Here is a 57,671-nt window from a genome sequence, read left to right on the forward strand (position 1 = left end):
GCCCGCGATGGGGGCGGTGCTGCACGCGCTCAACATCCGGCTGTTCCCGGACCAGCTGGTGTTCGTGGCCGACCACGCCGAGGACCAGGTCGTCATCGTGGACGGGACGCTGGTGCCGATGTTCGCCCAGTACCTGCCCCGATTGAAGACGGTGCGCCACGTCATCGTCGCCAACGGTGACGCCGCCACCCTCACCGCACCCGAGGGCGTACAGGTGCATTCCTACCGGGAACTGCTCGACGCGCAGTCCGACAGCTTCGACTTCCCCGTCATCGAGGAACGCTCGGCCGCCGCGATGTGCTACACCTCCGGCACCACCGGCGACCCCAAGGGCGTCGTCTACTCGCATCGCTCGAACTGGCTGCACGCCATGCAGGTCGCCTCGCCCAACGGCATGGGGCTCTACAACACCGACACCATCCTCGCGATCGTGCCGCTGTTCCACGCCAACGCCTGGGGCCTGCCGTACGCGGCACTGATGGCGGGCGCGAATCTGCTGATGCCGGACCGTTTCTTGCAGCCGGGTCCGCTGCTGGAGATGATGGCCGAGGTCAAGCCGACCTTCGCCGCCGCGGTGCCCACCATCTGGGGTGGCGTGCTGGCCGGGCTGGCCGCCGCGCCGCAGGACATCACGCATCTGCGGTCGGTGGTCGTCGGCGGCTCGGCGGTGCCGCCGTCGATGATGCGCGACTTCCAGGAAAAGCACGGCGTACGAGTGGTGCACGCCTGGGGCATGACCGAGACCTCGCCGCTGGGCAGCGTCGCGCATCCGCCCGCCGGTGTGGAAGGCGAAGAGGAATGGGCCTACCGGGTCACCCAGGGCCGCTTCCCGGCCGGCGTGCAGGCGCGGCTGGTGGCCGACGACGGCAGCGTGGTGCCCAACGACGGTGAATCCCTCGGCGAGCTCGAGGTGCGCGGGCCGTGGATCACCGGCTCCTACTATTCGCCCGACGGATCCCCGGTCGACCCGGACAAGTTCGACGACGGCTGGCTGCGCACCGGCGATGTCGGCAAGATCAGCCCCAACGGCTACCTCACCCTGGTCGACCGCTCCAAGGACGTGATCAAGTCCGGCGGCGAGTGGATCTCCTCGGTCGATCTGGAGAACGCGGTGATGGGTCACCAGTCGGTGGCCGAGGCCGCGGTGATCGGTGTGCCGGATGAGAAGTGGGACGAGCGCCCGCTGGTGGCCATCGTGCTCACCGAGGGCGCCGAGGCCGGTGAGAAGCAGGCCGAGGAGCTGCGTGAGTTCCTGGCGGCCAAGTTCGCGAAATGGCAGCTGCCGGAACGGTGGACGTTCATCGCCGAGGTGCCCAAGACCAGCGTCGGCAAGTTCGACAAGAAGCGCCTGCGCGCCCAGTACGCCGACGGCGACCTCTCGGTGATCACCCTCGGCTGACCCCCGCTACGACGGACGGCCCGCTCGAATCCGAGCGGGCCGTTCGCTGTGTACGGCGCTGGCACACCGTATACACGAGGGCGCCTAGCAGTTACGTAGTTCCGGGCTCTGGTTGAGCAGCTGGGCGCGGGTGCTGATGAACTTGGTGTAGGTCTCGCCGCCGACGGCCGACAGCGGGAACGCCGCCACCCGGTGGCAGTTCTGGAAGGCCAGCTTCACCCCGAAATGCCGTTCCAGGCCACCGCGAATCGCATCGGAGGCCAGGGCGCGCAGCAGTTGACCGCGGGCGACCTCGTCCGGCGGCGGTACCTCGTTGTCGGCGAATTCCGCCGTGCCCTCCTGTAATTCACCGGCCACCCGGCTGACCACTTCCCAGGCGTAGGGCAGGGAGTTCTTGACACATTCGACGAATTCGGCGTCGTCTATTTCGCCGCGTTCGGCGCGTTCGAGCAGTGCGGTGGGGACATCGAGGGACATAGCGCTCTCCTGTCGGTTCGCTGCGATCGGCGACTCGATTCTAAACGAAAGTCGTTGTCAACAAGACTGGATTCGTCGTGAAAGTGCCGACTCCAGCGCGGTTTTCGTCTCGGCAGCCAGCGTGGCGACCAGCTCGGCGGCGGGGAGTTGCCTGGTCAGCGAATGTGCTTGGCCGGCCCAGAGGTTCACCGCGTCGGCGTCACCGGCGGTGCGGGCGGCTGCTCGCAACGGCGCTGTGGCGTAGTGGATCTCCGGGTAGGCGACGGGGGCGCCGGCGGTGTAGTCGGTGAGGAAGCGGTTGCGGACGCCACGGGCGCGTCGTCCGGTGAAGGCGCGGGTCAGCATGGTCGGGGTCGCGGTGCCGACGGCCTCGCGCAGGAGTTGATTGGTGCCGGCCTCGGGGCAGCGCAGGAACGCGGTGCCGACTTGGGCGGCACACGCACCGGCGGCGAGCGCGGCGGCGATGCCCGCGCCGGTGGCCAGGCCGCCCGCCGCGATGACCGGGCGGTCGGTCGCGGCGGTGAGCAGTTGTAGCAGGGTCAGCAGGGCGAGGGGATCGGTGGCGTCGTCGTCGACCCGGTCGACGAAGGTGGCGCGATGGCCGCCCGCCTCGGCGCCCTGGGCGATGAGCACATCGGCGCCCGCCTCGACGGCGATGGCGGCCTCGGCGGGGGCGGTGACCGTCACCCAGACCTCCGAGCCCGCCTTGTGCAGCCTCGCCACCTCGGCCGCGGACGGGCAGCCGAAGGTGAACGTCACGACGGCGACGGGTTCGGCGGTCAGCAGGTCGAGCTTGGCGTCCCAGTCGTCGGTGTCGTGCTTCGGCTCGCCCACCGGGAACCGCGCGCGCAGCCTGTCGAGGTATCCGGCGTACGCGGCGGGCGGGGTCGGCGGGGTGGGGACGAACAGATTCACCCCGAACGGCCGAGTGGTCGCCGCGCGGGTGGCGGCGATGCGTTCGGCGAGGGCGCTCGCGGTGAGGTAGCCGGCGGCCAGTACGCCGAATCCGCCGGCCTCGGCGACCGCAGCGGTGAGTTCGGGAGTGGAGGGTCCGCCCGCCATCGGGGCGAGCACGATCGGTACGTCGATGTCGTCGATGATCACGATCCGAGTCTGCCGCCGTTACCGTTCGCGGGCGCGCCTGACCTGCGATTTTCTGCGCAGACGTGACTGAAACGGCATCGAAGGTTGCGAAATGGTCACGACGGGGTAGAGTTCCCGTCACGACGGATGCCGAAACGTTATTTCGCTCGGTTCCGGCAGATCGTTACTCGAACGGTCGGCACCGGGATCGGCATCCGTGACCATTGTTCATCGGACGCTAGGACGAAGCTTTGCCGCAGCACCGAGTAGGCCCCAGTTCCGTTACCGTCTCCAGCCTCATCGGCGATGGTGCCGCGGGCCGCCCGACGCGGCATCGCGCCGAAGCCGGCCGCGTCGAGCGGGTGAAGGCCGCGGCCACCGCCGCCGTCGCCGCCGGTGCGCTGATCGGCACCGCCTCCCAGATCGCTCCGGCCATCGCCTACGCCTCGCCGCTGCTGCCCGGCTCGCACAACGACAACGACGCCGACCACGACGTCGCGCCCGTCTCCTTCGCCGAGCCCGCCGCCGAAGCGCCCGCCGCCGAGGCCCCCGCCGCGCCCGCGCCGATCGCCGAGGCCGTCACCCCGGTGGCCGCCCCGGTCGCCGCGCCCGCTCCGGTCGCCGCGCCGTTCGGTATCGGCGGTCTGCCGCCGGAGATCGCCGGCCCGCTGGCCCAGGCCGAGCAGGTGCTCAAGGATCTGCAGCAGAAAGTGGCTCCGGCCCCCGCCGTGCGCCCCGTCGCCGGCGCGATCAGCTCCTCGTACGGCAGCCGCTGGGGCGCGATGCACTACGGCATCGACTTCGCCGACGCGCTCGGCGCGCCGATCCACTCGGTCAGCAGCGGCACCGTCGTCGAGGCCGGCCCGGCCTCCGGCTTCGGGCTCTGGGTCCGCATCCTCCAGGACGACGGCACCACCGCCGTCTACGGCCACGTCAACGACATGTTCGTGCAGGCGGGCCAGCGGGTGAACGCCGGTGACGTCATCGCCACCGTCGGCAACCGCGGCCAGTCCACCGGCCCGCACCTGCACCTGGAGATCTGGGATCAGGGCGGCGCCAAGATCGACCCGATTCCGTACCTGGCGTCCAAGGGCGTGCCCATGGAGTGGGGCCCGTCGTCGCACTGATCCGGCCGCGACCCCTTCTCCTGGACAATTGAGACATTGGCGCTTGCCCGGATCTCGGCACCATCGGCCCACCGCGAGGTGCGCCCGATGACCGAATTGGCCGACATATTCGAACCCGGATCGCTGCACGGCCGGCTGTACGCCCTGCTGGTGCACCATCCCCGCTCCCGGCTCGCCGATATCGCCGACCACCTCGACGTCTCCGAGGCGCAGGCGCGTTGCGCGCTGGACCGGCTCTGCGAGGTGCAGGCCGCGGTGCGGCTCACCGACGCCGACGGCACCCCTGTCTGGGACGCGCACGCGCCCGAAGCGCTGTCGGAGGCCGAGGCCCGGCGCCGTCAGCAGGAGATCGCCACCATGCACGCCGCCGCCGCGCGGCTGAGCCAGACCTTCCGCTCCGTGCGCCGCTCACCACGCGGTGCGGGTGCGGTGGTACCGGTGTACGAGCGGCTGGAAATGCTGGCCGATTTCGAAGAACTCCAGGTCAACGCCCGGCGCTCGGTGAAGGTGATCGAACGCGGGCCGTTCCTCAGCGATGTGGAACGCGAGCGCAGGCTGTTCGAACTCAAACAGTCCCGCATCGGTGACGGCATCCGCTACCGCACCCTCTACCAGGACACCATCTATCAAGACGGTGAGCGGCTGCGGCACGCACTGGCCACCAATGCCCGCGGCGCGAGCGCGCGCACGCTGCCCGAGCCGCCGTTCAAACTGATCGTCGCCGACGACGAGCGCGCCAGCCTGGTGCTGCACGCCGACGAACGCCGCTCCGACCCGATGGGCCTGCGCATCACCCGCTCACCCGGGCTGGAACTGCTGGTCAAGACCTTCGACGTGCTGTGGTCGCTGGCCGCGCCGATCTCGGTGCACCCGACCGCCACCGACCTCGACGAGCGCGACCGCGCCATCCTGACGTTGATGGGCCTTGGCGCCACCGACGACACCATCGCCCGCCGGCTCGGCATGTCCCGCCGCACCGTGGTCCGCCGCACCGCCCGGCTGCTTGAGCGCCTCGGCGCCAGCACCCGGTTCCAGGCGGGTGTGCAGGCGATCCGGCGCGGCTGGTTGTGACGAGATTCATCAGAACGGGTACTACTGCAACATCGGATCGGCCGTCCCGATATACCGGGGGCAACCGATGCAGCGGGCGTGGCAATATCGCATGCCCTTATATGATGGCCCGGACCGCGCCGGCCCGGGCTGACGACGCCCTGGATCTGGGGCAGGGCCGGGTTCTGGCTTTACGCGAGAGGTGAATGCACTCGAATGGAAACTGCCCGTCGTTCCGCTCGTGGTAGCCGTCGCCGCCGCTCGGGCAGCCCGCTGTTCGGACAGCTGCTCACCGCGGCGGTCGAATCCTCGGCCACCTCGGTCGCGATCCGGTTCAACCCGACGGGTGAGCCCGCCGACGAGCGCACCCTCACCTATCAGGAACTCGACCAGCAGTCCTCGCAGGTCGCGCGGGAGCTGATCGACCGCGGCGTCGGTCCAGGCGATGTGGTGGCGATCGGGATCGCGCGCAGCCTGGAATCGGTGCTCGCGGTGTGGGCGGTGGCCAAGACCGGCGCCGCCTATGTGCCCGTGGATCCCGGTTATCCGGCCGACCGGATCAATCACATCGTCGCCGATTCCGGCGCCGTCATCGGGCTGACCACCTCGGCGCATCGCCCGGTGCTCGGCACCGGCGTGTACTGGGTGGAACTCGATGATCCGGTGGTGTCCGAGCGCATCGCCAAGCGGCCCAACCATCCGATTTCCTATGCCGACCGGGTGCGTCCGCTCGACGAACGTCATCCGGCCTACGTCATCTACACCTCCGGTTCCACCGGGCGCCCCAAGGGCGTGGTGGTCACCCACTCCGGTCTGGCCGGTCTGGTCGCCGCCGAACGCGAGCACTACGGGGTCACCGAGGATTCGCGGGTGCTGCACGTGTGCTCGCCGAACTTCGACGTCTCGGTGCTGGAGCTGCTGCTCGCCTTCACCTCCGGTGCGACGCTGGTGATCGCGCCGCCGTCGGTGTTCGGCGGGTTCGAGCTGGCCGATCTGCTGCGCCGCGAGCAGGTCACGCACATGCTGATCACCCCGGGCGCGCTGGAATCGGTGGATCCGGCCGGGCTCGATGATCTCGAGGTCGTGGTGGTGGCCGGCGACAAGTTCGGCCCCGAGCTGGTCGGGCGCTGGGCCGGTGAGCACGCCTTCTACAACGGTTACGGCCCCACCGAGGCCACCATCCTCGCCACCAGCACCCCGCAGATGACGCCGGACGGGCCGATCACCATCGGTACCGCCATTCCGGGTGTCGGTGCGTTCGTGCTGGATTCGCGGCTGCGGCCGGTGCCCGCCGGTGTGGTGGGCGAGCTGTACCTGTCGGGTCCGGCGCTGGCCCAGGGCTATCTGGGACGGCCGGGGCTGACCGCCGAGCGCTTCGTGGCCAGCCCCTTCGGGGCCGATACCGGCAACCCGGGCGCCCGGCTGTACCGCACCGGTGACCTGGTGCGTCGCACCGAGACCGGTGGGCCCGACGGGGGCGTCATCGAATATCTGGGCCGCTCGGACTTCCAGGTCAAGATCCGTGGCTTCCGGATCGAACTGGGCGAGATCGACAACGCCCTCACCGCGCATCCGGATATCGACTTCGCCGCGACCCTGGGCAAGACGCTGCCCTCGGGCGCGACGGCGCTGGTGTCGTATGTGCTGCCGCGCGCCGGAACCACCGTCGACACCGGCGAATTGGCCGACTTCATCGGTGAATCGCTGCCCGGCTACATGATTCCGGCGTCGATCATGGTGCTGGACGAGATTCCGCTGACGCCGGTCGGCAAGCTGGACCGGGCCGCGCTGCCCGAACCGGTCTTCGCCGCACGGGCCTTCCGCGCGCCGTCGACGCCGGTGGAGGAGATCGTCGCCGACGTCTTCGCGGCCCTGTTGGTCTCCGGCGACGCCACCCGCGTCGGCGCCGATGACGACTTCTTCGAGCTCGGCGGCAACTCGCTGCTGGCCGCCCAGGCCGCCGCCCGTATCGGTGCGGCGCTCGATGTGCGGGTGCCGGTGCAGTTGCTGTTCGAGGCGACCACCGTCGCCGCGCTGGCCGCGCGGGTGGAACAGCATTCGGGTTCGGCCGCCGGTCGCGCGCTGACCGCCGTCGAGCGCCCGGAACGGATTCCGCTGTCGTACGCCCAGCAGCGGATGTGGTTCCTCAACCGCTTCGATCCCGGCAGCGCGGTCAACAACATCCCGGTGGCCGTGCGGTTGTCGGGCCGGCTGGATGTGGACGCGCTGCGCGCCGCGGTGCGCGATCTGGCCGAACGGCACGAGGTGCTGCGCACGCGCTACCCCGAGGTCGACGGCGAGGGCTACCAGCTGGTGCTCCCGACCGCCGATCCGCGCGCCATCCCGGCCCTGACCGTCGAGCCCGCCACCGAGGCACAGGTGCCCGAACTGGTGGCCGCCGCGGTGACCGCCGGTTTCGACGTCACCGCCGCGCCGCCGGTGCGGTTGCGGCTGCTGGTGCTCAGCGAGACCGAACATGTGCTGATCTGCGTCATCCACCACATCGCCGGTGACGGTTTCTCCATGGGCCCGCTGACCCGCGACCTGATGAGCGCCTATGTGGACCGCACCCGCGGCGGTGCGCCGGAATGGCCGCCGTTGCAGGTGCAGTACGCCGATTTCGCGCTGTGGCAGCGCGAGGTGCTCGGCGCCGAGGACGATCCGGAATCGGTGCTGGCCCAGCAGATCGACTACTGGCGCAAGGAATTGGCCGCGCTGCCCGAGCAGCTGGACTTGCCCGCCGATCGGCCGCGCCCGGCGGTGGCGTCCAACCATGGCGCCACGCTGGCCTTCGAGATCGACGCCGACATCCACGCGGCGCTGACTCGCCTTGCGCACCAGCACAATTCGACGCTGTTCATGGTCGTGCACGCCGCACTCGCCGCGCTGCTGGCCCGTCTGTCGGGTACCAGGGATATCGCCATCGGCACGCCGGTCGCCGGCCGCGGTGAGGCCGCGCTCGACGATCTGATCGGCATGTTCGTCAACACCCTGGTGCTGCGCACCGAGGTGGATCCGGGCGCGAGCTTCGACGAGCTGCTTGCCGCGGTCCGCCACACCGATGTGCGTGCCTTCGGCCACGCCGACGTCCCGTTCGAACGCCTGGTGGAGCTGCTGGACCCGGTGCGCTCGGCCTCCCGGCATCCGCTGTTCCAGGTGATGCTGACCTTCCAGAACCTCGCCCAGACCGAGCTGGAGCTGCCGGGCCTGAAGGTGGCCGGGGTGGATCTGGCGGTGCCGCTGGCGAAGTTCGACCTGCAGTTGGCGCTGGTGGAGAACATCGATCGGCACGGCGCACCGCAGGGCATGTCGGCCGCGTTCACCTATGCCACCGATCTGTTCGACGCCGCCACCGTGCAGGATTTCGCCGACCGGTTCGGCCGCATTCTGGCCGCCGCGGCCGCCGATTCCCGCGCGGTCGTCGGCGACGTGGACGTGCTCGCCCCCGGCGAGCGCGAACTGGTGCTGCACGAATGGAACACCCCGGGTGTCTCGGTTCCCGAGGTGACGCTGGTCGACCTGATCCAGATCCAGGCCCGCAGGCGCCCCGACGCCGACGCCATCCGTTACCAGGACATCACCCTCGGCTTCGGCGAATTGCAGCGCCGCGCCAATCGGGTGGCGCGTGCGCTGATCGCGCAGGGCGCTGGGCCGGAAAACCTGGTGGCCGTGGCCATGCCGCGTACCGAGCAGCTGCCGGTCGCGCTGCTCGGTGTGCTCACCGCGGGCGCGGGCTACCTGCCGATCGACACCACCTACCCGGCCCAGCGGCTCGAGTTCATGCTCGGCGACGCGCGGCCGACCTGCATCCTGACCACCGCCGCCGAGCTGGATTCGGTTCCGGCGGGCGATATTCCGGTGGTGCTGATCGAGGACACCGATCGTTTCGCCGACGCACCGGTCACCGATGCCGACCGGATCGCGCCGCTGCGCCCGGACAACCTCGCTTACGTCATCTACACCTCCGGATCCACCGGCGTGCCCAAGGGTGTCGGCGTCGCGCACCGCAATGTGGTGGAGCTGTTCGCCAACACCCAGCTGATGTTCGAGTTCGACGAATCGGACGTGTGGACGCTGTTCCACTCCTACGCCTTCGACTTCTCGGTGTGGGAGCTGTGGTGCGCGCTGGCCAACGGCGGTGCGGTCGTGGTGGTCGACTATCTCACCTCGCGTTCGCCGGAGCAGTTCCGTGAGTTGCTGATTCGCGAACAGGTGACGGTGCTGAATCAGACGCCGTCGGCGTTCTATCAGCTGGCCGAGGCCGACCGCGCGGTGCATCCCGACGACGAGGGCAAGTTCGCGCTGCGCTACGTGATCTTCGGCGGTGAGGCGCTGGATCTGCGTCAACTGCGCCGCTGGTACGAACGCCACGGCGGCCCGGACTCGGCGGAGAACAGCTCGCCGTGGCTGGTGAACATGTACGGCATCACCGAGACGACGGTGCATGTGTCGTTCCTGTCGGTGGACGAACAGCTGGTGGACAACCCGGCCAGCGTCATCGGGCGGGCGCTGCCCGGCCTGGACGCCTTCGTCCTCGACGACCGTCTGCACCCGGCGCCCGTCGGTGTGGCAGGGGAGATCTATGTGGCCGGCGAACAGCTCTCGCGCGGCTACCTCGGCCGTCCGGGGCTGGCGGCGACCAGGTTCGTGGCCAACCCCTTCGGCGCACCGGGTTCGCGGATGTACCGCACCGGCGATATCGGCCGCTGGGTCGGCTTCGGTGGCCGCGCCAATCTCGAATACGCCGGCCGCAGCGATCAGCAGGTGCAGCTGCGCGGCTTCCGCATCGAACTCGGTGAGATCGAGGCGGCGCTGCAGCGGTGCGCGGGTGTGGGCCAGACCGTGGCGCTGGTGCGTTCCGACGAACACACCGGCGACCGGCTGATCGGCTACGTGGTGCCCGCCGCCGACCGTGCGCCGGGAACCGAACTCGACCCGGTCGCCCTGCGCACCGAGGTCGCCGAATTCCTCACCGGCTACATGGTTCCCGATGCCATCGTGGTGCTCGACGCGCTGCCGCTGACCCCCAACGGCAAGCTCGATCGCCGGGCGCTGCCGGCACCGGAGTTCGTCTCCGGCGCCACCTTCCGCGCCCCGGGCTCGCCGGTCGAGCAGGCCGTGGCCGAGGTGTTCGCCGGTCTGCTCGGCGCCGCCGAAGTCGGCCTCGACGACGATTTCTTCAGTCTCGGCGGCAACTCGCTGCTGGCCACCCGCGCGGTGGCCCGGATCAACGAGGCGCTCGACGCCGGTCTCGCGGTGCGCGAGCTGTTCGAGGCCCCGACGGTCGCCGAACTGGCGGCCCGGATCGAACCGGGCGCCGGTGGCGGTGCCGCGCGGCCGCCGCTCACGCGGGCCGAGCGCATCGACCGGGCGCCGCTGTCGCTGGCCCAGCAGCGGATGTGGGTGCTCAACCAGTTCGATCCGGCCTCACCCGCCTACAACATCCCGCTGGCCATCCGGCTGTCCGGCTCGCTCGATGTGCCCGCGCTGCGGCACGCGGTGGCCGATGTGCTGGAACGGCACGAGACCCTGCGCACCCGCTACCCGGCGGCCGCGGGGGACCAGGTGGCCTATCAGGAGATCCTGCCGGTCAGCGCGGCCATGCCCGGTGGGCTGGAGATGGTGACCACCTCGGATCCGATCAGCCGGATCACCGAGCTGATGTCCACCGGATTCGATGTCACCGAACAGGTTCCGGTGCGCGCGCTGCTGCTCGGCAACGGCGCCGACGAGTACCTGCTCGCGATGGTGGTGCACCACATCGCCGCCGACGGCGCGTCGATGGCGCCGCTGGCCCGTGACCTGATGACCGCCTATCTGGCGCGCCGGGGCGGCAATTCGCCGCGCTGGTCGCCGCTGGAGGTGCAGTACGCCGACTTCGCCATCTGGCAGCGCGCGGTCATCGGCACCGATGACGACGAGAACTCCATCGCCGCCCGGCAGCTGGCGTACTGGCGCGAGCAACTCGCCGGTCTCAGCGGTGAGCTGGAACTGCCGCTGGACCGTCCGCGTCCGGCGATCCCGTCCATGCGCGGCGCCTCGACCGGGTTCGCGCTGTCGGCCGACGTGCACCAGGCGTTGACCCGGATTGCGCGCGAGCACAATTCGACGCTGTTCATGGTCGTGCACGCCGCGTTGGCGGTACTGCTGGCGCGGCTGTCGGGTGATTCGGACGTGGCCGTCGGCACGCCGATCGCCGGACGTGGTGAACGCGCGCTCGACGATCTGGTCGGCATGTTCGTCAACACGCTGGCGCTGCGCACCAAGGTCGAGGCGGGCGGCAGCTTCGCCGCGCTGGTCGACCAGGCCAGGGACACCGATCTGGCGGCGTTCGCGAACTCCGACATCCCGTTCGAACGGGTCGCCGAGGTGGTCGCGCCCGGCCGGGCCACCGCGCACAACCCGCTGTTCGGCACGGTGCTGTCGTTCCAGAACAACGAGCAGCCCAGCCTGGAACTGCCCGGCCTGACGGTAACCGCGCTGGACGCCGGCGCCATCGCCGCGAAGTTCGACCTGCAGGTCAATGTCGATCCGCGCCACGACGCCGACGGCACCACGGGCGAGCTGATCACGGTGCTGACCTACGCCACCGACCTGTTCGACGAATCCACCGCGCAGTCGTTCGGCCGCCGTTTCGAGCGCATCCTGACCGCGGTGGCGGCGGATCCGCAGGTGCGCATCGCCGATATCGACATCCTCGATGCCGCCGAGCGGGAGCGGATGACGGCGCCGCCCGCACCCAAGCCGGTGCAGGCCGAGGTCGCCCCGACCGCCGGTACGGCGCTGAGCCAGACGCTGGCCGCCACCGTCGAGGACGATCCGGACGGCCCGGCGGTCGTCTCCGGTTCCGACGTGTTCACCTACCAGGACCTCGACGCCCAGTCGTCCCGGCTGGCCCGGGTGCTCATCGCCCGCGGCAGCGGCCCGGGCGCGGGTGTCGCGGTGCGGCTGGACCGTGGTGTGGACGCGGCGGTCGCCACCTGGGCGGTGCTCAAGGCCGGTGCCGCGGTGGTGCCGTTCGACGGGATCGGCGCGGCGACAGCGGCGGGCCTGGAGGTCAAGGTCGGTCTCACCGCAGGCGGTGCGCAGGCGGTGGCCGGGATCGACTGGCTGGTGCTCGACGAGACCTCGGTGCGCGCGGAGATCGCCGCGGAATCGCCGCGTCCGGTCACCTACGCCCACCGCACCCGGGCGCTGCGCGGGTCGGATCTGGCCTACGCCGGCGCGGTGTCGGTGAGCTACGACGACCTGGCGGCGGCGTCCGCCCGGTTCGTCGCCGCCGCCGAGCTGACCTTCGAATCGCGGCTGTTCCAGCACGGCGGCGCCGACACGTTCGCGGCGGTGCTCGAGGCCGTCGCGGCGGGCTCGGTGGGCGCCTCGGTGGTGCTGGTGCCGGGGACGGGCACGCTCACCGATGAGCTGGCCGACGAGTGGGTCACCCATGTGCTGACCGACCGCGGCGGGCTCGAGGTCATCGACCCGGGTGCGCTGGAGGATCTGCGCGCGGTCGTCGTCGACGGTGCGGCGGCCTTGCCCGCAGCCTGGTCGGGTGTCGAGACCGTGCTGTCGCTCGCCGATCTGCGCGACTGAGCACATTCCTGGCGATCGGTGGGTGGGCGCTCGGCTCGCCCACCGATCTACGGCCGCTCGGCATGGCCGGAAACGCCACAAGTTAGCTGGTCAGGTGACCAGTACTTGCCAGCATTGGTGAATGCCCCATGAATTCTTGCCCCGATATCTGGGGTCGGTGCAGGTGGGCAAGGCTTGTGATAAGTGCCACAGCATATCGGTTTGGCGAATGGGCAGAAGCGCTGGAAGCCTGGCGAAGACGTGTTTCGACAGCTAGGTGGGCAGAGTTTCATGATTGGCGCAGTCGGGGGACTCCGCGGATGCCATAGGGGAAATCGCCGATGACCCGACCCGCTCGTGTACGGCCGACCCGTACCCGGCGGCCGAGGGTGACCACGCTTCCGCAACTGATGGCAGCCGCTGTCGAGGCGAACCCGGGTGGTCGCGCCGTCATCTTCGCCGACGCGCTGGCAACCCGCGGGCAGCTCGATTACGCCGAACTGGACGCCAGGTCGACCCGGCTGGCGCGGGTGCTGATCGAACGCGGCGTCGGGCCGGAGGATCTGGTCGCCGTCGGCATCCCGCGCTCCATCGAATCGGTGGTGGCGGTCTGGGCGGTGGCCAAATCGGGTGCGGGTTTCGTGCCGATCGACCCGAACTATCCCGCCGACCGCGTCCAGCACATGGTCAAGGACTCGGGTGTGGTGCTCGGCCTGACCGTTGCCGCCGCGGCGGAAACCCTGCCGGGACAGGTCGATTGGCTCGTCATCGATGACGAGGCCGGCGCCCGCGAGCGCGAGCGGTACTCGGCCGAGCCGATCACCTTCGCCGACCGGGTGCGGCAACTGCGCGCCGAACATCCGGCCTACGTCATCTACACCTCCGGTTCGACCGGTCTGCCCAAGGGCGTGGTGGTGACCCAGGCCGGGCTGTCGAGTTTCTGCGATGAGCAGCGCGAACGTTATCGGCTGACGCCGGATTCGCGCACCCTGCATTTCGCCTCACCGTCGTTCGACGCCTCGGTGCTCGAGCTGCTGCTCGCCCTCGGCGGCGCGGGGACGATGGTGGTGGCCGCGCCCACCGTCTACGGCGGCGACGAGCTGGCGAATCTGCTGCGCCGCGAGGGCGTGACGCACGCGTTCATCACTCCGGCCGCGCTGGCGTCGGGGGATCCGGCGGGGCTGGACGAGCTGCGGGTGGTGGTGGCCGGTGGTGAGGCCTGCCCGCCGGATCTGGTGCGGCGCTGGGTGCGCCCGGTCGCGGGCGGTACCAGGGAATTCTTCAACGGTTACGGCCCGACCGAGACCACCATCATGACCAATATCAGCGCGCCGCTGAGCCCCGAGGACACCGTCACCATCGGCGGGCCCATCCGGGCGGTCACCGAATACGTCCTCGACGAACGCCTGACGCCGGTACCGACCGGCGTCGCGGGCGAGCTGTACATCACCGGCGCGCAACTGGCTCGCGGTTATCACGAGCGGCCCGGCTTGACGGCGCAGCGTTTCGTCGCGAACCCGTTCGCCGACAACGGCTCCCGGCTCTACCGCACCGGCGACCTGGTGCGCTGGACCGCCGATGGCGATCTGGAATACCTGGGCCGCAATGACTTCCAAGTCAAGATCCGCGGGTTCCGGATCGAACTCGGTGAGATCGATGCGGTGCTCGGCCGCCATGATTCCGTCGATTTCGCGGTGACGGTCGGGCATCGGCTCGATACCGGCGCAACGATTCTCGTTGCCTACGTCCACCCGGCCGACGGCGCGGAGGTCGACACCGACGCGCTCCTGGCCTTCGCGAGCAACAGTCTGCCCGCGCATATGGTGCCGACCTCGATCACGGTGCTCGACGAGATCCCCTTGACCCCGGTGGGCAAGCTGGACCGGCGCGCCCTGCCGACGCCGCGCTTGCAGACCACGGCCTTCCGTGAGCCGTCCGGGTGGGCCGAACAGCTGGTCGCCGAGGTGTTCGCCGAACTGCTCGGCACCGAGGCGGCGATCGGCGCCGATGACGATTTCTTCGAGCTGGGTGGCAACTCGCTGATCGCCACCCAGGTCGCCGCGCGGCTGGGCGCCGCCGTCGACGCCAGGATCGCGGCACGGGTGATCTTCGAAGCCCCGACCGTCGCGGCCCTGGCCGAGCGGCTGGAAGCCGAGAGCGGTTCGGGTGGGCGGCGCGCGCTCGCACCGATGCCGCGCCCGGAGCGTATTCCGCTCTCGCCTGCCCAGCAGCGGATGTGGTTCCTCAACCAGTTCGATACCGCGTCCGCGGCGAACAACATCCCGTTCGCGTTGCGGCTCACCGGTGCGCTCGACCTCGCCGCGCTGCACGCGGCCATCGCCGATGTGCTGGACCGGCACGAGAGCCTGCGCACGGTGTACCCGGCCAGTGATGGCGCCGGCCACCAGGTGATCCTGCCCGTCGAGCAGGTGCTGCCCGAGCTGACCGCCGAGCCGATGACGCCGGAACGGCTGCCGCAGTGGCTGGGCGAACGCGCGCTGGCCGGCTTCGATGTGGCGGCGCAGGTGCCATTGCGCATCGCGGTCGCCGAACTCGGCCGCGACGAGCACGTGCTGGCCGTGGTGGTGCACCACATCGCCGCCGACGGCACCTCGATGGCGCCGCTGGCCACCGACCTGATGACGGCGTATCTGGCACGAATCGCCGGTGCGGCGCCGGAGTGGAAGCCGCTGCCGGTGCAGTACGCCGACTACACGCTGTGGCAGCGCGACCTGCTCGGTGACGAGGACGATCCCGGCTCACTGGCCGCCCGCCAGTTGACGTTCTGGCGGCAGGCACTCGCCGGTATTCCGGACCGGATCGACCTGCCGGCCGACCGTCCGCGCCCGACCCGCTCGTCCGGTCGCGGTGCCGCCCTGAGCTTCGCCGTGGACGCCGAGACCACCGCCCGGCTCGATGGCATCGCTCAGGATTCCGGCGCGTCGCTGTTCATGGTGGTGCACGCCGCCTTCGCCGCGCTGCTCGCGCGGCTGTCGGGGTCCGCCGACATCACCATCGGCACGCCGGTGGCCGGCCGCGGTGAACGCGAACTCGACGGGCTGATCGGCATGTTCGTCAACACGCTGGTGTTGCGCACCGAGATCGACCCGCAGGTGAGCTTCACCGAACTGCTGGATGCGGTGAAGGAGACCGACCTCGCGGCCTTCGCGCATACCGAGCTGCCGTTCGAACGGCTGGTGGACGCGCTCGACCCGGTGCGTTCGCAGGCGCACCACCCGTTGTTCCAGGTGGCGTTGTTCTTCCAGAACATGACGCCGCCCGCGCTGGAATTGCCCGGGCTGTCGGTCCAGGCCGTCGAATTCGATGGCGCGGTAGCCAAATTCGACTTGCAGCTCACCATCACGCCCGTCGCCGATGGATCGATGTCGGCCCAGTTCACCTACGCCACCGACCTGTTCGATGAGGCGACGGTGGCCGAGTTCGCGGCGCGGCTGCGTCGCACGCTGCGCTCGGTGGCCGCCGATGCGCAGCGTCCGGTGGGCGATATCGACCTGCTGTCGACGGTCGAGCGGGATCGAATCCTGCACGAGTGGAACGACACCCGCCACCTACTCACTCCGGAACTGCTGCTGGACGGTTACCGGCACGCGGTCGCCGCGCACGCCGACGCGGTGGCGCTGGTGTACGAGGGGCAGGAGCTGACCTACCGCGAGTTCGACGAGCGGGTCAACCGGCTGGCGCGGTTGCTGATCGCGCAGGGTGTGGGTGCGGAATCGCTGGTGGGTCTGGCGGTGCGGCGTTCGCTGGACCTGGTGGTCGGCATGTACGCCATCGTGGCCGCCGGTGGTGCGTATGTGCCGCTGGATCCGGATCATCCGGCCGAGCGGATCGCGTACATCCTGGATACCGCGCAACCGGTCGCGGTCGTGACGACCACCCGCGATGCGGTCGAGGTGCCCGCCGGGCTGCCCGTGCTGCGCATCGACGCCCTCGATCTGGAGCGCTACGCCGCGACGCCGATCCGGCCCGCCGAGCTGCTGCGCCCGGTGCGTCCGCAGCATCCGGCCTATGTCATCTTCACCTCCGGTTCCACCGGGCGGCCGAAGGGTGTGGCGGTCACCCATGCCGCCATCAACAATCAGATCGAGTGGATGCTCACCGCGTATCCGCTGCGGCCCGACGATGTGTACCTGCAGAAGACCGCGACGACCTTCGATGTGTCGCTGTGGGGTTTCTTCATGCCGCTGCGCACCGGGGCCAAGCTCGTCATCGCCACACCGGACGGGCATCGCGACCCGGCGTATGTCGCGGAAACAATTGCGGCGCAGGGTGTGACGGTCACCGACTTCGTGCCGTCGATGCTGACGGTGTTCGCCGCGCACACCCGGCCCGGTTCGGTGCCGACGCTGCGTGAGCTGTTCGTCATCGGTGAGGCGCTGCCGCCGGAAACCGTCGCGGCCGTGCACGCGATATGCGACGCGTCCGTGCACAACCTGTACGGCCCGACCGAGGCCGCGGTGTCGGTGACCTACTGGCAGACCGACGGTGACGAGCAGCGGTCGGTGCCGATCGGGCTGCCGCAGTGGAATACCCGCGTATACGTGCTGGATTCGCGGTTGCGGCCGGTACCGCCGGGAGTGGCCGGTGAGCTGTATCTGGCCGGTGATCAGCTGGCACGTGGGTACGTGCGTCGGCCCGATCTGACCGCTGATCGTTTCGTGGCCAATCCGTTCGGTACCGGTGAACGCATGTACCGCACCGGCGATCTGGTGGTGTGGCGCGGTCGTGGTGACGATGCGGTGCTGGATTATCTGGGCCGCACCGATTTCCAGGTGAAGTTCCGCGGTCAGCGCATCGAGTTGGGTGAGATTGAGACCGCGTTGCTGGCACAGCCGTCGGTGAGCCAGGCCGTCGCGCTGGTGATGCCGACCGCGCTGGGCGATCAACTGGTCGCGTATGCGGTGGCGTCGCCGGGGATGCGGATCGAGCAGCAGGAGTTGCGCGCCGCGATCGCGGAGAGCCTGCCCGCCTACATGGTGCCCGCGACCATCGTCGCCTTGGATGAGTTCCCGCTGAATCCGAGCGGCAAGCTGGATCGGAAAGCGCTGCCGGAACCCGAGTTCGAATCCCGCTCCTTCCGTGCGGCGGCCACGCCGGTGGAGGAGATCGTCGCCGGTGTGTTCGCCGACGTACTCGGAGTGGGCCGCGTCGGCGTCGACGACGATTTCTTCGAGCTCGGCGGCAATTCGCTGATCGTCACCCAGGCCGTCTCTCGGCTCGGCGCCGCCCTCGGCGTGCGAGTGCCGGTGCGGACGCTGTTCGAGACGCCCACCGTGGGCGCCCTCGCCGCGGCGGTGGAATCGCAGACCCACGGCCGCCGCACCGTCGAACTGGGCAGCATCGAACGCCCCGACCAGCTGCCGTTGTCGCTGGCGCAACGTCGCATGTGGTTCCTGAACCGCTTCGACCAGGACGCCGCCGTCGGCTCGTCGGCCTACAACCTGCCCTTCGCGCTGCGGTTGACCGGCGCCCTCGATGTAGACGCATTGGATGCGGCGCTGGCCGATGTGGTGGCCCGGCACGAGGTGTTGCGGACGGTGTACCCGGAGACGCCGGACGGGCCGGTGCAGGTGATCTTGCCGCCGGATGACGGTGCGTCCGGACTGAGTGTGCGCACCGTAGCCGAGGCGGACGTCCCGGGCGCGGTGTACGCGCTGGCCTCGACGCCGTTCGATGTGACCGGCGAGGTGCCGCTGCGGGCGGTGTTGTTGCGGGTGCGGGATGCGGGCCGAGGGGACCAGGCGGTCGCCGAAGGGGCCGTTGGCCTTGGCGCGGATGCGTCTGCGGACGGAGTTGGGCACTCGGGCGCCGGCGGGTTGGCCGGAGGCGATTCGGGCACCGGCTGGCGCACTGGTGGCTATTCGGCCACCAGCCAGTTGACCGGCGATGATCAGGACGCAGGCCGGCGCAGTGGCGGTGAACTGGGCAACGGTCGGTTGACCGGTGGCGATACGGCTGCGTGCGGGGTGACCGGCGGCGAGTCGGGCCTCGGCGGTGTGCCGGGCGCTGGCCGGTTGACCGGTGATGAGCACGGCACGTACGTGCTCGCCGTCGTTGTGCACCACATCGCGGGTGACGCCTCCTCGATGGCACCGCTCGTGCGCGACGTCATGATCGCCTACGCCGCGCGCGCGGCGGGTGTGGCGCCGGAGTGGGAGCCGTTGCCGGTCCAGTACGCGGATTACGCGCTGTGGCAGCGCGAGGTTCTCGGGGACGAGGACGATGCGGAATCCGTTGCCGCGCAGCAGATCGCATTCTGGCGCGAGCAACTGGCCGGGCTGCCCGATGTGCTCGAGCTGCCCGCTGACCGGCCGCGTCCGGCGGTCGCGTCGATGGCCGGCGGCAAGGTGCCGGTCGCGATCGACGCCGAGACTCATGCCGGGCTGGTGGCGTTGGCTCGCGAGCACAACGCGACGTTGTTCATGGTGGTGCACACGGCGTTCGCGGTGCTGCTCTCGCGGCTGTCGTCGTCCGGGGATATCGCCATCGGCACACCGGTGGCGGGGCGTGGTGAGCGTGAACTCGACGATCTGATCGGCATGTTCGTCAACACCGTGGTGTTCCGCACCCGGATCGACGGCGGTGAATCCTTCGCCGACCTGCTGACCCGGCAGCGCGACATCGACCTGCAAGCCTTCGCCCACGCCGACATCCCGTTCGAGCGTCTGGTCGAGGTGCTCAACCCGCCGCGCTCCACCGCCCACCATCCGCTGTTCCAGGTGGGCCTGTCGTTCCAGAACGTGGCCCGCGCGCAGCTCGAACTGCCCGGCCTCGCGGTGAGCGGCGTGGACGCCGACCTCGACGTCTCCCAGTTCGACCTGCACCTGATCGTCGGCGACGCCTACGACGAATCCGGCACCCCCACCGGCATCGGCGGCTTCTTCACCTACGCCACCGACCTGTTCGACGAATCCACGGTGCGTGCTTTCGCCGACCGGCTCGGTCGCGTGCTCACCGCTGTTGTCGCGCAACCGGATGCGACCGTCGGGGACATCGAACTGCTCGACCCTGCTGAACGCGAGCAGGTCACGCAGGGATGGAACGCCACCGAGCACCCGCTGCCCGACGCCACGACCCTCGCGGCGATCCTGGATGCTGCGGTCGCTGCCGAGCCGGATCGGGTGGCGATCGTCGCGGACACGCAGGCTGCACCCATCTCCATCGCCGCCGGATCATCTATCCCCGGCATCACGACCCTGACCTACCGCGAGCTGGACGAGCGCGTGAACCGGCTGGCCCGCCACCTCATCGCCCAGGGCGTCGGCCCGGAGGCGCGGGTGGCGTTGGCGTTGCGGCGGTCGGTCGATCTCGTCGTCGCGATGTATGCCGTGACCCGCGCCGGTGGTGCGTATGTGCCGGTCGATCCGGACCAGCCTGCCGAGCGGACCGGCTACATTCTGGCGACGGCCGAACCGGTGTGCGTGCTGACGAACGCCGCCGCCGGGTTCGATTCCGCCGCCGCGCCGGTCATTTCGCTGGACGAGCTGGACCTCGAGGCGCAGAGCGCCGCGCCGATCACCGATGACGACCGGCTCGCACCGCTGCGCCCCGAGCACACCGCGTACGTGATCTTCACGTCCGGCTCGACCGGCCGTCCGAAAGGTGTGGCCGTCGCGCACCGCGCGATCGTGAATCAATTACGGTGGAAGACCGCGGAATTCGGTCTCACTCCCGAGGATGCCGTGCTGCTCAAGACCGCGGCGACCTTCGACCTGTCGGTCTGGGAGTTCTGGTCCGCAGCCGCCTGCGCGGGCCGCCTCGTCATCGCGGCCCCCGACGGTCACCGCGACCCGGCATACCTGGCGGACCTGATGGCCGATCAGCGGGTGAGCACCCTCCATGTGGTGCCGTCGATGCTCGACGCCCTGGTGACCGCCGGCCTGCCCGCGCCGCTGCGCCGCGTGCTCGCCATCGGTGAGGCCCTGCCGGCCGCCCTGGCGCAGCGGGTGCTCCATGAGCGCCCGGGCATAGAACTGTTCAACCTCTACGGCCCGACGGAGGCGGCGGTGTCCATCACCGCGCACCGCGTCACCGGGGCCGACCAGTCCTCGGTGCCGATCGGTGCGCCCGAATGGAACAGCCGCGTCTACGTCCTGGACGCCCGGCTGCGTCCGGTCGCGCCCGGCGTCACCGGCGAGCTGTACCTCGCGGGCGCCCAGCTCGCGCGCGCCTACGTCGCCCGCCCGGACCTGACCGCGGAACGTTTCGTCGCCAACCCCTTCGAACCAGGCGCCCGCATGTACCGCACCGGCGACCTCGCCGCCTGGACCACCGCCGGCGAGCTGGAATACCGGGGCCGCACCGACTTCCAGGTGAAGATCCGCGGCTTCCGCATCGAACTCGGCGAGATCGAAGCGGCGCTGCTCCAGCTGCCGGGCGTCGCCCAGGCCGCGGTCGTCGCGAATTCCGACGAGCACACCGGCGATCGCTTGGTCGCCTACCTGGTCCCCGACTCGGCCGACGCGACGGACAACGCCAGCGCGGACGCAGCGGCCGACGAGCAGGCACGCGGCACAGCTGACACCGCGCCCGGCGACCGGCAACCGAGCCACTCCGGCTTGCCCGCGACACGCCCGGACCTGCTCGACGACACCGGCCGAACGCGGGGCGAGCCGGCGAGCCGCCACTCGCGCCACGCCGCACTTCCGCAGGCGCAGGATGTTCACGACCACACCCTGGGCGCGGCAACCCACCGTGCGCGCGGACTGACGAGCGACCGTCCGCGCCATCGGGCCGAGGACGAGGTTTCCGGCGCACCGCAGACATCCGGATCGCGGGCTGCCGGTGCCCGCTCCCGGCACGCAGCCGGGTCCTCGCTGACCGCCGTGGACGTGTCAGCCGTGAAATCCGCCCTGTCGCAAGCCCTGCCGTCCTACATGGTCCCGTCCGCCTTCGTCGTACTCGACGCCCTGCCGCTCACCATCAACGGCAAGCTCGACCGGAAGGCCTTGCCGGAGCCGGAGTTCGAGGCGCGCGAGTTCCGCGCGCCGTCGACGCCCGTCGAAGAGGCCGTGGCGGGCGTGTTCGCCGAGGTCCTGCGCGCCGAACAGGTCGGCGCCGATGACGATTTCTTCGCCCTCGGCGGCAACTCGCTGCTGGCCACCCAGGTGGCGGCGCGGTTGGGTGCCGTGCTGGACGCGCGAATCCCGGTGCGCGCGTTGTTCGAAGCGTCCACCGTCGCCGGGCTCGCCGCGAACCTGGCGCAGCACGCCGGTTCCGGTCGCCGCGCGCTCACGCCGATGCCGCGCCCCGACCACATCCCGCTGTCCTTGGCGCAGCAGCGCATGTGGTTCCTCAACCAGTTCGACACCTCCTCGGCGGTCTACAACATTCCCGCCGCGATCCGGTTGACCGGCGAGCTGGATGCAGAAGCCTTGGCGCAGGCGATCACCGATCTGGTGGCGCGTCATGAAATCCTGCGCACCACCTACCCGCAGACCGAGGACGGCCCGATCCAGTCCATCGCCAGCGCGGCCCCCGTCGACCTCGCCGTGCGCACGGTCGCCGAGTCCGAGGTGGCCGATTCGGTGCGCGCGGTAGTCGCTGCCGGTTTCGATGTGACGCGCGAACTCCCGTTCCGCACCGCACTGCTGCGCATCACCCCGGCCGACCATGTGCTGGTCTTCGTCGCCCATCACATCAGCGCCGACGGCTGGTCGCTGGGCCCGCTCACCCGCGACCTGATGCTGGCCTACGCGGCCCGCAGCGGCGGCAGCGCACCGCACTGGACACCGCTGCCGGTGCAGTACGCCGACTACAGCCTGTGGCAGCGCGAGATCCTCGGCGACGAAGCCGATCCGGACAGCCTCGTCGCCACCCAGACCGAATACTGGCGCGGCGCACTGGCCGGTCTACCGGAGGAACTGCCGCTGCCCGCGGACCGTCCCCGTCCGGCCACCGTCTCCTACCGCGGTGAGACCTTCGCCATCGATCTGCCCGCCGACCTGCACGCCGCGCTGGAACGCGTTGCCGCCGAACACAATGCGACGCTGTTCATGGTCGTGCACGCCGCGCTCGCGGTCTTGCTGGCGCGGTTGTCCGGCACCACCGATATCGCCGTCGGTACGCCGGTCGCCGGTCGCGGTGAGGCCGAACTGGACGAGCTGATCGGCATGTTCGTCAACACCCTCGTATTGCGCACCGAGGTCGATTCCGCCGCCGGCTTCGACGCCCTCCTGGGTGAGGTCCGTGGCACCGATGTGGCGGCCTTCGGCCACGCCGACGTCCCGTTCGAGCGGCTGGTCGAGCTGCTGGAACCGGCGCGTTCTACCGCCCGGCATCCGCTGTTCCAGGTGATGCTGACCTTCCAGAACCTCGGCCGCACCGAGTTCACCCTGCCCGGGCTCACCGTGGCGCCGGTGGATCTCGACGTGGCGCTCGCCAAGTTCGACCTCCAGGTCACCATTGCCGAACAGCCCGACGCGGCGGGTATGAGCGCGGTGTTCACCTACGCCACCGACCTGTTCGACGCGGCGACGGTGCGCTCGTTCGCCGATCGGTTCCAGCGCATCCTGGCCGCTGTCGCCGCCGACGCGAGCACCGTCATCGGCGATATCGACCTGCTCGCCCCGGGCGAACGCGACCGCGTGCTGCACGCCTGGAACGCTCCGGGCGCCTGGGTGCCCGGCACCACGCTGCCCGCGCTGATCGCCGAGCAGGCCTGGCGGCGCCCCGGCGCCGTCGCCATCCGCGCTGGTGCCGAATCGCTGACCTTCGCCGAACTCCAGCGCCGCGCCAACCAGGTCGCCCGCGCCCTCATCGCGCGTGGTGCGGGCCCGGAATCCCTGGTCGCGGTGGCTGTCGAGCGCACCGAGGACCTGCCGGTCGCGCTGCTCGGTGTGCTGGCCACGGGCGCGGCCTACCTGCCCATCGATTCCACCTATCCGGCGCAGCGGCTCGAGTTCATGCTCGACGATGCCGCCCCGGTCTGCGTGCTCACCACCGCCGGCGAACGCGAGCGCGTCCCGGTGGGGGAGCGCGCGGTGGTGCTGCTCGAGGACACCACCGGATACTCGGCCGCCGGCATCGATGACGCCGAAAGGCTCGCACCCTTGCGGCCGGACAATCTCGCCTACGTCATCTACACCTCCGGTTCCACCGGCGTGCCCAAGGGCGTCGGCGTCACCCACCGCAATGTGGTGGAGCTGTTCGCCAATACCCAGCCGCAGTTCGGGTTCGGCCCGGGCGATGTGTGGACGCTGTTCCACTCCTACGCCTTCGACTTCTCGGTGTGGGAACTGTGGTGCGCGCTCACCCACGGCGGCAGCGTGGTGGTGGTCGACTACCTCACCTCGCGCTCGCCGGAACAGTTGCGCGAGTTGCTGATTCGCGAACAGGTGACGGTGCTGAACCAGACCCCCTCGGCGTTCTATCAACTGGTCGAGGCCGACCGCGACGCCGACGGCGAACTGGCCCTGCGCTACGTGATCTTCGGCGGTGAGGCGCTGGATTCGCGCCGCCTGGCCCGCTGGTACGAGCGGCATCCGCTGGACGCGCCGCGCCTGGTGAACATGTACGGCATCACCGAGACCACGGTGCACGTGTCGTTGCTGTCGCTGGACGAGCAGACCGCCGACCGCGCGGGCCTGATCGGACGTGCCCTCCCCGGACTCGACGCCCGCGTGCTCGACGACCGGCTGCACCCCGCGCCGGTCGGCGTGCCGGGCGAGATCCACGTCTCCGGTGCCCAGCTCACCCGCGGGTACCTCGGCCGTCCGGGCCTGACCGCCACCCGGTTCGTTGCCGATCCGTACGGTGCGCCGGGTGCGCGGATGTACCGCACCGGTGACGTCGGCCGCTGGCGGGACAACCCTGCCTCGCTGGAGTACGCCGGCCGTAGCGATCAGCAGGTCCAGCTGCGCGGATTCCGGATCGAACTCGGCGAGATCGAAGCCGCGCTGCTGCGCTGCCCCGGCGTCGGCCATGCCGTCGCCACGGTCCGCACCGACGCCGTCACCGGCGACCGCCTCGTCGGCTACGTCGTCCCCGCCGCGGACGCCACCCTCGACCCCGCCCAGCTGCGCGTCCAGGTCGGCGAATTCCTCACCGGCTATATGGTTCCGGACGCCTTCGTGGTGCTCGACGCCCTGCCGCTCACCCCGAACGGCAAGCTCGACCGCCGGGCACTGCCCGCACCGGAGTTCACCGGCGGCACCGCCTTCCGGGCACCCGAAACCGAGCTGGAACAGACGGTGGCGGAGGTCTTCGCCGACCTGCTCGGCGCCACCCGGGTCGGCCTCGACGACGATTTCTTCTCCCTCGGCGGCAATTCGCTGCTGGCCACCCGCGCGGTCGCGCGGTTGCGCGCGGTTACCGGCGTACCGGTGGCGGTGCAGTGGCTGTTCAGCGATGCCACCGTCGCGGGCCTGGCCGCCCGGCTGACGGCACCCGCGCCGGAACTCGACCCCGGCGCCGCCCTCGACGTGCTGCTACCCCTGCGCCCCGCGGGCACTGCCGAACCGCTGTTCTGTGTGCACCCGATGTACGGCCTGGCCTGGGCCTATGCCGGGCTGGCCGCACATGTGCCGGACGACGTGCCGCTGTACGGCTTGCAGTCGCCCGCGTTGTCCGGCGAAGGCGAGCTGCCCGAGACGCTGGCCGAACTCGCGCAGCGGTACCTCACCGAGCTCCGCACCGTCCAGCCGCACGGCCCGTACCGCCTGCTCGGCTGGTCGCTGGGTGGCGTGCTGGCCCATGCCATCGCCACCGAACTCCAGGCCCAGGGCGAACAGGTGAGTCTGCTGGCCATGCTGGACAGCCACCCCGACCCCGATGTGGCCGGCTTCCGGGCCGCGGTGCGCGAGGCGCTGGCCGAACTCGGGCTCGGCGCCGACGTGCTCGGCGACGGCGATGATGTCGCCGACCTGTCCGACGAGGCGTTGGCCACACTGCACGCGATGATCCCGGCCGAACTGCTCGCCCTCACCCCCGAGCGGCTGCGGCGGGTCTATCGTGGCGCGGTCCGCTCGGCGGAGTTGATCTCCGGCTACCGGCCCGGCGTCTTCGACGGCACCGTCGAGTACTTCAGCGCCGCCGTGCCGCATCCGCGCCAGCTCACGGGCGCGCCGCGAGCTGCGGATTGGCAGCGGTACGTCTCCGGTCCGGTGGTCGACCACCCGGTTCCGGTGAACCATGATCAGATGACCGCACCCGCGGCACTGGAGGTGATCGGCCCGCGCCTGGCCGCCCTGCTCGGACCGCCCCGCTGACCGGTCCTGCCCGTGCCCGCCCGCTGCTTGCGCGGGCGGGGGATAATCGGCCCCGGTAGTTCGTCGTGGCAACGATGAACCACCGTGAACGGTAACGATCGGCACACGCCCACTCGATGCAGTGATGACGGCGTACTCCGTCGATCGGCCCGGGCAGGCCGAGGACACGACTACAGGCAGGGTGAGGCAGCTACATGAAACCGGTGGGTGGGCAGTGGCGCGGCGAGGTCCGGGGGACGATGCCGGCATGACGCGTCCGGCACGAGTTCGCCCCACCCGCATCCGGCGCCCGCGGGTCACCACCCTGCCGCAGCTGCTGGCCACCGCCGTCGAGGCGAATCCGGGTGGCGTCGCGGTCACCTACGCCGATGCCACCACCACGCTCGGCAGCCTCACCTATGCCGAGCTGGACGAACGGTCCACCCGGCTGGCGCATCTGCTCATCGCGCGCGGGATCGGACCGGAGGATCTGGTCGCGGTCGGGATTCCGCGTTCGCTGGAATCGGTGATCGCGGTCTGGGCGGTCGCCAAGACCGGCGCCGGTTTCGTTCCGGTCGACCCGAACTATCCCGCCGACCGGGTCGAGCACATGGTCACCGATTCCGGTGCCGTGTTCGGCCTGGCCGTGGCCGCGGTGCGCGACGATCTGCCCGATCGGGTGCAGTGGCTGCTCATCGATACGCCGGAAACGGCGCGGGCGCTGGAAAGCTACCCGGTCGATCCGGTCACCTACACCGACCGGGTGCGGCCGCTGCGCGCCGAACATCCGGCCTACGTCATCTACACCTCCGGCTCCACCGGCCTGCCCAAGGGCGTGGTCGTCACCCAGGCGGGGTTGTCGAGTTTCTGCGATGAGCAGCGCGAGCGTTACCGGGTGGGACCGGATTCGCGCACCCTGCATTTCGCCTCGCCGTCGTTCGACGCCTCGGTGCTGGAACTGCTGCTGGCACTGGGTGGTCCGGCCACCATGGTGGTCGTCGCGCCCACCGTGTACGGCGGTGACGAGCTGGCGAATCTGCTGCGCCGCGAGGGCGTGACGCACGCGTTCATCACCCCGGCCGCACTGGCGTCGGTGGATCCGGCGGGGCTGGACGAGCTGCGAGTGGTCGTCGCCGGTGGTGAGGCCTGTCCGCCGGAGCTGGTGCGCCGCTGGGTGCTGCCCATTTCCGGGGGCCGCACCCGCGAATTCTTCAACGGTTACGGTCCCACCGAGACCACCATCATGACCAATATCAGCGCGCCGCTGGTGCCGGGTGAGCCGGTGACCATCGGCGGGCCGATCCGCGCCATCACCGAGCACGTGCTCGACGAGCGCCTGGCGCCGGTGGCCGACGGCGCCGTGGGCGAGCTCTACATCGCCGGCGCGCAGGTGGCGCGCGGCTACCACGACCGTCCCGCGCTGACGGCGGCACGCTTCGTCGCCAACCCCTTCGACCCCAGCGGCGCCCGCCTCTACCGCACCGGCGACCTGGTGCGCATCACCCCCGAGGGCACGCTGGAATACCTGGGCCGCAACGACTTCCAGGTCAAGATCCGCGGTTTCCGGATCGAACTCGGTGAGATCGACGCGGTGCTGGCCGCGCATGAGACCGTCGATTTCGCGGTGACCGTCGGGCATCGCCTCGACTCCGGCGCCACCATCCTGGCCGCCTATGTGCACGCGGCGCCGGGTGCCGTCATCGATGTCGCGGAGCTGGACGCGTTCGCCGAACGCAGCCTGCCCGCGCATATGGTGCCCACCGCGATCACCGTGCTCGACGAGATCCCGCTGACGCCGGTCGGCAAGCTCGATCGCCGCGCGCTGCCGGAACCGCAATTGCAGACCAGGGTGTTCCGTGCGCCGAGCGGCCCGCTGGAGCAGGCCGTCGCCGAGGTCTTCGGCGAACTGCTCGGCAGCGGCGAGCCCGTCGGCGCCGACGACGATTTCTTCGAACTCGGCGGAAACTCGCTCATCGCCACCCGCGTCGCCGCGCGACTCGGCGAGGCGGTGGGCGCACGGGTGCCCGCTCGCCTGATCTTCGAAGCGCCCACGGTGGCCGGGCTGGCCCGCAAACTCGAACCGCTCAAGGGTGCGGGTGGACGTCGCCCGCTCACCTCAATGCCGCGCCCCGAGCACATTCCGCTGTCGCTGGCCCAGCAGCGCATGTGGTTCCTCAACCAGTTCGACACCGCCTCCGCGGCCAACAACATCCCGTTCGCGGTACGCCTGGACGGCCAGCTCGATGTGGCCGCGCTGCAAGCCGCGGTCGCCGATGTGATCGAACGTCACGAAACGCTGCGCACGGTGTACCCGGCCATCGACGGCACCGGCTACCAGGTGGTGCTGCCCGCGGCCGAGGTGGTGCCGGATCTGGCGCCCAAGCCGGTGTCGGAGGCCGAACTCCCGGACTGGCTGGGCCGGTTCGCGCTGACCGGGTTCGATGTGGCGGCCGAGGTGCCGTTGCGGATGGCGCTGGCCGAGGTGGGCCCGGAACAGCACGTCATCGCGGTGGTGGTGCACCATATCGCCGCCGACGGCGCCTCGGTCGCGCCGTTCATGCGGGATCTGCTGGCGGCGTTCCTGTCCCGCCGCAACGGTGCCCGCCCGGCGTGGGCGCCGCTGGCGGTGCAGTACGCCGATTACACGCTGTGGCAGCGCGAGGTGCTCGGTTCCGAGGACGATCCGGAATCGCTCGCGGCCACCCAGATCCGGTTCTGGCGCGAGGCGCTCGCCGGTGTGCCGGACCGCATCGAACTGCCCGCCGACCGGCCCCGGCCCTCGATCGCCTCCGGGCGCGGCGCTGTCTACGACTTCGAGATCGACGCCGGCACGCACGCGCGGCTGGCCGAGATCGCCCAGCACACCGGGGCCTCGGAGTTCATGGTGGTGCACGCCGCCTTCGCGGTGCTGCTGGCCCGGCTGGCCGCCACCGACGACGTCACCATCGGCACGCCGGTGGCCGGCCGTGGTGAACGCGAACTCGACGCACTCATCGGCATGTTCGTCAATACGCTGGTGTTGCGCACCCATATCGATATCGGTGCGTCGTTCACCGCGCTGCTCGACCAGGTCAAGGACGCCGACCTGGCCGCGTTCGCGCACGCCGAGCTGCCGTTCGAGCGGCTGGTCGAGGTGCTCGACCCGGTGCGTTCGCAGGCCCACCACCCGCTGTTCCAGGTGGCGCTGTTCTTCCAGAACATGAGCGCGCCGCGACTCGAGCTGCCCGGCCTCGCCGCCGAAGGCGTCGAATTCGCCGGTGCGGTCGCCAAATTCGATCTCCAGCTGACCATCGTCCCGCGCACCGCCGACGGCGCCCCGGCCGGTCTGTCGGCGCAGTTCATCTATGCCACCGATCTGTTCGACGAGCCGACGGTGGCCGAGTTCGCCCAGCGTTTCGCCCGCGTGCTGAGCGGTGTCGCGGCGGATCCGCAGGGCCCGGTCGGTGCGATCGAGCTGCTGTCCGAGACCGACCGCGACCGCATTCTGCGGGAGTGGAACGACACCCGCTTCCCGGTCGCACCGGAACTGCTGCTCGACGGCTATCGGCGCACGGTCGAACAGCGGCCCGACGCCGTCGCCGTGGTGTACGAGGGCGAGGATCTGACCTACCGCGAGTTCGACGAGCGGGTCAACCAGCTGGCGCGGTTGCTGATCGCGCAGGGTGTGGGCGCGGAATCGCTGGTGGGTCTGGCGGTGCGGCGTTCGCTGGACCTGGTGGTCGGCATGTACGCCATCGTCACCGCGGGCGGTGCGTATGTGCCGCTGGATCCGGATCATCCGGCCGAGCGGATCGCGCACATCCTCGATACCGCGCAACCGGTCTGCGTCGTCACCACCAGCGTCGACGGGCAGTCGCTGCCGCCGGGCACGCCCGCGCTGGCCATCGACACCGCCGACCTCGCGGGCTTCGACGCCGCGCCGGTGCGCCCGGAGGAACTGCTGCGCCCGGTGCGGCCCGAACATCCGGCCTACGTCATCTTCACCTCCGGCTCCACCGGCCGCCCCAAGGGTGTGGCCATCTCGCACGCGGCGATCCACAACCAGATCACCTGGATGCTGGCGGAATACCCGCTCGGCTTCCACGACGTGTACCTGCAGAAGACCGCGACCACCTTCGACGTCTCGCTGTGGGGCTATTTCATGCCGCTGCGCGCGGGGGCGAGGTTGGTCGTGGCCACGCCGGACGGGCACCGAGATCCGGCCTATGTCGCGGAAACCATTGCTGCGCAGGGTGTGACGGTCACCGACTTCGTGCCGTCGATGCTGACGGTGTTCGCCGCGCACACCCGGCCCGGTTCGGTGCCGACGCTGCGCGAGGTCTTCGTCATCGGTGAGGCGCTGCCACCGGAGACGGTCGCGGCGCTGCGCACGGTGTGCACCGCCAATGTGCACAACCTGTACGGCCCCACCGAGGCCGCCGTCTCGGTGACCTTCTGGCCCGCCGCCGGTTCCATCGAGCGCACCGTCCCGATCGGCCTGCCGCAGTGGAACACCCGGCTGTACGTGCTGGATTCGCAGTTGCGTCCGGTGCCGCCGGGGGTGGCCGGTGAGCTGTATCTGGCCGGCGATCAGCTGGCCCGCGGCTACGTGCGCCGCCCCGACCTCACCGCCGACCGCTTCGTGGCCAACCCGTTCGGCACCGGCCAGCGCATGTACCGCACCGGCGACCTGTGTGTCTGGCGCGAAGCCACCAGTACCACTCCGCATCGCCTGGATTATCTGGGCCGCACCGACTTCCAGGTGAAGTTCCGCGGTCAGCGCATCGAGCTGGGCGAGATCGAGACCGCGCTGCTGGCGCAGCCGTCGGTGAGCCAGGCCGTCGCGCTGGTGGTGGGTACGGCATTGGGCGACCAGCTCGTGGCATACGCCGTGCCCGCGCCCGGGCACGTCATCGATCAGACGACGCTGCTCGCGGCCATCGGCGAGACCCTGCCCGCCTACATGGTGCCCGCCACCATCGTCGCGCTCGAGGCCTTCCCGCTGAACCCGAGCGGCAAGCTGGACCGCAAGGCCCTGCCCGAGCCGGTGTTCGAGATGCGCGCCTTCCGTGCGCCGTCGACGCCGGTGGAGGAGATCGTCGCCGGCGTGTTCGGGGAAGTGCTCGGCCTGAGCCGGGTCGGCGCCGATGACGACTTCTTCGCCCTCGGCGGCAATTCCCTGGTCGCCACCCAGGTCGTGGCGCGGCTGGGTGCCGCGGTCGGCACCCGCATCCCGGTGCGCGCGCTGTTCGAGACGTCCACGGTGTCGGCGCTGGCCGCCGCCATCGATTCGCAGACACACACCGACGACAACCGCATCGCGCTCGGCAGCATCGCGCGTCCGCCGCAGCTGCCGTTGTCGCTGGCGCAGCGGCGCATGTGGTTCCTCAACCGTTTCGACCAGGGCGAAGGCGCTGCCGCGGTCGCGGGTTCGGCCGCCTACAACCTGCCGTTCGCGCTGCGGCTGACCGGCGCGCTGGACACCGCCGCGCTGGGCGCCGCCCTCGACGACGTGGTGGCCCGGCACGAGGTGCTGCGCACTGTCTACCCGGAGACGCCGCAGGGCCCGGTGCAGGTCGTGCTGCCCGCCGGACAGGTCGGCCTCGATGTGACCGTGCGCCCGTTGCCGCAGGTCGACGTAGCGGGCGCGGTGTACGCGCTGGCGTCGCAGCCGTTCGATGTGACCGAGGAAGTGCCGGTCCGGGTGCGGCTGATCGAGATCGCCGATCTCCCGGCCGGTTCCGCGCCCGAGTACGTGCTCGCGGTCGTGGTGCACCACATCGCAGGCGATGCCTCGTCGATGGGGCCGCTGGTGCGCGATGTGATGGTCGCCTATGCCGCGCGGGTGGCGGGCGAGGCGCCGTCTTGGGCGCCGCTGAAGGTGCAGTACGCCGACTACGCGCTGTGGCAGCGCGCCGTGCTCGGCGACGAGGCCGACCCGGAATCGGTTGCGGCGCGCCAGATCTCGTTCTGGCGCGAGCAGCTGGCCGATCTGCCCGATGTGCTGGAACTGCCCGCGGACCGTCCGCGTCCGGCGGTGGCGTCGATGGCCGGTGGCCGGGTCGAGATCTCGATCGATGCCGACACTCACGCCGGGCTGGTCAACCTGGCCCGCAGCCACAACGCCACCCTGTTCATGGTCGTGCACACCGCCTTCGCGGTGCTGCTGTCGCGGCTGTCCGGGCAGGACGACATCGCCATCGGCACCCCGGTCGCCGGCCGCGGTGAGCGCGAACTCGACGATGTGATCGGCATGTTCGTCAACACCGTCGTCTTCCGCACCCGGGTCGACGGCGGTGAATCGTTCGAGCAGCTGCTGGCCCGCCAGCGCGAGGTGGACCTGCAGGCGTTCGCGCATGCCGACGTGCCGTTCGAGCGGCTGGTCGAGGTGCTCAACCCGCCGCGCTCGACCGCGCGTCATCCGCTGTTCCAGGTGGGCCTGTCGTTCCAGAACGTGGCCAGGGCCGCGCTGGAACTGCCGGGGTTGAGCGTCAGCCCGGTGGATGCCGATCTGGATGTGTCGCAGTTCGATCTGCATCTGATCATCTCCGACGTCTACGACGAGTCCGGTGCGCCGGCGGGTCTCGGTGGGTTCTTCACCTACGCCACCGACCTGTTCGACGCCGAGACCGTGCGCATCTTCGGCGATCGCCTGGTCCGGCTGCTGAACGCGGTCGTCGCCGATGCGAGCGCCGTGGTCGGCGATATCGACCTGCTCGATCCAGCCGAACGCGCCGCCGTTCTCACCACCTGGAACGACACCCACCGGGAACTGCCCGAGGCGGACCGGACGACGCTGGTCACCCTGCTGGATCGCACCGTCGCCGCGTCGCCCGAGGCCGTGGCGCTCGTCGCCGACCAGGACGGCGGATCGGCCCGGTTCAGCTATGCCGAGCTCGATGCCCGCGTGAACCGTCTGGCCCGGCATCTGCTGGGCCTCGGTGTCGGTCCGGAATCCCGGGTCGCGCTGGCGCTGCGCCGGTCGCCGGAGCTGGTCATCGCCATGTACGCGGTCGCGCGCGCCGGTGGCGCCTACGTCCCGCTGGATCCGGATCAGCCGGCCGACCGCACCGGCTACATCCTCGATACCGCGCGACCGGTCTGTGTGCTGACCGACGCCGCCACTGGTTTCAGCACCGATCAGGCCCTGCTGATCCGCCTCGATGACGTCGACCCGGCGACCTCCGCCGCGCCGATCACCGATGCCGAACGGGTGGCGCCGATCCGGCCCGGCCACACCGCCTACGTCATCTTCACCTCCGGCTCCACCGGCCGGCCCAAGGGTGTGGCGGTGCCGCATGGTGCGATCGTCAACCAGTTGCGCTGGAAGACCGCCGAATTCGCGCTCGGCGCCGATGACGCCGTACTGCTGAAGACCGCCGCCACCTTCGACCTGTCGGTGTGGGAGTTCTGGTCGGCGGCCGTAAACGGCGGCAGGCTGGTCATCGCCGCGCCCGACGGCCACCGCGATCCGGCCTACCTGCACGAGCTGATGGTGCGCGAACAGGTGACCACGCTGCATGTGGTGCCGTCCATGTTGGACGCACTGCTGGTCGCCGCGGACACCGCGCCGCCCGCGCTGCGCCGGGTGCTGGCCATCGGTGAGGCGCTGCCCGCCGGTCTGGCGCAGCGCTTCCTGGCCGCGAATCCCGCTGTGGCGCTGTACAACCTGTACGGGCCCACCGAGGCCGCGGTATCCATCACCAGCCACCGGGTCACCGGCGCCGACCGGGCGATAGTGCCGATCGGCGGCCCGGAATGGAACAGCCGCGCCTACGTCCTCGATGCCCGGCTGCGGCCGGTGCCCGTCGGCGTGCCCGGTGAGCTGTATCTGGCCGGTGCGCAGCTGGCACGGGGTTACTTCGGCCGCCCGGATCTGACCGCGGACCGCTTCGTCGCCGACCCGTTCGGCACCGGTGGTGAGCGCATGTACCGCACCGGCGACCTGGTGGTGTGGAACCGCGAGGGTGAACTGGAATACCGGGGCCGCACCGACTTCCAGGTGAAGATCCGCGGCTTCCGCATCGAGCTGGGCGAGATCGAGGCCGCGCTGCTGGCGCTGCCGGAGATCGCCCAGACCGCGGTGCTGGCCAAGTCGGATCCGCACACTGGCGACCGGCTCGTCGCCTACGTGGTGCCCGCCGGACCCTACGACCCGGACGGCGCGGCCTTCGACCTGCCGCGGGTGCTGGCGGCGCTCGGCTCGGCGCTGCCCTCCTACATGGTGCCCGCGGCGTTCGTGGTGCTCGATGCGCTGCCGCTGAACGTCAACGGCAAGCTGGACCGCAAGGCGCTGCCGGAACCGGAGTTCGAGGCCCGCGAATTCCGCGCGCCCGCAACGCCGGTCGAGGAGATCGTGGCCGGCGTCTTCGCCGAGGTACTCGGCCTGGACCAGGTCGGCGCCGACGACGATTTCTTCGCCCTCGGCGGTAACTCGCTGCTGGCCACCCAGGTCGCCGCCCGCATCGGCGCGGCCCTCGACACCCGGGTGCCGGTGCGTGCGCTGTTCGAGGCGTCCACGGTCGCGGGACTGGCGGTGCGGGTCGAACACGCGCCTGCCGAGTCCGCGCGCGTGCCGCTGGTCGCCCGGCCCCGGCCGGACCGGATTCCGCTGTCGTTCGCCCAGCAGCGGATGTGGTTCCTCAACCAGTTCGACACCGCGGCCGCCGTCTACAACATCCCGGCCGCCATCCGGCTCTCCGGTGAGCTGAATGTGGCCGCGCTGGAGCAGGCCGTCGGCGATATCGTCGCCCGGCACGAAATCCTGCGCACCATCTACCCGAACACCCCCGACGGCCCGGTCCAGCAGGTGCTCGCCCCGCGCGAGGTGCCCGTCGACCTGACGCCCGCGCAGATCGGTGAGGAACGGGTGGGCCACGAGGTGGCCCGGGTGGTCGGCGCCGGCTTCGACGTCACCGCCGAGGTTCCGTTCCGCACCAAGCTGTTCCAGCTCGCGGGTAGTGAATACGTGCTGGTGTTCGTGGCGCATCACATCAGCGCAGACGGCTGGTCGATGGGCCCGCTGACCCGCGATCTCATGCTGGCCTACGCCGCCCGCAGCGGCGGTAACGAGCCCGCGTGGTCGCCGCTGCCGGTGCAGTACGCCGACTACGCGCTGTGGCAGCGCGAGGTGCTCGGCGAGGAGACCGATCCGGGCTCGGTGGCCGGGGCCCAGCTCGACTACTGGACCAAGGAACTGGCCGATCTGCCCGACGAGCTGAACCTGCCGTCGGACCGGCCGCGCCCACCGGCGCAGAGCTTCGCCGGCGGCAAGACCGACTTCGTCGTCGACGCCGACGTGCACGCCGCGCTGGCCGAGCTCGCCCGCACCCACAACGCCACCCTGTTCATGGTGGTGCACACGGCGCTGACGGTATTCCTGTCGCGCATGTCCGGCACCGACGACATCGCCGTCGGCACCCCCATCGCCGGGCGCGGTGAGGCCGAACTCGACGATCTCATCGGCATGTTCGTCAATACGCTGGTGTTGCGCACCCGGGTCGCACCGGAGCTGAGCTTCGACCAGCTGCTCGCGGCCAACCGCGACACCGATCTGCGCGCCTTCGCCAACGCCGACATCCCGTTCGAGCGGCTGGTCGAAGCGCTGGATCCGGAACGCTCGGCCGGGCGTCACCCGCTGTTCCAGGTGGCGCTGTCGTTCGAGAACCTGGCCGCCACCAGCTTCGAACTGCCCGGCCTGAGCTTCGCCGCACTGGACCCGGCCGCCGACGCCGCCAAGTTCGACCTGCTGCTCACCGTGCGCGAACAGCGCGACGAGCACGGCGCCGAAGCCGGGATCGCCGCCGAATTCACCTACGCCCGTGACCTGTTCGATGAAACCACGGTGGTGGACTTCGGCCGCCGGTTCCGCCGCATCCTGGCCGCCGTCGCCCGCGACAGCAGCCGCGCCGTCGGCGATCTGGAGATCCTCGACGACTCCGAACGCCTCGACCTGATCCACCGCGCGGGCGCACCGGCCGAACCGGTGCGCACCCTGCCCGAACTGATGGCCGACGCCGTCGCCGCCAACCCCACCGGCATCGCCGTGGTGGTGGGCGAGCGCTCCTTCCGCTACGCCGAACTCGACGCCGCCTCCTCCCAGCTGGCCCGCGCCCTGATCGAACGTGGCGCCGGACCGGACGTGCTGGTCGCGGTCGCGCTGCGGCGCTCGGTGGAATCGGTGCTGGCACTGTGGGCGGTGGCCAAAACCGGCGCCGCGCTGGTGCCGATCGACCCGACCTACCCGGCCGACCGGATCGCGCATATGGTGCGCGATTCCGGTGCGGCGCTCGGCATCACGATGAACGCCGAACTCGACGACCTGCCGCCGATGACCGGCGGCGGTTGGATCCGGATGGACGATCGCGGCTTCACCATGGACGTCGCCGCCCGCTCGGATCGCCCGATCACCGCAGCCGACCGGCGCGGGCCGATCCGGGCCGCCAATGCCGCCTACGTCATCTACACCTCCGGCTCCACCGGCCTGCCCAAGGGCGTCGTCGTCACCCACGCGGGCCTGGCCAATTTCAGCGCCGAGCAGGTGCAGCGCTACCACCTCGACAACTCCACCCGCGCACTGGCTTTCGCCTCGCCGTCGTTCGACGCCTCGATGCTGGAACTGCTGCTCGCGCTCGGTTCGGCGGGCACCCTGGTGGTGGCTCCGCCGCTGATGTTCGGCGGCGACGAACTGGCCGAACTGATCCGGGCCGAGGGCGTGACGCACGCCTTCATCACCCCGTCGGTGCTGGCCTCGCTGGATTCGGCGGCACTGGCGGGCATGCGCGGCATCGTCGCCGGCGGTGAGGCCGTCCCGGCCGAACTGGTCGCGAAGTGGGGTGGGGTGGACGGCCGGGCCTTCCACAACGGGTACGGCCCCACCGAGACCACCATCATGACCAATATCAGCGATCCGCTGCGTCCCGGCGATCCGGTGACCATCGGCGCGCCGATTCGCGGTATGCGGGCGCTGGTGCTCGACGCCCGGCTGCGGCCGGTGCCCGAGGGCGTCGCCGGTGAGCTGTACCTCGGCGGCATCCAGCTGGCCCGCGGCTATCACGCGCGGCCCGGCCTCACGGCCGCCCGCTTCGTCGCCGATCCGTACGGCGCACCGGGGGAGCGGCTCTACCGCACCGGTGACGTGGTGCGCTGGCGCGGCCGCGAGGTGGAATACGTGGGCCGCAACGACTTCCAGGTGAAGGTGCGCGGTTTCCGCATCGAACTCGGCGAGATCGACAGCGCCCTGGCCGCCCAGCCGGGCATCGACTTCGCCGTCACCCTAGGACGCGAAAACACTGCGGGCGCCACCATTCTGGTGTCCTATGTGCTGCCCGAACGCGGCGTCACCCCCGACGTCGCCGAGCTGACCGCCCAGCTGGGCCGGGTGCTGCCCGACTACATGGTGCCCACCGCGATCGTGGTGCTCGACGAGATCCCGCTGACGCCGGTCGGCAAGCTGGACCGGCGCGCGCTCCCGGAGCCGGTGCTCGAGACCCGCGCCTACCGGGCCCCGCGCAGCGCCGCCGAACAGGTGATCGCCGAGGTCATCGGCGAGGTGCTCGGCATCGAGCAGGTCGGCCTGGACGACGATTTCTTCGCCCTCGGCGGCGACAGCATCGTCTCCATCCAGGTGGTGTCGCGGGCCCGCGCCAAGGGCGTGGACTTCACCCCGCGCGATGTGTTCCAGGCCCGCACGGTCGAGGCGCTGGCCGCCGCGGCCACCGTCGCCGGCGCGCCCGCCGACGAAGCCGGCGAGCTGCCCGCCACCCCCACCGCGATGCGGCTGCTCGAATCCGGCGGGGTCGAACCGCGCGCCATCGTGCTCGACGTGCCGGCCAGCTGTCCGGCCGAGGCGGTGGAGACCGCGGTCGGCGCGGTGCTCGATCAGCATCCGATGCTGTGGGCGCGGCTGGACCGCGCCGGTACCGCACCGGTGCTGCGCATCCCCGCGGCCGCCGACCGGGTCGACCGCCAGTTCAGCTGGCTCGATCCCGAACTCGGCGAGACCACCCTGCCCATCGATGACGTCGTCGGCGCCGCCATCGACGCCCTCGACCCGGAACAGGGCCGCAACATCCACTTCGTCGCCACCGGAACCCCCGAGGCGTTCCGGCTGGTGGTGGTGGCCAACGCGCTGGTCGTCGACGACGTCTCCTGGCGGACCATCATCGACCAGCTCACCACCGCGTGGAACCGCGGCAGGCACGCCGCCCCCGCCGCACCGGAATCCGGGCTCGGCGCACTCATCCGCGCGCTGGCCGACCGGGCCAACGCACCCGCCATCGACGCCGAAGCGCAGTGGTGGCAGCAGACGCTGGCCGCCGCCACCCGCGACGACCTGCCCACCGGCGCCGCCGATCTGCGCACCCGCCGCCGGGTCTCGCTCACCATCACCGCCGAGGGCACCGAGGCCGTGGCCGCCGTCGCCGAGGCCTATCACGCCACCGTCGACGAGGTGCTGCTCACCGCCGTCGCGCTCGCCCTGCACACCGCGCAGCGCGAAACCGTCACCCGCGCGGTGGGTTCGGTGATCCGCCTCGACGCCGACGCGCGCGCCGTGGCCGAGATCGATGCGAGCAATATCGTCGGCGGCTTCCGCACCGCCTATCCGCTGCCGCTGCGCCTGGACGGCATCGACGTCCCCGACGCACTGGTCGGCGGCCGGGCCGCGGGCGCCGCGCTCACCCAGATCAAGGAGCTGCACCGCGCGGTGCCCGGACGCGGCGTCGGCTACGGCCTGCTCTGCTACCTGAACCCGGACGCCGCCGCGGGCCTGCGCGATTTCGGTCGCGGCCGGTTCGCGCTGCGCTACCGCGATCTGCGCCCGGCCCGCGTGCACACCGACGCACCCGCCGACGATCTGCTGCTCGCGCTCACCGTCGACGCCACCGACGAGGGGCTGCTGGCCCGATTCGATTACGCGGCCGCGGTCTTCGCCGCCGACGAGGTGAAGACCTTCGCCGAACACTGGATCCGGGCCCTGGGCGGGTTGGCCGAGCACGGACTGCGGCCCGACGCCGGCGGCTACAGCCCGTCGGACTTCCCGCTGATCTCGTTGCGGCAGGACGATATCGACCGCTTCGCCCGCGACTACCCGCAGCTGACCGACGCCTGGCCGGTGACGCCCTTGCAGTCGGGCATGCTGTTCCACGCGCTGCTGGCCGACACCTCCGTCGACGTCTACACCACCCAGTTCGTCCTCGATCTGGGCGGCACCGTCGACCCGGCCCGCATGCAGGCCGCCGCGCAAGCCGTGCTGGACCGGCACGCCAACCTGCGGGTGGCCTTCGCCGACGACGCCGAGGGCGCGCCGGTGCAGATCGTGCAGGACGGGATCGAGGTCCCGTGGCGGATGATCGACCTGTCGCATCTGGATCCGGCCGCCGCGCTCGCCGAAGCCGAACTGATCAAGACCGCCGATCTGGCCGACCATTTCGATATGCGCACCGCGCCGCTGCTGCGGTTCGCGCTGATCCGCACCAGCGCCGCGGGCATCGACGCCGACAGCGCCTACCAGCTGCTGGTCACCAGCCATCACATCCTCATCGACGGCTGGTCCATGCCGCTGCTGATGAAGGATCTGCTCACCCTCTACGCCCTCGGCGGCAACTCGCGGCACCTGCCGCAGGTCCCGCCGTACCGCGACTACCTGGCCTGGCTGATCGCCCAGGATCCGGAGGCCGCCCGGCAGGCCTGGCGCACCGCGCTGGCCGGTATCACCGAGCCGACGCCGCTGGCGCCGGTGGATCCCGGCCGGGAGATCTCGGCCGGTGTCGGTGAGGTGGGATTCGAACTGTCCCAGGCCGATACCACCGCGCTGACCCGGCTCGCCGCGCACCTCGGCGTCACGGTGAACACCGTGGTCCAGGCCGCGTGGGGGCTGCTGATCGGGCGCAGCGTCGACCGCGACGACGTCGTGTTCGGCGCGACCGTGTCCGGCCGCCCGCCGCAGCTCGACGGCGTGGAGGCCATGGTCGGGCTGTTCCTCAACGCCATCCCGGTGCGCGTGCGCCTGGGCGCCACCGACACCCTCGGTGGGCTGCTGCGGCAATTGCAGGCCGAACAGGCCGATCTGCTCGGCTACCACTACCTGGGGCTCAGCGATATCCAGGACGCCGTCGGGGTGGAAGGCCTGTTCGATTCGCTGGTGGTGTTCGAGTCCTTCCCGGTGGACCGGGAGGGGCTGGCCGAGGCCAGCGCCATCGACGGCATGAACATCACCGGCGTCGGCGCCGTCAACGGCACCCACTACCCAGTGACGGTCATGGTGGTGCTCGACCATCAGCTGCGGGTATCGGTGAAGTACCTACGCGACCTGTTCGACACCGACGCGGCCGACGCGCTCGCGCGCAGGCTGCAGGCGCTGATCGGCCGGTTCGTCACCGAGCCGCAGGCCAAGGTCGCCGATATCGACGTGCTGCTCCCGGCCGAGGCGGCCGAACTGGCCGCCCGCAATGCCACCGACGTGCCGGAACTGCTCGACGACGCCACCCTGCTGACGCTGTTCGATGCCCAGGTGGCCCGCACGCCGGACGCGCCCGCCGTCCGCTACCGCGACGCGGTGCTCAGCTACCGCGAACTCGACGCGCGGTCGCGGGCGCTGGCCGCCGAGCTGAGCAACTTCGGCGCCGGCCCCGGCACGCTGGTCGGTGTCGCCATGCGACGCGGCCTCGACCTGGTGGTCTCGATCTACGCCGCGCTGCGCGCCGGGGCGGGCTATGTACCGATCGACCCGGACCATCCCGCCGAGCGCAGCGAATACGTGCTCGCCGGTGCCGCGCCGATCTGCGTACTCACCACCACCGCCGACGGATTCACCACCGGCACCGGTGTGCCGGTGGTCGCGGTGGACACGCTGTACCTCGCACCGGCCGACGGATTCGCCCGCGCCCGGGTACGCCCGGACGACATCGCCTACGTCATCTACACCTCCGGCTCCACCGGCCGGCCCAAGGGTGTGATGATCACGCACCGGCAGATGGCCAACCAGTTCCGCTGGGCCCAGCGCACCTACCCGCACGACCCGAGCGATGTGGTGCTGCACAAGACGCCGATCACCTTCGACATCTCCACCTGGGAGCTGTTCTGGCCGCTGCACACCGGCGCGTCGATCGTGATCGCCGAACCCGACGGGCACCGCGATCCGGCCTACCTGTCCCACACCATCGCCGAGAACGCCGTCACCACGGTGCATTTCGTGCCCTCGATGCTCGACGCGTTCCTCGACCCGGTGGCCAGTGGTGCCGCCGTGGCCGAATACCCGTCGCTGCGCCGGGTTTTCGCCGCCGGTGAGGCCTTGTCGGGGGAGACCGCCGCGACGTTCACCACCGCACTGCCCGGCACCGCGCTGATCAACTGGTACGGGCCCGCCGAGGCAACCGTCGTGACGGCGCACCCGGTCACCGACACCGACGTCACCGCCATCCCGATCGGCACCCCGGTCGCCAATACCCGGGTGCTGGTGCTGGATCGGCAGCTGCGCCCGGTGCCGCCCGGCGCGGCCGGTGAGCTGTACGTCGCCGGCGTGCAGCTGGCCCGCGGCTACCACGACCGGCCCGCGCTGACCGCCGAACGCTTCGTCGCGGGCGAGGGCGGCACCCGCCTCTACCGCACCGGTGACGTGGTCCGCTGGACCGGCACGGGCACCGGCGCCGCACTGGAATACCTGGGCCGCAGCGACTTCCAGGTGAAGCTGCGCGGTCAGCGCGTCGAGCTCGGTGAGATCGAGACGATCCTGCTCGGCCACGAGTCGGTGCGCCACGCCGCCGTCTCGCTGGTGCGCGCCACCACCGGCGACCGCCTGGTGGCCTATGTCGTCGCCGCACCGGGCCACACCGTCGACGATCGCGCACTGCTCGCGCACGCGCGGGCCGCGCTGCCGTCGTACATGGTGCCCTCCGCGGTGGTGGTGCTCGAGCGGATGCCGTTGAACGCCAGCGGCAAACTCGACCGGATGTCGCTGCCGGTGCCGCAGCTGTCCGGGCGTCCGTTCCGCGCGCCGACGACTCCGCTGGAACGCACCATCACCGAGGTGTTCGCCGAGGTGCTCGGGGTCGACCGGGTCGGCATGGACGACGACTTCTTCGACCTGGGCGGCAACTCGCTCATCGCCACCCGCGCGGTGAGCAGGCTGCGCACCCGCACCGGCGCCGAGATCCGGGTGCAGTGGTTCTTCACCGACTCCACCCCGGCCGATCTCGCGGCCCGGATCCTGGCGGTGCTGGCCGGCGAGCACGACTACGACCTGGACTCCAACGCCGCCCTCGGGGTGGTGCTGCCGATCCGGACCCGGGTACCGCACGACACCGCCGCCGACGACCCGGTGTTCTGCATCCACCCGATGTACGGCCTGTCCTGGTGCTACGCCGGATTCGCCCGGTACCTGCCGTCGCGCTATCCGATCTACGGCCTGCAATCGCCTGCCTTGTCGGAGGACGGCTACCTGCCGCGGTCGCTGACCGAGATGGCGCGGCGCTACGCCGCCGAGATCCGCGCGGTGCAGCCCGAGGGACCGTACCGGCTGCTGGGCTGGTCGCTGGGCGGGGTGATCGCGCACGCGATCGCCACCGAACTCCAGGCCGCCGGTCACGAGGTGTCGCTGCTGGCGATGCTGGACAGCCACCCCGCCATCGACGTCACCGATTTCCGCGCCGCCATCCGCGACGCGCTGGCCGAACTCGGCATCGGCGACGCCCAGCTACCCGACGGTGATATCCACGACCTCACCGACGAGGCCCTGGCCGCCCTGCACGCCACCATCCCGCCGGATATGGCGGTGCTCACACCCGAGCGGGTGCGCCGGATCTACCGCAGCGCGGTCCGCTCGGCCGAACTGATCGCCGAGCACCGGCCCGGCGTGTTCCGCGGCAGGCTGGATTACTTCAGCGCCGCGGGCCACGATACGGCCGCCCGGAACTGGGATGGCTACGTCGACGGCACCGTCGCCGACCATCCGGTGGGAGCCGATCACGATCAGATGACATCGCCCGAGGCGCTGGCCGAAATCGGTCCCGTGCTGGCCGACCGGCTCGATCCCGCCCGTACGGCGGGTCGATCATGATCGAATATGAGCGACTCCGGCATGATGGTGGCAACGGTGTGGTAACGATGCCCCCTGTTGTCACGACTACATAGACCGTATGGTCGGGCGTGACGCGGCGGTGTCTGTCCCGGCCCGAACCGGTATGCCCGCCGACACCCGTTGTCATGGGAATGCCCGATGAAATTTCGAGAAGAAGCGAAGGTGCGAAATTGACACGTCGACTCACCCGGCGCGGCGGCACTCGTGCCGCGGCGATGATCGCGGCAACGGCAGTTCTCGCGGGAGTCATGTCCGGTATCGGCGCATCCCCGGCGGCAGCGGCTGACCCGATCATCGACAACCGGAGTCTGCTGGCCGACCCCACCGCGCCCGACGGTTCCCGCATCGTCAAGGCCGAGTACAAGGACGACCGCAACATCCGGTTGCACGTGCACTCCGCCGCGATGGACGAGAACGTCATCATCGACGTGCAGCGCCCGGCCGACGCCTCGGTGCCCCGCCCCACCCTGTACCTGCTCAACGGTGCCGGCGGCGGCGAGGACGACGCCTCATGGCAGGTGAAGACCGACGCCCTCGACTTCCTGTCGGACAAGAACGTCAACGTGGTGCAGCCGATCGGCGGCAAGTGGAGCTACTACACCGACTGGATCGCCGACGACCCGGTGCTGGGCCGCAACAAGTGGAAGACCTTCTTCACCGAGGAGCTGCCCCCGCTGATCGACGGCGCGCTGGGCACCAACGGCACCAACGCCATCGCGGGCCTGTCCACCTCGGGCACCACCGTGCTGGCCCTGCCGATCGCCAAGCCCGGCCTGTACAAGGCCGCCGCCGCCTACAGCGGTTGCGCCCAGACCAGTGACCCGGTGGGCTCGGAGTTCGTGAAGCTGACCGTCGAGACCTGGGGCGGCGGCGACACCATGAACATGTGGGGCCCGCAGGGCTCGGAGGAATGGGTCAAGAACGATCCGTACGTCAACGCCGAGGGTCTGCGCGGCCTGGATCTCTACATCTCCACCGGCAACGGCCTGCCCGGCATGTACGACACCCTCAACGGCCCCTACGCGCTGCCCGGCGCCTATGGCCTGGCCAACCAGATCGTCATCGGTGGCGTCATCGAGGCGGGCACCAACTTCTGCACCCACAACCTGAAGAACAAGCTCGACTCGCTCGGCATCCCGGCCACCTACAACTTCCGCGATTCCGGCACCCACTCGTGGGGCTACTGGCGCGACGAGTTCCAGCGCTCCTGGCCGGTGCTGGCCAAGGGCCTCGGGATCTGATTCCCGCACCCACACGGCAGTAGACGGCCGCCCCGGTTCGCCGGGGCGGCCGTCGCCGTTTCCGGGCTACACCCAGTTCTCGATCCAGTACCGCCACAGCACCGGCGCGTAGGACTCCAGCGGCGGCACCGCGATCCCACTGCCCGCCAGCGCGGCGGTGGTGTGCCTGCAGTCGAACCAGCAGCTGAACTCGCTGTGCTCGAGGATGTCGAGCGGCACCCCGACCCGGGGGAGTGCCCGTTGGGCGCCGGGCAGCCGCAGCATCATGTCCAGGGTGCGTTTGGGCATGATCTCCACCAGATGCGGTGCGCCCGCTTCGTCGGCGAACAGATTCAGCGCCGCCACCGCACCGCGCCTGCGCGGATCCACCAGATGAAAGGTCTGCCCGGCCGGACCGGGTAGATGCGCGAGCCGGGCCAGTGCCTGCGCGGCGAAATCCACCGGAACCATATTGGTTTCGCCCAGTTTCGGCACCAGCACCGGCAGCAGCCGCGGCAGTTGCGCGGCCATCCGCAACAGCCGGAAGAAGTAGTACGGACCGTCGACGCGGTCGTTGACGCCGGTCACCGAATGCCCGACGACGATGGAGGGCCGGTAGATCCGCCAGTTCAGTCCCGATTCGCGCACGATCCGCTCGGCCTCGACGGCGGCCCGCTGGGCCGGTGTGGTCACGGTCTGCCCGACATCGAACATGTCCTCGGCGAACAGGCCCTCGAAGCGTCCGGCGACCTCGACCGTCGACAGATGGTGCAGATGCTGCGCCCGCAGATCGGCCGCCAGCTCGACCACATTGCGGGTGCCGTTGGCCCGCCCCAGCTCTTCCAGCGGCCGCTGCTGCGCGTCCCGGTAGCGCTGCTCGTCATAGCCGGCGGCCAGATGGAACACATGGTCGATGCGGCCGCGGTGTTCGGCCAGCCACATCGGGTCCAGGCCCAGCCCCGGCGCGCCGAGATCGCCCGGCACCGGGCGCACCCGGTCACCGGCCGACCACTCTCTGGCGCAATAGTCGAAGCGTGCGGCCGAATTCGGCCCCGGCCGCACGACCACATGAATGTCATCCGCGTGTTTGAGGAGTTCGGGGATGAGGAACCGACCGATGAACCCAGTTGCCCCGGTAACCAGGTAAGTCATAGCCGGTCAACATAGTCCCCGGTATCGGGGCTGCGGCGACCGGTGTGCGTCAGTCGGCGAAAACGGCCTTGCGCTTGGTGAGCATGGCCGCGGCGCCCTCCCGGAAATCAGCCGAACCCAGCAGCTCCACCTGACCGGTCTTCTCCGCCTCGAGCACCTCGTCCAGAGCGCGCAGCGTGGCGAGGTTGAGTGCCTTTTTGGTGAGCTCGAGCGCGCGACGCGGGCCGTGCGCGATCTTGTCCACGGCCGCGTCCACGGCGGCGTCGAGTTCGTCGACCGGCAGCGCGGTGAGCAGCCCGGCCTGCTGGGCCGCCGGGGCGGGCAGGCGCTTGCCGAGCAGCGCCATCTCGGTGGCGAGCGGGCGTCCGGCCGCGGCGGCCACCAGCGCCGCCGCGCCGCCGTCGGGCATCAGGCCGATGTTGATGAAGGCGAGCAGGAGATAGGAATCGTCGGCCGCGTAGACCAGGTCGGCGGCCAGCGCGATACCCACGCCGACACCCGCCGCCGCCCCGCGAATACGCGCGATGACGGGGACCGGTGCGTTCACGATCGCGCGCACCAGGCGGTTGGCCGCGTCCATCGTCATCTCGGGGGTGATGCCGTTGGTGTCGGCGGCCAGGTCGGCACCGGTGCAGAAGTCGGCGCCGTCGCCGGTCAGCAGGACCACCCGCACCGACGGATCATCGGCCAGCGCCAGGAAAGTGTCGCCGAGGGCGACCATGGTCTGGTACGAGAGGGCGTTCTTGCGGCCCGGGTTGCTGATGGTGACCCGGAGGATCCGGCCGTCCCGGACGGCGCTGAATCCGGCGGTCGGGGATGATGAACCGTCGCTGACCATTTCCGCTCCCTGTGCTGCGATTCGGCGGACACCGGCCGTGAATCGTGGTTAACTTTGCGAATTGTGGTTAACTTAGGATGATTCGTCCGGCGCTGTCAACCGGTGGCGCCGCCGCAGAACGGAGAGCAACATGGTCGCCGATCGCAGCGAGGTCGACCTCGTGCGCACGCGGCCGGCGGGCGGTCGAACCGTGCGTCGCAGGCCCAAGGATCGCAAGGTCCAGATCATCCGGGCGGCGGCTCGCGCGTTCAGCGAACGCGGGTACTACCCGGTCGGGGTGGACGAGATCGCCGCCGAGGTCGGCATCTCCGGTCCCGCGCTGTACCGCCATTTCGCCAACAAGTACGCCTTGCTGGTCGCCGCCGCCGAGGAGGGGGCCCGCCAGCTGCTCGACGTCGCCACCGCCGCCGACGATCCCGGGCTCGACCCCGCCGAGCGCCTGGACACGCTGATCCGCGCCGTCGCCGACCACACCATCGACATCCGGCGCGAGGCCGGGCTGTACCGCTGGGAGCGGCGTTATCTGGAGAAGGACGACCGCACCCGGATCAAGAAGCTCTACGACGGCCTCAACGCCACCTTCGCCGCACCGATCGCGCACCTGCGCCCGGACGCCTCGCCCGAGGACGTCGCGTTGCTCGCGGCCGGCGTGCTGAGCACCATCGGCAGCATCTCCGCCCACCGCACCGCGCTGTCCACCGCCCGGCTGCTGCCGCTGCTGCAGGCCATGTCCACCGCGATCGTGCGCGCCGAGCTGCCGCCCGCGCCGAGTTCGGCCGATCCGGCGCCGCAGCCGCGCGGGCTTCCGGTCACCTCGAAACGCGAACAGCTGCTCACCGAGGCCATCCGCATCTTCGGCAGGCAGGGCTATCACGAGGCCAGCATCGAGGAGATCGGCTCGGCCGTCGGCATCAATGCCTCGAGCGTCTACCGCTACTTCAGCAGCAAATCCGATCTGCTCGCCGCCGCCTTCCACCGCACCGGCGACCGCCTCGCCATCGCCATCAGCGAGGCGCTGGCCGAGGCCACCAGCCGCGCCGACGCCGTGGACCGCATCGCCGACCGCTACGCCCGGCTCAGTTTCGCGATGCCGGAGATCATGCCGGTCTACTACGCCGAATTCAGCAACCTGCCGCAGGCCGAGCAGCACAAGTTGCGCGCCATCCAGCGGCAGAACGTGCTCGAATGGGCCAATTTGCTCGACGGCGACCCGATCGAGGCCCGGTTCCGGGTGCACGCGGCGATCGGGCAGGTGATCGATGTGGGCAGGCTGGTGCGGTTCGATGCCCGGCCGGAGCACATTTCCCGGGTGCACGCGCTGATGATGGCGGTGCTGCTCGGCTGACCCGGCCCCGCCTCAGCGTCCGTGCCGCAGCCGGAAGATCGTGCGTGCGATCCGCAACTGCCGCGAATTGCGTTCGAAGGTGGTGAGTTTCAGCGGTGCGCGGTACTTGGTGCGGGCGATGGCCAGGGTGCGGGTGAATTCCAGCAGTCCCAGTTCGCCATGGCTGTGGCCCTGCCCGTATTCGCCGACTCCGCCGAACGGCAGCGCTGGGATCCCGGTGCACGCGGTCGCCGAATTCACCGTCACCACGCCGACCCGCAGGCGTTCGGCGAACGCTTCGACGCTGGCGACGTCGCGGGTGAACACCGATACCGACAGCCCGCTGCCCACGGCGTTCACCCGCCGCACCGCCTCGTCCATATCGGCGACCTTGTTCACCACCAGCACCGGCCCGATGGCCTCACCGCTGACGACCAGGCTTTCCTCCGGCACCTCGGCCAGCACGATCGGTTCGACGTACGGTTCGCGGATCGAGTCGAGCCCGCCGACCACCGCGCGTCCGCCGCGGGCCAGCGCGTCGCGCACCTGCCTGCGGACCACATCGGTCTGTTCTTCGAGGATCATCGGCCCGTAGGAGGCGTTCCTGGCCGCGCCGGGCCGCAGCCGCCGCGCGTGCTCGATCACCAGATCGAGGAACGGTTCGTACACCGATTCGGCCACGTAGGCGCGCTGGACACCCGCCGCGTTCTGGCCGGCATTGGCCATGGCGCCGAACACCGCGGCCTCGGCAGCCTCGTCGAGCTTGGCATCGACCTGCACCACCATGGCGCCCTTGCCGCTGTACTCCACCACCACCGGCGTCAGCGTTTGCGCGCACAGCTCGATCACCTTGCGGCCCTCGGCTTCCGGGCCCGCGTAGGCGATCTTGTCCACCCCGGCCCGGCACAGCGCGGCGGTGGTGGTGGCGTCGCCGGTGACCGCTTGCAGTACCGGCTGATCGGGCGCGAGTTCCGCCCAGGTCTGGGCCAGCCACACCCCGACGCCGGTGGTCAGCTCGTGCGGTTTGAACACCACCGCATTGCCCGCGGCCATCGCGTAGGCGATCGAACCCATCGGCGTGAACACCGGGTTGTGCCAGGCGCCGATCACGCCGATCACGCCGAGCGGCAGGAACCCCACCGAGGCGCGCTGATTGCGGGTGAGCCAGGTGGAATCGATGACCTTGCGGCCGAGCGTGCGACCGGCATTGCGGGCGGCCCAGTCGAGGTTCTCGATGGCCAGCAGGACTTCGATGGCGGCATCGGCCTCGGGCTTGCCGGTTTCTTCCCGGACGATATCGATCAGTTCGCCGGAGCGGCGGGCGATGCTGCGTTTCCAGTCCAGCAGCCATCGCTTGCGGGCACCGAAACTCAGGTGCGCCCACCACTTTTCGGCTGCACGGGCCGCGCGAACGGCACGTTTCAGCTCGCTGGAATCCTGGACGGCGTAAGTGCCGACCGTCTCCCCGGTGCGTGGGTCGTAGGACGTAAGCACGCTCGGTCGGCCCGATCCTCCCGAACGCGCCGCCACATGTGGCTGCGCGGACTCGGCCATGGCTCCAAGACTATGGGCGCGCCGACCGGCCGACAAGGTACGGCCGCTGCCATCTTGCTGCCGAATACCCGCCGTACCTGCGCCTATTCGAGACCCGGCGGATAGTGTGAGTAAGCGCACAACCGGACGGTCCGCAGCACCGGTGCGCCCGGACCGCCCCGGATCCGAAACCCGGGCCGGTAACATCGCGCCCGGCGGTACGGATCACCATGCGGGACGTCGCTGCGTGCGCTCCGGCGACCCACCCCTGCCCGGCCGATAGTGGAGAGTTGATGCCGAGTTCGAATCATGTCGAGGCGCCCGCGAGCGAACCCGCCGTCCAGGTCACGGACGTGCGGAAGTCGTTCGGTGAGGTGCACGCGCTGCAAGGCATCAGCTTCACCGCCAAGAAGGCGAGCGTGCTGGGTGTGCTCGGCCCGAACGGGGCCGGCAAAACCACTACCGTCAAGATCCTGTCCACGCTGCTGCGCCCGGATTCGGGCACCGCGATCGTCGCCGGTCACGATGTGCAGAAGGATCCGGCGGGCGTGCGGCGTTCGATCATGATGACCGGCCAGTACGCCGCGCTGGACGAGAACCTGTCCGGCCGGGAGAACCTGGAGCTGTTCGGCCGGCTGATGGGCCTGAGCAAATCCGCCGCCCGCCAACGCGCCGACACCCTGCTCGAGGAATTCGACCTGGTCAGCGCCGGTCGCCGAGCGGTGCGCAACTACTCCGGCGGTATGCGCAGGCGCGTCGACATCGCCTGCGGCCTGGTGGTGCGCCCCGAGGTGGTGTTCCTCGACGAGCCGACCACCGGACTGGATCCGCGCAGCCGCCAGGGCGTGTGGGATCTGGTCAACGCGCTCAAGGCGCAGGGCATCACCGTGCTGCTGACCACGCAGTACCTCGAAGAGGCCGACGTGCTCAGCGACAACATCATCGTCATCGATAAGGGCACCGTCATCGCCGAGGGCACCGCCGACGAACTCAAGGAGAAGACCGGCGGCAGCTACTGCGAGGTCGTCCCGCTGGATCCGTCCGATCTGGCCAAGGCCGCCACCGCGCTCGGTGATCTGGTGCCGGCCGCGGTATCGGCCGAGCTGAACGGCGCCGACCGGCTGTCCATCCCCGCGCCGGAGGGCGCCGCCACCCTGGCCGAGGCGTTGCGCCGGCTGGATTCTGCCGGGGTCGACCTGGCCGATATCGCGCTGCGGCGGCCCTCGCTCGACGATGTGTTCCTCTCCATCACCGGCCATTCGGGCGGTCACGCGTGAGTGTTGCCACCACCGAGGCAGGCGGCACCCAGCTGTTCGCCGAACTGCCCGTCGCCAAGCTGTCCTCCTTCGCCCAGTGGCGCGCGCTGACCGGCCGCATCATCTGGACGATGGCCACCAAGGGTGAGTTGATCGTCGCGATCATCACCCCGCTGGTGTTCACCCTCGGCTTCTATCTGCCGCTGCGGTACGTGATGAAGTTCCAGGGCATCGACTACGCCCAGTTCGTCATGCCGATCATCGTGTTGCAGACGATGGCGTTCACCATGATGTCGAATGCCCAGCTGTCCGCGTTCGAGGCGCTGACCGGGCTCAGTACCCGTTTGCAGACCATGCCGATCGGCACGCTGGTGCCGCTGTCGGCGCGGATCTCCGCCGGTGTGGTGCGGTCGGTGTGCTCGCTGACCGCGGCGCTGATCTACGGCCACATCATCGGATTCCGGTTCGAGGCGGGCTGGGGCCAGGCGATCTTGTTCTGTGTGTTCTCGCTGGCCATCAGCATCGTGCTGTCGCTGGGCGCCGATGCCCTCGGCAGCCTGACCAAGAGCCCGGAATCGCTGAGCCAGGCGCTGACCCTGCCCACCCTGATTTTCGGCATGCTCTCCTGCGGTTTCGTGCCGGAGTCCGGGTTTCCCGAGTGGATCCGGCCGTTCGTGCGCAATCAGCCGATCTCGCAGCTGTCGTTCGCGCTGCGCGATATGGCCGCCGACGGGGTGACCTGGCAGGTGCTGTGGGTGCCGCTGGTGTGGTTGATCGGCGCGGGCGTGGTCTTCGCGCCGCTGGCGGTGTGGGCGAGCGTGAGGCGGTCATGAGTTCAGTGCAGACATCCGCGGACGTCGAGATGACCGACGCGCCGGAGACCGGGTGGAACACCCCGCTGCCGACCGTGCACGCGCGTTCGGAGAGCTCGCTCGCCAACTGGTGGACCCACAGCCTGATCCAGACCAAACGGCTGCTGCTGGTGTGGGCCCGCGATCCCGCGACCACCATCCAGACCATCCTGTACCCGGCGCTGACGCTGCTGATGTTCTGGATCGTGCTGGGCGATTCGATCACCGCGGCTACCGGCAAACCGAGCGTCTACGGCACCGTCCCGATGATCACCCTGGTCGCCGCGATGGCCGGCGCGGTGGTCAGCGCGCTCGGCTTCAAAACCGAGAAGGCCACCGGGCTGCTCGGCCGGTTCTGGACCATGCCGGTGCACCGGGCCGCGGGCCTGACCGGGCGTTTGTTCGCCGAGGCGATCCGGGTGCTGGTCACCACGCTGTTCGTGATCGCGGTGGGTTTCTGCATCGGGTTCCGGTTCGATCAGGGCCCGGTGGCGGCACTGGCGTTGATCGGCATCCCGGTGCTGTTCGGCGTCGGGTTCGCGGTGTTCGTGACCGCACTGGCGACCCTCACCGAGGGCGTCATGCTGGTCAACGTCATCGGCATCATCAACACCCTGCTGATGTTCTTCAACTCCGGTTTCGTCCCCGTCTACGCCTACCCGGTGTGGTTGCAGGACGTGGTGGCCAACCAGCCGATGAGCTGCGCCATCGACGCCATGCGCGGACTGTCCTACGGCGGGCCGGTGGCCGAGCCGATGATCAAGACACTGTTGTGGACAGTCGGCATCGTCATCGTGTTCGCCTACCCGGCCGTGCGCGGTTACCGGCGGGCGGCCGAAACCGGCGCCTGATTCAGCTGATCCGGCGGGGTTCGCGGGCGGGCGCGGGCTCGTACTCGTAGCCCACCCAGCGGTTGCGGTTGGTCCAGCCGACCAGGTCGTAGCGCCAGCGGAACGGCCAGGTGTGGGCGACGGTATTGACCAGCACGGCACCGAGCGCGGTGTAGTCGTCGTGCGCGGACAGCAGCGCCCGCTGGCCGCGTGGTGAGGCGGTGAAGAACGCCTCGAACATGGCGATGGACTGCTCGGTCGTCAGCCGGCCCAGCCCCCACAGCCCGCGCATCCGCATCCAATAGACCAGCCGCGCCCGCGGCGACCACAGCGCGGCCACCGGATCACGGCCCTGCTGGATCGCATCGATCGCGGTATCGACCAGCGCCAGCGAATCGGCAACACTGTAACCGGTACACGGATGCATCATGCCGCCGCGGGAACCGAATGGGATCACCCGGCCGGTGCCCTTCTTCGGCGGCGGCTGGTCCAGCGGATAGTGCGCGGCCTCGGTCGGTTCGCTGCCGGTGAGCCGGATGCCGTGGGCGGCGAGCCGGTTCAGGGTGCGCTTGCGCAATTCGTGCTGAGGCATGCCGCCGCGCAGTCCGAGGCTGGTCTCCTCGAAGATCACCGTGCCGTCGCCGAGCGGGACCGAGTACAGGAACGACGGCGGTTCGGCATTGCTCGCGCCATTCTCCGGCCGCCAGTCCAGCAGCAGACCCTCACCGTCGGCCACCATCGGGGCGGCGGTCTCGGCGTCGACGAAGATGCCGTGCGCGCTGGCCGTGCGCCGGGAGCCGGGGGAGGGCAGGCCGCGGGTATCGACGACGGCGTCGGCCGCGATCACCGTGCCGTCGGCCAGCTCCACCACATGCGGTTCCACCCGCGCCGCACGTCCGGCCCGCACCGTGGCCGGGTCCAGCGGCAGCGCGTCCCGCAGCCCCGGCTTGGACAGCACGCAATACGGGCGGAGGATGCGGTGCTCGCTCCTGGCCCAGACGGTGGGCGCCTCGATCCGGCTCGCGATGGCGCTCTGCGGTAACCAGTCGGGCAGTTCGTCCACCCAGCAGGAGAAGGTGGGCGGCCACAGCCGGTCCGGCCGGGGATCGACCGCGGCGACGGACAAGCCGGCGGCCTGCGCGCGGTGTGCCAGGGCCCGGCCGGCCGGGCCGAGCCCGACGACGCAGACGTCGACCTTGTGAACCGCGCTGACTGCCATAGAGGCATTCAAACCGTTCCCGACACGCCGACGCAACCATCCGGCAGGTGTGCCGCGATATATCGGCCCGCAAAGCGCTGCTGTTACAGCGAAATTCGAATAGGTCCGAATTCCGCCGCCGCAGTGCGCAGGGCTGCCCCCATTTCTGGTGTCCCCGCAATTCCAGTCGTGAAAGTTGTTGTGCCGCAACATAGCGTTGCTTTCGGAGCATCGAGGTGTTCCACTGTGCAGAAGGGACATCATGAGAGGCCGATTCCTCCGCCAGCTCGGGCTGGTGGCCGCCGCGGTCACCGCGGCCGCGATCCTTCCCGTCTCGGCGTACGCCGAGACGACGGATTCCCGCGCGGCATCGTCGATTGTCGCGGTATCCGAGCGCGACGCCCGCAATGTCACCCTCACGGTGCATTCGGCGGCGATGGATCTCGACATTCCGGTCGAGGTGATGAAGGCCGCCGATACCGGCGTGCCGCGGCCGGTGCTGTATCTGCTGCTCGGCGCGGGCGGCGGGGTGGACGGCTCCAATTGGGGGACCAAGACCGATGTGCTGGAGTTCCTCGCCGACAAGAACGTGCACGCGGTCTCGCCGATCGGCGGCATGTTCAGCTACTACGCCGACTGGCAAAAAGACGACCCGCGGCTGGGCAAGCAGAAGTGGAAGACCTTCCTCACCAGCGAACTGCCGCCGCTGATCGACGAATACCTGGGCACCAGCGGCCGCAACGGCATCGCCGGATTCTCCATGTCGGGCACCAGCAGCCTCGCCCTGGCGGCCACCACCGGCGATCTGTACGACGCCGCGGCCGCCTACAGCGGCTGCGCCCAGATCAGCGATCCGGCCGGCCAGGAGTTCGTGCGGCTGACCATCGAGGAGTGGGGCCTGGCCGAGAAGGACAACATGTACGGCCCGCCCAGCGATCCGGCTTGGGCTGCCAACGACCCCTACGTCCAGGCGGAGGGCCTGCGCGGAAAAGCGCTCTACATTTCCAGCGGCAGCGGCCTGCCCGGTATGTACGACCAATACGGCGGTAAGTATTCGCTGGAAGGCCCATGGCTTTTCGCGAATCAAATCGTGCTCGGCGGAATCATCGAGGCCGCGACGAATTACTGCTCGCACAATATGCAGGACCGGCTCAACGATCTCGGAATTCCGGCGACCTACAACTTCCGGCCCGACGGCACCCATTCCTGGGGCTACTGGCAGGACGCGCTGAAGGATTCCTGGCCGACGCTGGCTCCGGCGCTGGGGATATGACATGCGCAACGCGATACCGGCCCCCGGACATCTGGTCCGCGGGGTAGCGAGATTCGTCGTCGTAGTGATCACCGTCGCATTCGCGGCGATCCTGCTCGCGCCGTCCGGGACGGCGCAGGTGCTGCTGCCGCCGTTGCCCGGCGCGAACGATTCCGGCTGTGTGCTCGCACCCGGCCGGGAGCCGGTGGTGCTGGTGCACGGCTCCGGCACCGACATCACCCGCAGCTTCGGTGTGCTGGCTCCGGCCTTGCGCGCGGAAGGGCACTGCGTGTTCGCGGCCAATCTGGGTCAGGGGCCCGCCCTGGTCGACGCGGTCAGCGGGCACGCGGGCTCCTCGGTCGGTGTCGGCCCGGTCGGTGCGGCGCTGTCGGGCCGCCCGGTCTGGGGTGTGGCCTCGATCGAGACCATGGCCGACGAACTCGCCGGCGTGGTGCGCACCGTGCGCGACCGCACCGGCGCCCCGCGTGTGGCCCTGGTCGGTCATTCCACCGGCGGCAACGTCATCCGGCAGTACCTGCGCGAACGCGGTGGCAACGAGGTCGCGACCGTCGTCACCCTCGGCACGCCGTACCGGGGCACCACCTGGGACGGGTTGCGTGAGATGTATCCCGATCTGGCCGCGCTCGGGCTGACCGACGCGCAGATCGCCACCCAGGTCTTCGGCACTCCGGGTGCGCAGCAGGCGGCCGGCTCACCCCTGCTGCACCGGCTCAGTGCCGGCGGCGAGACGCTGCCCGGCATCCGCTACACCGCGATCGCCTCCCGCGCGGACACCGTGATCACGCCCACCGACACCGCGCTGCTCGCCCAGCCCGGCGCCGACGACCGCAATATCTGGTTGCAGGACGGCTGCCCTGCGGACCGGGCCGATCACAGCGCCATGCTCGCCGACGCCCGCGCTATCACCGCCGTCCTCATCGCACTCGACGGCCGCGACCGCCCGCTGCCCTGCTGAGTGGCGGACCGCGGCCGCGGCGGCTACTTCGGCGTGACCCAGGTGGTGATGTCGGCGTGCACGACCTCGAGGCCGTGCTTGTCGTAGATCGACACCGGTACCACGATCTCGGTGCCCTCGACGATCGAGCCGAAGTCCGGGATCTCGGGCAGCTTCGCCACCGCGCGTAGCCCCGTCTCGGCCTTGGCCAGGTACTGCACGTTCATCGCCTTCGGGATCCAGCGGTGGGTGGCGGGCACGGTGGCCTCGCTGAGCATGCCCATCGCGACCTCGGCCAGATTGCACGCCGCGATGGCGTGGAAGGTGCCGAGATGATTGTGGATACCGAACCATTTGGGCGAGGTGACCTCGCACAGGCCGGGCTCCAGCCGCACGACATTGGGCAGCACGGTGCCGAAGTAGGGCACCCGCGCGACCATGCCGAGCGAGAACAGGGTGTGGCCCAGGCGGTTGTCCGGCAGCTTCTTCCAGCCGCGGTAGGTCGCGGTTTCTTTGGTCATGCGAGCTATCTTACTCCGCAGTAAGATAGCTCGGTAGAGCGCCACGACATCGCACGTCAGAGCCGTATTCGTGGGTGCAGGGACCCCGATTTGATCGGGCTGAGGGGTTCGGGCATACTGTTCGGGTTGCCTTGCACCGGCCCGTGCCCGTTTCGCTGAAACGGATGGTCGGGTGGGGCAGGCAGTACGAATCGTGTACCTCACCGTTTTCGGTGTGGGTACGTCCGGGACTATGTTCCGAGCCCGACATGGAGTGATTTCCGGGGCCGAGGAATGAGCGGACGGGCGACACGCCCGACCGCGTGGACCGGAGAACCATGACAGATGAACAGCGGCGAAGACTGGGTGCGTCCCGGTCGTGGTCTCCTCTGAGACGTCTTCGTGTGTTCGGACTGTGCCAATGAGGTGGTACGGAAGCCCAGCTTCCGGATCACGAACGAAAGCGGAGAAAAGGACACTTAGCGTGGCGGGACAGAAGATCCGCATCAGGCTCAAGGCCTATGACCACGAGGCGATCGACGCGTCTGCGCGCAAGATCGTCGAGACGGTGACCCGCACCGGGGCCCGGGTCGTCGGGCCGGTGCCGTTGCCGACCGAAAAGAACGTGTACTGCGTCATCCGTTCGCCGCACAAGTACAAGGACTCGCGCGAGCACTTCGAGATGCGTACGCACAAGCGGCTGATCGACATCCTCGACCCGACGCCGAAGACGGTCGACGCGCTCATGCGTATCGACCTGCCGGCCAGCGTCGACGTCAACATTCAGTGACGGGGACTCGAGACATGACTGATAACAAGAACAGGCCAGCGGCCGGCATCCTGGGCACCAAGCTCGGCATGACCCAGGTGTTCGACGAGAAGAACCGCGTCGTCCCGGTGACCGTCATCAAGGCCGGACCGAACGTCGTCACCCAGATCCGCACCGAAGAGCGCGACGGCTACAGCGCCGTGCAGCTCGCCTTCGGCGCGATCGACCCGCGCAAGGTGAACAAGCCGGTCTCCGGCCAGTTCGCCAAGGCCGGCGTCACCCCGCGTCGCCACATCGCGGAGATCCGCGTGGCCGACGCCTCCTCCTTCGAGGTCGGCCAGGAGCTTTCCGCCGACGTGTTCGAAGAGGGCACCTTCGTCGACGTCACCGGCACCAGCAAGGGCAAGGGCTTCGCCGGCACCATGAAGCGCCACGGCTTCCGTGGCCAGGGTGCCTCCCACGGTGCGCAGGCCGTGCACCGTCGCCCGGGTTCCATCGGTGGCTGCGCCACCCCCGGCCGCGTGTTCAAGGGCATGCGCATGTCGGGCCGCATGGGTAACGACCGCGTCACCACGCAGAACCTCTCGGTTCACAAGGTGGACGCCGAGAACGGCCTGCTGCTGATCAAGGGTGCGATCCCGGGTCGCAAGGGCGGCGTCGTGATCGTCAAGAGCGCCGTGAAGGGTGGTGCGCACGCATGAGCGCTGTGAGCACTGAGAAGAAGACCAACCTGACCCTGCCGGTCAAGGAACTGGGTGGCAAGACCAACGGCACCGTCGAACTCCCCGCGGAGATCTTCGACGCGACCGCCAACATCGCGCTGATGCACCAGGTCGTCGTCGCCCAGCTCGCGGCCGCGCGTCAGGGCACGCACTCCACCAAGACCCGCGGTGAAGTCCGCGGTGGTGGCAAGAAGCCGTACCGGCAGAAGGGCACCGGCCGCGCCCGTCAGGGCTCGACCCGCGCGCCGCAGTTCGCCGGTGGTGGCACCGTGCACGGCCCGAAGCCGCGTGACTACAGCCAG

General features: G+C 70.1%; 23 protein-coding genes (2 of these 23 cut by a window edge). 16 read left to right on the forward strand and 7 right to left on the reverse strand.

Features of this window, described 5'->3' with window-relative positions; genetic code table 11:
- Positions 1–1,399, forward strand: the 3' portion of a protein-coding gene (locus tag NOCYR_RS03795) for a long-chain fatty acid--CoA ligase (RefSeq protein WP_014349033.1). The gene continues 248 nt to the left of window position 1, outside the view; the window shows 1,399 of its 1,647 coding nt (coding positions 249–1,647); its start codon lies off the left edge, out of view; its stop codon occupies positions 1,397–1,399.
- Positions 1,400–1,483: 84 nt separating this feature from the next.
- On the opposite strand, the gene NOCYR_RS03800 is transcribed toward NOCYR_RS03795, so the two are convergent.
- Positions 1,484–1,876 carry an SCO5389 family protein gene (locus tag NOCYR_RS03800; RefSeq protein WP_014349034.1) on the reverse strand — a complete coding sequence of 131 codons (393 nt, stop codon included), beginning with the start codon at positions 1,874–1,876 and terminating at the stop codon, positions 1,484–1,486.
- Positions 1,877–1,933: 57 nt separating this feature from the next.
- A complete protein-coding gene (locus NOCYR_RS03805; RefSeq protein WP_014349035.1) occupies positions 1,934–2,980 on the reverse strand; it encodes an NAD(P)H-dependent flavin oxidoreductase in 1,047 nt (348 codons plus the stop codon).
- Positions 2,981–3,210: 230 nt separating this feature from the next.
- Between NOCYR_RS03805 and NOCYR_RS30245 the strand changes: the two genes are divergently transcribed.
- The 6 genes from NOCYR_RS30245 to NOCYR_RS03835 all read left to right on the forward strand — a co-directional run bounded on the left by NOCYR_RS30245 (position 3,211) and on the right by NOCYR_RS03835 (position 44,210).
- Complete coding sequence (locus NOCYR_RS30245; RefSeq protein ID WP_014349036.1) at positions 3,211–4,086, forward strand: M23 family metallopeptidase; 876 nt, start codon at positions 3,211–3,213, stop codon at positions 4,084–4,086.
- Between the two features lie 87 nt (positions 4,087–4,173).
- Positions 4,174–5,157 (forward strand): LuxR C-terminal-related transcriptional regulator, encoded by a 984-nt coding sequence (locus tag NOCYR_RS03815; RefSeq protein ID WP_014349037.1) that lies wholly within the window; start codon positions 4,174–4,176, stop codon positions 5,155–5,157.
- Between the two features lie 195 nt (positions 5,158–5,352).
- On the forward strand, positions 5,353–12,726 hold the full coding sequence (locus NOCYR_RS03820) for a non-ribosomal peptide synthetase (RefSeq protein WP_014349038.1): 7,374 nt from the start codon (positions 5,353–5,355) through the stop codon (positions 12,724–12,726).
- 368 nt (positions 12,727–13,094) lie between these two features.
- Positions 13,095–25,934, forward strand: a complete 12,840-nt coding sequence (locus NOCYR_RS30250) for a non-ribosomal peptide synthetase (protein WP_014349039.1) — start codon at positions 13,095–13,097, stop codon at positions 25,932–25,934.
- 247 nt (positions 25,935–26,181) lie between these two features.
- Positions 26,182–42,948: a non-ribosomal peptide synthase/polyketide synthase gene (locus NOCYR_RS03830; protein ID WP_014349040.1), complete on the forward strand. Its 16,767-nt coding sequence runs from the start codon at positions 26,182–26,184 to the stop codon at positions 42,946–42,948.
- 236 nt (positions 42,949–43,184) lie between these two features.
- Positions 43,185–44,210 carry an alpha/beta hydrolase gene (locus NOCYR_RS03835; protein WP_048832756.1) on the forward strand — a complete coding sequence of 342 codons (1,026 nt, stop codon included), beginning with the start codon at positions 43,185–43,187 and terminating at the stop codon, positions 44,208–44,210.
- A 66-nt stretch (positions 44,211–44,276) separates the two neighbouring features.
- Here the strand turns inward: NOCYR_RS03835 and NOCYR_RS03840 are convergent, their stop codons facing one another.
- Both NOCYR_RS03840 and NOCYR_RS03845 read right to left on the reverse strand, forming a co-directional pair.
- Positions 44,277–45,341 carry an SDR family oxidoreductase gene (locus NOCYR_RS03840; protein ID WP_081505299.1) on the reverse strand — a complete coding sequence of 355 codons (1,065 nt, stop codon included), beginning with the start codon at positions 45,339–45,341 and terminating at the stop codon, positions 44,277–44,279.
- Positions 45,342–45,390: 49 nt separating this feature from the next.
- A complete protein-coding gene (locus NOCYR_RS03845; protein WP_014349043.1) occupies positions 45,391–46,179 on the reverse strand; it encodes an enoyl-CoA hydratase in 789 nt (262 codons plus the stop codon).
- A gap of 130 nt (positions 46,180–46,309) precedes the next feature.
- Between NOCYR_RS03845 and NOCYR_RS03850 the strand changes: the two genes are divergently transcribed.
- Entirely contained in the window at positions 46,310–47,524 is a 1,215-nt protein-coding gene (locus tag NOCYR_RS03850) for a TetR/AcrR family transcriptional regulator (RefSeq protein WP_014349044.1), read from the forward strand.
- A 12-nt stretch (positions 47,525–47,536) separates the two neighbouring features.
- Here the strand turns inward: NOCYR_RS03850 and NOCYR_RS03855 are convergent, their stop codons facing one another.
- A complete protein-coding gene (locus tag NOCYR_RS03855) occupies positions 47,537–49,057 on the reverse strand; it encodes an aldehyde dehydrogenase family protein (protein WP_081505300.1) in 1,521 nt (506 codons plus the stop codon).
- Between the two features lie 272 nt (positions 49,058–49,329).
- On the opposite strand from NOCYR_RS03855, the gene NOCYR_RS03860 reads away from it, so the two are divergent.
- From NOCYR_RS03860 to NOCYR_RS03870, 3 genes are read left to right on the forward strand one after another with little or no spacing between them, the layout of a single operon-like run.
- Positions 49,330–50,313: a daunorubicin/doxorubicin resistance ABC transporter ATP-binding protein DrrA gene (locus tag NOCYR_RS03860; protein ID WP_014349046.1), complete on the forward strand. Its 984-nt coding sequence runs from the start codon at positions 49,330–49,332 to the stop codon at positions 50,311–50,313.
- A complete protein-coding gene (locus NOCYR_RS03865; protein WP_014349047.1) occupies positions 50,310–51,125 on the forward strand; it encodes an ABC transporter permease in 816 nt (271 codons plus the stop codon). Before NOCYR_RS03860 ends, NOCYR_RS03865 begins: the two co-directional genes overlap by 4 nt.
- On the forward strand, positions 51,122–51,994 hold the full coding sequence (locus NOCYR_RS03870) for an ABC transporter permease (RefSeq protein ID WP_014349048.1): 873 nt from the start codon (positions 51,122–51,124) through the stop codon (positions 51,992–51,994). Before NOCYR_RS03865 ends, NOCYR_RS03870 begins: the two co-directional genes overlap by 4 nt.
- Position 51,995: 1 nt before the next feature.
- Here the strand turns inward: NOCYR_RS03870 and NOCYR_RS03875 are convergent, their stop codons facing one another.
- Positions 51,996–53,192, reverse strand: a complete 1,197-nt coding sequence (locus tag NOCYR_RS03875; RefSeq protein ID WP_014349049.1) for a lycopene cyclase family protein — start codon at positions 53,190–53,192, stop codon at positions 51,996–51,998.
- Positions 53,193–53,433: 241 nt separating this feature from the next.
- Between NOCYR_RS03875 and NOCYR_RS03880 the strand changes: the two genes are divergently transcribed.
- Entirely contained in the window at positions 53,434–54,444 is a 1,011-nt protein-coding gene (locus NOCYR_RS03880; RefSeq protein ID WP_014349050.1) for an alpha/beta hydrolase, read from the forward strand.
- Between the two features lies 1 nt (position 54,445).
- Positions 54,446–55,399, forward strand: coding sequence for a lipase family alpha/beta hydrolase (locus NOCYR_RS03885; RefSeq protein ID WP_148280519.1), 954 nt, complete (start codon positions 54,446–54,448; stop codon positions 55,397–55,399).
- A 23-nt stretch (positions 55,400–55,422) separates the two neighbouring features.
- On the opposite strand, the gene NOCYR_RS03890 is transcribed toward NOCYR_RS03885, so the two are convergent.
- Entirely contained in the window at positions 55,423–55,899 is a 477-nt protein-coding gene (locus tag NOCYR_RS03890; RefSeq protein WP_014349052.1) for a hotdog fold domain-containing protein, read from the reverse strand.
- A 463-nt stretch (positions 55,900–56,362) separates the two neighbouring features.
- On the opposite strand from NOCYR_RS03890, the gene rpsJ reads away from it, so the two are divergent.
- The 3 genes in view from rpsJ to rplD are tightly spaced (at most 14 nt apart) and all read left to right on the forward strand, a layout consistent with a single transcriptional unit that may run on beyond the window.
- Positions 56,363–56,668 carry a 30S ribosomal protein S10 gene (gene rpsJ, locus NOCYR_RS03895; protein ID WP_003938093.1) on the forward strand — a complete coding sequence of 102 codons (306 nt, stop codon included), beginning with the start codon at positions 56,363–56,365 and terminating at the stop codon, positions 56,666–56,668.
- Positions 56,669–56,682: 14 nt separating this feature from the next.
- Entirely contained in the window at positions 56,683–57,348 is a 666-nt protein-coding gene (rplC, locus tag NOCYR_RS03900; RefSeq protein ID WP_014349053.1) for a 50S ribosomal protein L3, read from the forward strand.
- Positions 57,345–57,671, forward strand: partial view of a 50S ribosomal protein L4 gene (gene rplD, locus NOCYR_RS03905; RefSeq protein ID WP_014349054.1) — the start only. The gene runs 354 nt beyond the window's last position; only the first 327 of its 681 coding nucleotides appear in the window; it begins with the start codon at positions 57,345–57,347; its stop codon lies beyond the right edge, outside the window. Before rplC ends, rplD begins: the two co-directional genes overlap by 4 nt.

It is taken from the genome of Nocardia cyriacigeorgica GUH-2, from assembly GCF_000284035.1.
Lineage (GTDB): Bacteria > Actinomycetota > Actinomycetes > Mycobacteriales > Mycobacteriaceae > Nocardia > Nocardia cyriacigeorgica_B.

Bases quoted from the DNA above. Each gene is read 5' to 3' on its own strand.
- NOCYR_RS03800 (WP_014349034.1), bottom strand. From the start codon at position 1,876: ATGTCCCTCGATGTCCCCACCGCACTGCTCGAACGCGCCGAACGCGGC.
- NOCYR_RS03815 (WP_014349037.1), top strand. From the start codon at position 4,174: ATGACCGAATTGGCCGACATATTCGAACCCGGATCGCTGCACGGCCGG.
- NOCYR_RS03820 (WP_014349038.1), top strand. From the start codon at position 5,353: ATGGAAACTGCCCGTCGTTCCGCTCGTGGTAGCCGTCGCCGCCGCTCG.
- NOCYR_RS03830 (WP_014349040.1), top strand. From the start codon at position 26,182: ATGACGCGTCCGGCACGAGTTCGCCCCACCCGCATCCGGCGCCCGCGG.
- NOCYR_RS03835 (WP_048832756.1), top strand. From the start codon at position 43,185: ATGATCGCGGCAACGGCAGTTCTCGCGGGAGTCATGTCCGGTATCGGC.
- NOCYR_RS03840 (WP_081505299.1), bottom strand. From the start codon at position 45,341: ATGACTTACCTGGTTACCGGGGCAACTGGGTTCATCGGTCGGTTCCTC.
- NOCYR_RS03845 (WP_014349043.1), bottom strand. From the start codon at position 46,179: ATGGTCAGCGACGGTTCATCATCCCCGACCGCCGGATTCAGCGCCGTC.
- NOCYR_RS03850 (WP_014349044.1), top strand. From the start codon at position 46,310: ATGGTCGCCGATCGCAGCGAGGTCGACCTCGTGCGCACGCGGCCGGCG.
- NOCYR_RS03855 (WP_081505300.1), bottom strand. From the start codon at position 49,057: ATGGCCGAGTCCGCGCAGCCACATGTGGCGGCGCGTTCGGGAGGATCG.
- NOCYR_RS03860 (WP_014349046.1), top strand. From the start codon at position 49,330: ATGCCGAGTTCGAATCATGTCGAGGCGCCCGCGAGCGAACCCGCCGTC.
- NOCYR_RS03870 (WP_014349048.1), top strand. From the start codon at position 51,122: ATGAGTTCAGTGCAGACATCCGCGGACGTCGAGATGACCGACGCGCCG.
- NOCYR_RS03875 (WP_014349049.1), bottom strand. From the start codon at position 53,192: ATGGCAGTCAGCGCGGTTCACAAGGTCGACGTCTGCGTCGTCGGGCTC.
- NOCYR_RS03880 (WP_014349050.1), top strand. From the start codon at position 53,434: ATGAGAGGCCGATTCCTCCGCCAGCTCGGGCTGGTGGCCGCCGCGGTC.
- NOCYR_RS03885 (WP_148280519.1), top strand. From the start codon at position 54,446: ATGCGCAACGCGATACCGGCCCCCGGACATCTGGTCCGCGGGGTAGCG.
- NOCYR_RS03890 (WP_014349052.1), bottom strand. From the start codon at position 55,899: ATGACCAAAGAAACCGCGACCTACCGCGGCTGGAAGAAGCTGCCGGAC.
- rplC (WP_014349053.1), top strand. From the start codon at position 56,683: ATGACTGATAACAAGAACAGGCCAGCGGCCGGCATCCTGGGCACCAAG.